The organism is Roseibacillus ishigakijimensis, assembly GCF_016595415.1.
Lineage (GTDB): Bacteria > Verrucomicrobiota > Verrucomicrobiia > Verrucomicrobiales > Akkermansiaceae > Roseibacillus > Roseibacillus ishigakijimensis.
In genome coordinates this window covers 57,672-114,944 of sequence record NZ_JAENIO010000005.1, presented here as the reverse complement: position 1 = coordinate 114,944, position 57,273 = coordinate 57,672, and the positions used below count along the sequence as shown (strand labels likewise).

Here is a 57,273-nt window from a genome sequence, read left to right as displayed (position 1 = left end):
GGGTTTTTCCACCTCGATCTCCGTGCCTCTTCTTTAGCTCCGGCGCTTCCTTCGGGTAGCGCGGGAACGCTTAAAATGAGCACGGAGGGCGCGAGTGGTTTAATGGGTTTTCCACTCCACCCTCCGTGCTTTCTTTTTTTAAAACAGGCTCTTTAGAGGCTTAAAGGTAGTCGTTGAGAAGGTTCTCAAGACGTTCCTGGCGTCCGCTCTCCAACTGGGGCGGTTGAATGCCCTGGGCGTAGGCATCGAGGGAATCGAGAGTGGCGGTGCCGGACTCGACCTCGGCCCCCGCACCTTGGTCGAAAGTGCGGTAGCGCTCGCTGATGAAGTCGCTGAACTTGCCATCCTCGATGATCTTGGCCGCGACCTTAAGACCGCGGGCGAAGGCATCCATGCCGCCGATGTGGGCATAGAAGAGATCGGTCGGATCGTGGGACTCACGACGACGCTTGGCATCGAAGTTGAGGCCTCCTTTGCCCAGACCACCGTTTTTGAGCACTTCCACCATGATCTTGGTGGCAAGGTAGTAATCGGTGGGGAACTGGTCGGTGTCCCAGCCAATGAGCTCGTCACCACGGTTGGCATCGATGGAACCGAGGGCTCCGGCATTGGCCGCCACCTGCATTTCATGCTCCATGGTGTGCCCCGCGAGAGTAGCGTGGTTGGTCTCGAGGTTGAGCTTGAAGTGATCGAGGAGATCGTATTCGCGCAAGAAGTTCAGACAAGCTGCCGCATCGGAGTCGTATTGGTGGGTGGAAGGTTCACGCGGCTTGGGCTCGATAAGGAACTGCCCTTCGAAGCCGATCTTGCGGGCGTGGTCCACAGCCATGTGCAGGAAGCGGGCGAGGTGATCGAGCTCGCGCTTCATGTCGGTATTGATGAGAGAGCCGTAGCCCTCGCGACCGCCCCAGAAGACGTAGCCGGTGCCGCCGAGACGATGGGTGGCCTCCAGCGCGTGCTTCACCTGGCTGGCACCATAGGCATAGACGTCGGCATTGGGCGAAGTGGCCGCCCCCTGCGCGTAGCGGGGATGACCAAAGAGGCAAGCCGTGCCCCAGAGCAACTTCTTGCCGCTGGACTGCTGGAATGTCTCAAGCTCGTCGATCACGCGGTGGAAGTATTCATGGGTCTGCTTCAGACTTTCCCCTTCGGGCGAGATGTCGCGGTCGTGGAAGCAATAAAGATCGATATCCATCTTTTCGAGGAACTCGAAGAAGACCGGCACCCGGGCGAGAGCGTTTTCAAGCGAATCGGAACGGTCGTCCCAAGGCATGAGAGCGGTGCCCGCACCGAAAGGATCGGAAAGCTCGTTGCGCATCACGTGCCAGTAGGGAGCGGCGAAGCGCAAATGCTCGCGCATGGTTTTGCCCGCTACGACTTCATCGGGATTGTAATGGCGAAAGGCAAAGGGATTGTCGGAACCGGGGCCTTCGTAGACCACTTTCGGGACATCGGGAAAAAATTCGGACATATTCTATTTGTTGTTTTTTGTCAGGCGAGCGGACGCCAGCGCCCCTCAGGCTAGCGAATCGGGCCCGCGAGCACTACGACAAAAATGCGCAACTTGGTGTATAATGCCGTCAAAATCAGGAAAGGTTCGCTTTTTTCTAAGATTAGGGGTGAAATCTCACCAGAAATTGTCGTTCTACTCCTATAAACATGAAGCAACGCTCTCCCGCCCCAGACAGCCAAGATTTGACCGCCTTTTCCGATTTCGTCAAAGAAATGCGCCCCGGTCAAATCGCGATGGGTTTGTTCGAAGCGCTTCCGGACGTGATTTTTTGGATCAAAGACCGCTCCTACCGCTTCGTCTTTGTCAATCAAGCCTTCGCCGAACTCTGGGGAAAACCCCCGGAATATTTCTTCGGTAAGACCGACCAGGAAGTGAACGCCCCCGAACTGACCCGGGTCTATCGCCAGGACGACGAGAAAGTCTCCCTGAGTGGCGAAGGAATTCACAACAAGATGGAACTGGTGACCCGTCGGGCCGGCGGGGTGGAGTGGCGGATGACATCGAAAATCCCGCTCTACGACCATGAGGGCGTCATTTTAGGCACGGCCGGAGTCTCGCGCCGCCTCGACCAACGGGAAGGCCATCCCCTGCCCCCACCCTATCGCGCGATTTCCAAGCTGATTGACTACGTCCACGAACACGTCTCCGAGCCCTTGGCGGTGGACCAACTGGCCAAACTGGCCGGGATGTCGGTCTCCACCTTGGAGCGCCGGTTCCGGGCCCACCTGGGCACCTCCCCCAAACGCTTCATCCTGCATTCCAAGGTAGCGGCAGCTTGTGAGCGCCTGCTTTCCACCCCCATGACGATCAGCGAGATATCGGAGTCTCTCGGTTACAATGAGCACGCTTCTTTCACGCGCGCGTTCACCTCGGTGATGCACATGTCCCCAACCGCTTACCGCAAGTATTACAAAAGCGGGGATCACTGACCTCCGACCACTCCTTCACGACGTTTCCGCCAATTCCTGCTCGGCCAAGAGCTGGCCGAGCTGAAGGGTCACGGCTCCCACCGCGAGGGGGCGCCCGTCCAGCGCGCCCAAGGGACGAACCCCCAGGAGGCTACTGGTAAGAAATATTTCGCTCGAATCCTGCAAGAAGGCGATGGGGCGCTCTTCCTCCCGCACGGCGAGTTCAGCCCTCCGGGCCAGCGCCAGCACCCGCGCCCGGGTGACGCCGGGGAGACAGCCACTGGACAAAGGAGGCGTGAGCACGGTGTGCCCCTCCACCACAAAGACATTGCTCCAAGTCCCCTCGCACCAATGTCCGGCTAGATTCGCCAAGAGGGCTTCGTCTCCTCCCGAGCTCTTCGCTTCGGCGAGCGCGAGGGAGTTTTCACCATAAGACAGAGCCTTCAAGCCCGCCAGGGCCCCGTGCTCATTGCGCCGGTAGCGGGAGGTCCAGGCCGTCAGCACCGCAGGCTTGAGCCCCGCCTCCTCGGCGGTGAAAAGCAGGGAATCCGGGGTGCGGGTGACACGAAGCCGCACCCTCGCCAAGGAATCCTGATAGCCATTGCGAACGAGCAGCTCTTCGGCGATCTCGCGCCCTTTTGCCGGGGAGGGCAGGGAGAGCCCGAAAGCGCGCACCCCCTTTTCCAAGCGCAACCAGTGTTCCTCCCAAGCAAAGACCCGCCCTCCAAGGGCCAACATCGTTTCAAAAACCCCTTCCCCCCGGAGAAAGCCCCGATCCCGGCTATCGATGAGCGCGCGCTCTTCCGCCTTCCAATCACCGTTCAGCCAGACCATCATCTCTCTAACAAAAAGTAGACCGCCCGAACTTCCCTTTCCTACGAAAAAATGAACTTTCTCGCTCACCTTGCCCTGGCCGGTCCCTCCGACGCCTCCCGGGTGGGGAATCTGCTCGGTGACTTTGAGAAAGGAACCCCGGCCTCCCTCGCGGAGCGCCATGCCCCCGAAATCGTCGCGGGCATCCTGATGCACCGCCAGCTCGACCGCCACACCGACGACCACCCCTCCTTCCGGGCGGCCAAGCTCCTCCTCGCCCCAGAGCGCCGCCGCTTTGCCGGCATCTTGCTCGATCTCTACTTCGACCACCTCCTCCACCGCCATTGGCCAAGATTCCACCCCGGCACCGCTGAGGACTTCATTGCTGGGATCCACCACACCCTGGAGCGCAGAAGGGATTGGTTGGGGCCCAACTTCGGCCCCCTTGCCCCCCTTCTCCGCCAGCAGAACTGGCTGGGCTCCTACGCCACTTTACCCGGGCTCCAGCTCACTTTGGACCGCGTCTCCCGCCGCTCGCCACGCTTCGCTCCCCTGCGCGAAGGCCTGCAAGACTACCTTCGTCAGGAAGGCGAAATCGAAGAGCTCTTTCTCGCTCTCTATCCCGACCTGCGGGCCCGGGCCAATCTCCTTCTCGGGAATAAAACCCTCATCACTCCCTCTTTTCCTTGAAACCCTGCGGGATGACCGTCAGGATGTGTGGTCGTTGTCAATTCAGGCGACCACCCCTCCTATTGCCATCCCAACCCCATCCTTATCATGAAAATCATCCGTCCACTCCTGGCCATCATCGCCCTCTCCACGACCTTCCTCAGAGCCGACCATCATGGCTCCACCAGTAAAGCCGAACACCTTCTCCAAGCCGCCGATCATTTGGAAAAAGCAGGTGCCAAGGAGCACGCCGACTCCATTCGGGCTCACGTCAAAGGCTTGCAAGAGCCCGCCGCGCCCACCCCGAAGGACAAAGAGAAAACGAAACAGGACCAAGCCGCCACCAAAGCCGCTGGTGCCGCCTGCTGCCCTCCGCAATCCCGGGCCGCCGCCCTGAGGGCTGGCGCCAAAAAAGAAGCTGCCAAATGCGAGTGCGGCCAGGAAGAGTGCGAAAAGTGCGCCAAAGGAAAGTCCTGCGATTGCGACAAGGCCGACTGCAAGAAGTGCGCCCCCGAAGATGCCAAAAAGGACGGAAAAGAATCCTGTCAAAGCTGCCAAAAGGGGTGTCAGGACTGTGATGCCGTCCTCGAGAAGTTGAGTGAAATCGAGGAAACCCTCGACGCCATTCTGAACCAAATGAAGAAACAGCGGTCTCGGGTCTACCGGGTGCCATCCGCCAGAGAATAGCTTCTACCCCAAACCCACGACCCAGGGAGTCCGGAAGGACTCCCTTTTTTGATCACCAGAACTTTTTCCACAAAAAACAGCGTCCTTACTCGACAAAACCGCCACATTCAGCCAAACCCCCCGCCGAAACCTTATCAGAACATGGCCAAAACCGACCTTTCCCACTACCGAAACATTGGTATTTTCGCCCACGTTGACGCGGGCAAAACCACGACCACCGAGCGAATCCTCAAGCTGACCGGCCGCATTCACAAGCTGGGCGAAGTTCACGATGGTGCTTCCACCATGGACTTCATGGAGCAGGAAGCAGCACGGGGGATCACCATTCAGTCGGCGGCGACCACCTGTTTCTGGCCCGGTTCCACCAAGCAGTTCCCGAATCACCGCTTCAACATCATCGACACTCCCGGCCACGTTGACTTCACCATCGAAGTTTATCGTTCCCTCAAGGTTCTCGACGGTGGCGTCGGCGTCTTCTGCGGCTCCGGTGGCGTTGAGCCCCAGTCCGAAACCAACTGGCGCTACGCCAACGAGTCCAAAGTGGCCCGTCTCATTTACGTCAACAAGCTCGACCGTCTCGGCGCCGACTTCTACCGCGTCGTGGACCAGGTCAAGAACGTCCTCGCAGCCAAGCCTCTCGTGATGGTTCTGCCCATCGGCACCGAGGAAGACTTCAAAGGCGTCGTCGACCTCCTCAACATGAACGCCTGGGTTTGGGACGACTCCGGCCTGCCCGAGAACTACGAGATCGTAGACATCCCCGAGGACATGAAGGAGAAGGCCGAGCAATACCGCGCCGAACTCATCGAAACTGCGGTGGAGCAGGACGACGAGCTCATGGAAGCTTATCTCGAGGGCAACGAGCCCTCCATCGAGGACATCAAGAAGTGCATCCGCAAGGGCACCATCAACCTCGACTTCTTCCCCACCTTCTGCGGTTCCTCCTTCAAGAACAAAGGCGTTCAACTCGTCCTCGACGGTGTGGTGGAATACCTCCCCTCCCCGACCGAAGTGAAGCCCCAGCCCGAAGTGGACCTCGAAGGCAACGAGACCGGCGAATTCGCCATCGTTGACGAAAACCGCCCCTTCCGCGCCCTGGCCTTCAAGATCATGGACGACCAGTTCGGTGCCCTCACCTTCGTGCGCGTCTACTCCGGCAAACTCAACAAGGGCGACACCGTCCTCAACACCTTCACAGGCAAGACCGAGCGCATCGGCCGCATCGTGGAGATGCACGCCAACGACCGCAACGAACTGGAAGGAGCCCAAGCTGGTGACATCGTGGCCTTCGTGGGTCTCAAGAACGTGCAGACCGGTCACACTCTGGCCGACAAGGACAACCCCGCCACCCTCGAGCCCATGGTCTTCCCCGATCCGGTAATCTCCATCGCCGTCGAGCCCAAGGACAAGGGACAAGCCGAGAAGCTCGGCGTCGCCATCGGCAAGATGGTGAAAGAAGACCCCTCCTTCCGCGTCGAAACCGACGAGGACTCCGGCGAAACCATCCTCAAAGGTATGGGCGAGCTTCACCTCGACATTAAAGTGGACATTCTCAAGAAGACACACGGCGTCGAGGTCAAAGTGGGCGCTCCCCAAGTGGCCTATCGCGAGACCATCACCAAAGCCATCACCGACAGCTACACGCACAAGAAGCAGTCCGGTGGTTCCGGTCAATACGCGAAAATCGACTACACCATCGAGCCTGCCGAGCCCGGCATCGGCTTCGAATTCGAATCCACCGTGGTCGGTGGTAACGTGCCCAAGGAATACTTCCCCGCTATTGAGAAAGGCTTCAAGACCTCCATCGACCGCGGACCTTTGGCCGGCTACCCCCTCCTCGACATCAAGGTCACCCTCACCGACGGTGGCTTCCACGCGGTGGACTCCTCGGCCGTGGCCTTCGAAATCGCCGCCAAAGCCGCCTACCGCCAGTCCATGCCGAAAGCCGGCCCCCAGATTCTGGAGCCCATCATGAAGCTGGACGTCTTCACTCCCGAAGATCACATCGGTGACGTTATCGGCGACCTCAACCGCCGCCGCGGCATGATCAAGACCCAGGACCCCACTCCTACCGGCGTCCGGGTGAAGGCTGATGCCCCTCTCTCCGAGATGTTCGGATACATCGGTGACCTCCGCACCATGACTTCCGGTCGTGGCCAGTTCTCCATGGAGTTCAGCCACTACGCCCCTTGCCCCAAAAACATCGCCGACAAAGTGATCGCCGATGCCAAGGAGCGCGAAGAGGCCAAGAAGAAGTAAGTCCTCGTCTTTCCACTTTTTAAAAAGCCGGGTCTCGCAAGAGGCCCGGCTTTTTTGTGCCCTCCCCTCACCCCGCAGAGATTAACGACGTCGCCGAGGGCGGGTGAGCGTGGGGTCAAGCCCCAACCGCAGGGCCGCCCTCGGGGTCCTTTTTCCGCCTGGTGGTCATACCATAAGGAGAGAAGCGCAATTCCCCCTCGAATTTCCATTCAACTCCGCGCCCACTTGGGTTTAGCTTGCGCCGTGCACCGCATCACCACCATCGCCTTTGGCACCTTCACCCAGCTTGTGCGGATGAAGGTCTTTTACTTTCTCGCCATCTTCGTGGTCCTCGCCATCGCCCTCAACTTCTTTCGCCTCCCCCACCACATGGGACCGGAAGCGGTGGCGGCGGAGGAGCTTCGGCTCTGGAAGTCGGGCACCATTGGCTTGATGAAGCTCTTCGCGATCATCTTTTCGCTCGCCGCCACCGCCCTGCTCATCCCACGCGACTTGGAGGACCGCATTCTCTACACCATTCTCTGCAAGCCGGTTCCACGACTGGACTACGTCATCGGCAAATTGCTAGGGGTGCTCATGCTGACCTTCGTGGCACTGGCGGCCATGGACCTTCTCATGAGTGCGGTCCTCCACCACCGCACCGGAATCGTCGAAGCAGAGCGCGTCGCCTTCTTGCAGAGCCATGGCTATTCAGAGGCCGATATCGCCATTGAAGTTGCCGAAGTGCGCCAACACGGACCCACCCTCTCCCTTCAATTCGGCATCCTGAGCATTTTCTTGGAAGCCGCCGTCATTGCAGCTGTCGCCCTGCTCATCTCCACTTTCAGTTCCTCGACGTTGTTCACCATCATCAGCACCATCCTGGTCTACTTCATTGGCTTCTTCATGGGACAAGCCCGCGAGTATTGGCTGGAGACAACCAACCTTGGCGACTCTTTTCTAGGCAAGGCCGCCGTGCAGCTGCTCTCCCTCATTTTCCCCGATTTATCAATTTTCGGACTCGCGGATGCCGCCATTGCTGGGTTAGCCATCCCGCCACTGGTTGCCTTAAAGGTCACCGGATTGGCTGTGGCCTACCTCGTCACCTACACTCTGGTCTCGTGGTTCGTCTTCGCAGACAAAGAGTTCTAATTCCGGAGGCAATCCTTCCGCCTGGGCTCAACTCGCTAGTTCACCAGATCCTCGCGCGAACAAAAGATGCGATGCTTCTTGATGTCCCTCACCATGAGAAAACAAGTCGTGGCAAAGACCATTGCGATCGACCCCCAAAGAACATAGCCACCTCTCCAGGGATCCCCAGTAATCATCGCTTGTTGGGCGGCCGCCAAGGAATGGACCGGCGGCGTCACCCTCGCTCCAAAATGAACCACTGGATAGCCTCCTTCGGAGGAGAGGACTTCGCCTCCTCCCCCACTTTCGGCCTTGTCCCCACTGCGAGTCACCACCACCGGAGAGGCTCCGGACGCACTCAAGTGCCCCTGAAACATCATCAGGCGAAAGCGATAGGGCCGCTTGGCATCACGAGTCTCCAGGAATCCAAATTGAAAAAGGTTTTCCCCGATTAAGGCATAGGATTCAGCAGGAGAAGCAAAGACGCTTTCCCCATCATCCTTGTTGCGCCACTCACTCTGCCGCACAATCGAATCTTTGAAAAGGCGATGAAAACTCTCCATGCGGGCTTGGGCTTCATCCCAAGAGAACGCTTTGTGCTCATGAAAAGCCCAGCGCCAAACGGTCTCATGGGCATCGAGGTCGACTTCAACTTGTCCCGGTCCCATGGCCACAGAATCTTGGGAATTTGGTAAAGTGAGCGTAAGCTCCCTGCTGAGTTCAATTCTATTACCTTTTTGGAGAAGAGAACGGAGGTCAATACCCAAAGCCTTCAAGGACTGCACGGACAAACCCTCAGACAATACGATTCGAGCGTCGGCGCTTGCACAAGCAGCGAACAATGCGAAAAGTAATGTCTTAAAACCTTTATTCATAAATTAGTTGTATCTTATTTCCTTTTATTTGCCTAGACACAAATTCATTGTCTTCGGCCCTGTTTGGTTTGAGTTGAATCCTCTGCCCCCTCTTGGACTACGGCTCTAGCCGTAATTGTCACTTGAACCGGAAAATAATGAGAGAAACCCTCTGCCGATATCCGAAGGCAGGATTCCCCTTTTCACCTGCGATTGAGACTGCTGAGTCCGATGAGCGCGGAGGCGACCAAGAAGACGACGGCCAGCACTTGAGCGAGCCCGGCGGCGAAACCAGCCAAGCCGAGAAAGCCAACCAGAGCGGCGGCTACGGCGGTGATGAGAAAGATTAAAAACCAAGTTGTCATATTGTGGGGGCAATCAACACCTTATCCGCAGCTTCCGTTCCACCCCGCAGCCCTAAAAAATAACAACTCCTTTAAGGTAAGCAAGCTAAAGGAAAAATCCGAGCTGGAAGGGGGTGAATTTTGCACAGAGTGCTGAAAGGTCAATCGATTCCATCAAGCTCCCTGCATGATTTCCATGCGCCAAATCATGCAGAACGCATGACGTGAGCCCTCTGCCCAACGCAGAGAGCACCCTTTTTCAAAATTTAAGAGGCTAAAAATCAGACGAGTAGAATTTCACTCCCTCGATTGGTCTTTCTCCAGCTACTCCCCAATCACGATGAAAGAAACCCCCTTGCACGAAGACATCATCGCCGGGTTGCGGCACGCTTATGAGATGGAAATCGAGACGGTAGAAAACTATCTGGCCGCCTCCGTCAATCTTGATGGTCTGCGCGCCCTTTCCCTGCGCCAAATTCTCAAAGATGAGGTCGCTGACGAGTTGGGACACGCCAACAAGCTGGCTTCCCGCATCAAAGCTCTCGGCGGCACCGTCCCCGGCAGCATGCAGATGGAGCGCTCCCAGCGTTCTCTCCAGCCGCCCTCGGATTCGACCGACCTGGTCAGCGTGATCAAAGGTGTGATCGACGCGGAGAGCGCTGCCATTGACCATTATCGTCGGATGATTGAGCTCACTGAAGGGGCGGATCCGGCCACGCAAGATTTGATGATCGAGCTTCTCACCGACGAAGAAGAACATCGTCGCGAGTTTGCCGGATTTTTGAAGGCCCTCCAGCACGAGATTTCCCGCGACGAAGTGCCCGATACCGAGCTCGTGATGTCGGAAACCCTGGCCGCTTGAGGCCGTCACTTGAATCTCCCCAAATTGATAAAAATGCTATGAAAGAAAAAAAATACACCATCCTGCTCGCAGCCATGCTGGCTGCTCCCTTCGCCCTCGTCTCTTGCGAGAAACAAACGGAAGCGGAGGAACGCCAAGAGGAAGCCATTGAAGCAATCGAAGATGCCGGCGAAGAAGTTGGCGACGCCATCGAAGACGCCACTGACTAATCATCCGTCCTTTGACCCCATTTCCCCGAAACTGAACCCTAAGCTATAAACAAATGAAATTACTGACCCTTACTCTTTCCCTGCTGAGCCTGTCCCTTGCAAGCTGCACGAACTTCCAGACCCGAAGCCAGAATGACGCCGCGACGGGAGCCCTCATCGGCGCTGGTGCTGGTGCCCTCCTTGGCGACGACGACAATCGGGCGGGCTCGGCCGCAGTGGGAGCCGCTCTCGGCGGAGCCGCCGGTTACGCGGTGGGAGCCAACCGCTAATCCTTCCTTCCCCCCAAAAAACAAAAACCCTGTCTGTCCAGCGCCCACTCCTTGCTTCCCCCGCGAGGCGTGGGTTTCTGGCATTCTTGGCCTCTCAGCTGGGGCTTTCCCTTGCATTTTGCACGAAACCAGCCTGAAAACTGGCAAAATGCACGATCTTATTCTCTGTCTTTCTTGACTTTCAACCACTTTTGAACGGCACAAGTTGCGCTAACCCTTTCCCTCTTTCCATGGACATCCTGATCGTTGACGACGAAAAGTCGATTCGCACCACCACCTCAATTGCCGTGGAGGCCGAGGGGCACTACGCCGAAACGGCGGACAGTGCCCGCATCGCAGAGATGAAGCTCAAGGAGGCGGATTTCAACCTCGTCTTTCTCGATTTGCGCTTGGGGGAAGACAACGGAATGGAGGTCCTGCGAGGTATTGTGAAGCATCGCCCGGACCTGCCGGTGGTCATCTTCACCGCCCATGCATCGATCGAGACTGCGGTGGAAGCCACCCGCGAGGGTGCCTTCGACTACTTGGAAAAGCCTTTCACTCCCGACCAACTGCGGGCCATTCTGCTCAAAGCCGAAAAGGCGAGCCGAACGCAGAAGAAAATCACCAATCTGGAAACCGAGGTCAAGGAGCTGCAGACCCAAGTGTCCACCCAGGCTCCGCCTTCCACTTTTGAATCCAAGGAGCCTGCCATGCAGGAGAGCCTCTCCACCCTCTTTCGCGCTGCGGCCACCCCGGCCTCGATTCTGATTTTGGGGGAAAGCGGCACTGGCAAGAGTGTGATCTCGAAGGCCATCCACGAGCAGAGCCACTTGGCCGGGAACCCTTTCGTCACCGTGAGCTGCCCGAGCTTGTCCAAGGAGCTGCTCGAGAGTGAACTCTTCGGTCACGTCAAAGGCTCCTTCACAGGCGCGGTGAAGGACAAATGGGGAAAAGTCGCAGCCGCCGACGGAGGCACCCTTTTCCTGGATGAAATCGGTGAGCTGCCTTTGGAAATCCAGCCCAAGCTGCTCCGCCTGCTGCAAGAGAAAGAATATGAGCGCCTGGGTGAAACCAAAACCCGGCAAAGCAACGTCCGCATCATTGCCGCGACCAACCGCAATCTGGCGGAGATGGTGGCTGCGGGCGAATTCCGGGAAGATCTTTTCTACCGCCTGAACGTGATCTCGGTCGAACTGCCGCCTCTGCGCGAACGCCCCCGCGACCTGCAGGTCTTCGCCCACAATTATCTCGCCTTTTTTGGCAAACAAGTGGGGCGGGAGGGGCTGGCCTTTTCGAGCGAAGCCCTGATGGCCCTCAAGAGCTACCCTTGGCCCGGCAACTTGCGTGAGCTGCGCAATTCCATTGAAAGAGCCGCCATCCTCGCACAGGGCAATGAGATCGAGGCCCGCGACCTCCCTTCGGCCCAAGAGCTCCCTCTCACCACCGGGTCAGCTTCTGAAAAAGGCCCCGGAGGCGTCTCCTCCCTGTGCGGAAGCAACATCACCCTGGCCGAACTGGAAGAAGAACACATCAAGCAGGTGCTCGCCCGCAGCGAAAGCCTGCAGCAAGCCGCCGAGATCCTCGGCATCGACAACGCCACTCTCTACCGCAAACGGAAAAAGCTGAATTTGGGATGAAACGGAAAATACTTTTTGGCAATTCAGTTTTCCTCCTGCTGCTCTTCGGCACGGGCGGCGGGGCAATGTGGCTGCTTGATCAAACCAGCGACGCCTTCATCCAATCTTCCGTGAAGTTCCAAGATCAGTCGCGGGCCATCCAAGACCTGCGCTTCGGCACGTCCTCCATCAATACCCACTATCTGCCGGCGATGGTGGTCTCCGATAGCGAGCTGCCCCCCATCCCCCCGCGGGAGCATTTCGAAAACAGTTTTGCGAGCATGATGGAGTCGCTCACACTCATCCGCGCCACCGCTGATGAACCCGAGCGGCAGAGCCTCGAGCGGCTGAAATCCGCATTGGACAAGTATGGCCAACGCTACCAGGAGCTTTTCGCCTACCAACCGGAAGACTTCTCTGCCCGCATGCAGGCCCGCAACGAGATTGCCCATCTCACCCAACAGGTGTCAGACCTTTCGCTCAATGAGTTTCTCTGGCTCGACGAGCGTTTTGGCTTGCGGAATGAAGAGCTGAGAAGAGAGACCCTGCAAAGCAATTGGCTCCTCGGCGGCCTCCTCGTTCTGGGGGTCATTGCCTCGACGGTTTTCTATTTCCAAGCCAATCGGGTGATCATTGATCCTCTGCTGAATCTGATCGCCTCGGTCAAAGAAATCCGCCGGGGAAACTTCGAGCTCACCCTCCCGGTGAGGAATTCCACCGACGAGATTGCCCAGTTGATTCCGGCCTTCAACGAAATGGCCTCCGAGCTGCGGCTGATGCGCCGCACCAATGATGAACAGTTGCTCCGCTTTGACCGTCAGAGCCGGGCTATCCTGGCCAGCTTCCCCCACCCCATTATCCTGCTGAGCAAAGAAGGACAGATCGAAAAGCTCAACCCTAGCGCCGAGGCTCTCTTTGAGAATCTGGGCACTCTGGGAGTGCTGCCGCGAAACATCTCCGAGCGCATCGCCCATGCCGTGGACCACAACGAAGAACTGCTCGTCGAGCGGCTCGACGAAGCCCTCCTGCTGCGCATCAACGAAACCGAGCACTTCTTCCTTCCCCGCATCTTCCGCCTCACCGAGAGTCAGCAGGGCTTGGAGGGTTGGGCTCTCCTCCTCATCGACGTCACCCGCCTGCGCTTCTTCGACGACCTCAAGTCCAATCTCATCTCGACAGTCAGTCACGAGATCAAGACGCCCCTCACCGGTATCCGCATGGTTCTCCATCTTCTTCTCGAGAAAAAGATCGGGGACCTCAACGAAACCCAGGACGAGATGCTCACCTCGGCGCAGAACGATTGCGAGCGACTGCTGGAAACCCTGCGCAATCTCCTGGAGATGTCCCGCATGGACAGCGGTGCGCGCTCCTTGACCCGGGAAGAAATCTCGCCAGCCACTCTCTATGAATCCGTACTGACCACCTTTACGCCGCAGGCGGCCGAGCGCGAGGTCACCCTCCAGCTGGAATTGGAAGATGGTGTGCCGGATGTGCTCGTTGATCGGATCCGCATCATCGAGGTGCTCAACAACTTCGTTTCCAATGCCATCAAGCACAGTCCTCCCGGTGGCACCGTGACCCTGACGGCCAAAGCGCTGGGGGCCGACGACGTCCGTTTTGGAGTCTACGACGAGGGTGCGGGCGTGCCGGAAGAGTCGCGCAATCGCATTTTCGAGCGCTTTTACCGCGCTCCGGACCAGAGCCAGATCGAAGGCATCGGACTAGGTCTTTCCATTGCCCGCGAGATCGTGAATGCCCACGAAGGCCGCATTGGTTACCGGCGCACCAAGGACAATCGCACTCTCTTCTTTTGCAACCTTCCTCGCGTGTGAGGCCCTTTTTTACCCCAAATCAAGACCATGACCCCTCCCCCAAAGATACTGATCGTCGATGATGAGCCCACCTTACGGCTCGGCTTTAGCCTGGCATTGAAAACCGAGCATTACGAGGTCACAGCTGCCGCCAATGGGCGGGAAGCCCTCGACAAAGTGGAAAAGGAAAGCTTTGACGTCACCGTGCTCGACCTCCGCATGCCCGAGCTGGACGGCTTGGCCACTCTCAGCCGCTTGCGCCAAGCGGGACGCGATCTCCCGGTGATCCTGTGCAGCGCCCACATCAATGCCTCCAACGCTATGGCCGCCCTTGAGCAGCAATGCTTCGACTTTCTCTGCAAGCCCGTGCGCCCCCAAGAGCTGCGCCAAAGCGTGGAACGAGTGCTCTCACAAGAGGATGGCGAGCCCTTCTCCCGCATGCTGGCCCTCCTGCGACAACAAAAATACGCCGAAGCGCTTGCAATCCTTGACTCCCTGAACCGGGAGCAATCGGTGAGCCTGCGCTTCTGGCACGAGGTGGTTTCCGATTTGGCAGCCGGACGCCCCCTCGAAACCGACCATTACGTCGAAAGCTATGGCCAGGATCTGGTCAACCTTCTCACCTTTGAGGACTGAGCACGCCGCTCGCCCTGTCATTCTCCTACCCGCCAAAAAAGGCCTGCCGAAGCAGGCCTTTTCTAGTGAGCGAACTCGTTTGCGAGCCCCTTACTCCTTCAAGATGACCCACAGGGCGTGGATGATGCCGGGGATATATCCGGCGATGGTGAGAAGGATATTGAGCCAAAAGTGCAAACCGAAACCGACTTGGAAGAAGACTCCCAAGGGCGGCAATAGGATGGCAAGCACGATGCGCAAGAGGTCGCGGGTTTTTCCGTCAGTCTGGGTGGTTGTCGTATTCATAGTTTTATTGGGGTGATTGGTTGGAGGTTAAAAAGTGAGATTGAGTCCGGGCTTACGATTCCCAGGTGAGCTCCAGGGTTTTGAGGCGGCGAAGGTCTTCCCGCACCTGGTCTCGTTGGCGCTCGATGGTCCCCGCGATCTCAGGAGGAAGCCGGAAGGAAGAGAGAGCCTCCTCGTAGTCGTTGACCGCAGCCTCTTCCCCACGCTCGCATTCACGCAAAAGAGCGCTTTCGTCGCCGGAGAAGGTCTCTACAAGGCTCATCCACGTGCGATGCATGCGTCCGGGCAAACTGCTGTGCTCGCCCGGCTCCACGTCGAGAGACTGGAGGTGGGAGGCGAGCTCTTTTTCAAAAAGGGTTCTCTGCTCGGCATTGCTGCTCAGGAAAGTCTGCAACTGGGGCTGACTCACCATCTCGGCAGCCTTGCGATAGCCTTTGATCGCGTCCCGAGTCCTCTGATGGAGTTGCTGGAGGTAATCCTGCACCGCCCGGTCGTGTGTTGGTCGCTCCTCAGCAGCAACCTTGGCGATCTCTTCCGGGGTCTGAATGGGTTGAGGGTGGAGAGGGGTCATTTTCATCTCTCCTCCTCTCTCGCAACTCCCCTGCCAATCAGATAACTAACTGATAATAAGACATAAAATCATTCACCCTCGTCTGCAAGAAGGGCCCTTTTCTGCAAAATGCCCAGCAGCACGTCCCTTCCATCTTGCAAATTGCCAATCTCAACCCGGGATGGCGGCGAGATTTTTCAAGGCCCGGTCGCGGCGCTCTTCGAGATCCTGATAATCCTCCGCCAACCAATTCTTTTTCTGAACCGCCTCATCGAGAAGGGTCACATGACGCCGCAAGGCGCTGGCGAAGTCGGGATGGAGATCCCGTGCGGACAAGCGTTCGAAGCAATCCATGAGAGCAATGGAGACAGAAACCACCTCACAGCCAAATTGGCGCAGCGGGTGGAAAGCCGCATCGAGCAAGCCAGCCGGTGTGGGAATCGCCAGGGTCACCCGCAGAATTCCCTCTTCATCGTGCCAAAGCCCCGGCGGCAAGCTTCCTTCCGCAATTCTGGCCAAAGCCCCTCCCACCCGGGCAATGACCGTCTGCGCAGTCTCGGGATCGTTAATGCCTGGCGAGAGCGCGCGCGAGGCGATCTCTATGAGCTGCCGCAGCGCGAACTCGACATCCTGTTGCGCGGTGCGCTGAGCCCCCAGGCTATAGGATTGGGAAATCTCCTCCTGCAAGTCCAGCTCCTCGTCCTCACTGCGGACAATGGCGACGACATCACCACATGCGACAAATTCCCCCGCCCGTCGCTGAAGGAGGATGACGGCATTCTTCTCCTCCGCGATCCGGCAAAGATGGGGGATTTCAATTGCTTGCACAAACCCCTCCTTCGGCAAGCGGACCATCCGACGATAGCGACCCCAGCTTTCCTCCAGGGGCACGGTGCCGGTGGGGTTGCTTCCTCCCCTCTCCTTCATCGCCAACAAGGCTTCGGTCAAATTGCCAGTCACCTCGTCCACCACATAAGGCACTTGGATAAAGCGAGCCACCATATGGAGAAATCCCAGCAAAATACCGAAGGAGGCCAGTCCACCCACCAAGCCGACCCAAACGGCCGCATCGGGGACGGGACGCTCGAGAGCCAGAGTCGCCGCCACAATCAGTTGATAAGAAAAGGAGCCCACAAAACCCCCGATGGCGACCTTAGTGCCCGTTTTATTCAGAAAATTGGTGAGCAAACGCGGACCCAGCTGGGAAGAAGCCGACGAAAGAACCACCATAGTGATGGAAAAGACCACCCCCACCACGGTGATGGAAGCTCCCGCCAGGCTGGTGAGCACCGAGACCGCCATGGACGGCTTGAAAACGGGGACCTCACTCCCCGGCAAAACTGGATCGCCAAGCAATCCCGAGAAAAAAATGCCCGACAAAAGGCCACCCAAAGTGAGCAAGCCGGGAATGAACCAGAGACCCGACCAGAGTTCGAGAATCAGCTTCTGCAAGTGAACCTTCATAAAAAAGGTGTTAGCAGAAGTAGGAGGTCAGAGGGAATTCCCTTTTCTAGCGAAACGAGGCCGGCACGGGAAGAGGAGCCGGCTTGCAAAGGGCCTTGCGGGTATTCGAACAACGGGCGCACTTGCGACAAAAATACTGCGGTTCGATCAACAAGCTGGCCAGGCGCTCAGGGTGCCGGGCGATGTCGTCTTTTTTCCAATCACAAAGGGTCTTGGCCATTTTTCAGGGGGGTTAATCAAGGGGTTCAATGAAGGCGACAATCTCGCTCCAATCAGCCTCTCCCTGCTCAAAGACCTCGCGCCGGGCGGCGGATAGAACCTGATGCAGAGACGGCCAGGATAAATCGAGCGGAAAAACCTGCGTGCTGCCGGGAGTCACGATCCGCACCTGCCACCCGGCCTCCAAGCGACGACGGAGCCGAAAAGCCCACAAGTAATCAAAACGCTGCAAACGACGGCGATTCAGCAAGAAAGTCTCGACCAAACCACTGGGGTCCGTGTCCCGCCGACGCCAAGCGGAATGCAACTCCAACAAGGCATCACTCAAGCGGATCTGCTCACCCGGAGCGATGGCCGCCATGAGGGGAACCAGCTCATCCCAAGAGGAGCGAGCGGGAGAAGAGGAATCAAGCAGCGGGGACATGTGACGAAACTGCCCCACAATTCGCCCCCTGACAAGCTTTTTGTTGATACTGAGTCGCAATAACAAGAGATTTCAGAACGGATGACCAGGAAAAAAAAACCCGCCGGGTGAGTCTTCCGGCGCAAAAGTGAACTTCCGGTCTTGTCATTTCCGCCTCTCACCCTATCCAGCAGGGCGAAATTCCACTAATCTCCACTCATGGTTCGCTTTCGCCTCTTTGGCATTCCCGTCACCGTCCTTCCCTGGTTCTGGATCACCCTCGCCATCATTGGGTCGGGGACCATCCACAGCGGGGAAGACCTCTTCAAGCTCGTCCTCTTCGTTCTCGCCGGCTTCATCTCCGTGCTGGTGCATGAGCTCGGGCACGCCCTGACCATTCGCAAGTTTGGAGCCCCGACCGAGATTGTCCTGCAGGCCTTCGGGGGCTTCGCCACTTATCCGCGCAATCGCTTCAATCGCAAGCAAGACTTTCTCGTCACCGCAGCGGGTCCCGCGATCCAGATTGCGCTGGGACTGCTCATCGGGCTCCTCGCCTACCAAGGGGGCCTGCCCAACTCCATGGGCCTGTATTTTCTGCAAATGCTCGCCATCATCAGCATCGTTTGGGCGGTCTTCAACCTTCTCCCCATCTTTCCGCTCGATGGGGGGCAAATGCTCAAAGCCCTCCTCGGGCCCAAGTGTCAGAAGGTGACTTACGGCATCGGGCTGGCCATCGCGGTGGGGGCCGGTCTCCTCGGCCTGATGGGTGGCCTGATTCTTGTCACCCTCTTCATGGCCCTCTTCGCCTACCAGAATTTCCAGCTTCTCAGGAATCCCGAACAACAGCCCTGAGCCCTCTCTCCCACCGCTTTTTCAGGAAAACAGCAGCAGCTTGCCACCTGCAAGGAGGGCAAAGATGAGCACCAGGCGCTCGAACCACTTTTGCGACACCCTCTCCAAGAGCCACTTGCCGACAACGACGCCTAGAAAAATCACGGGCACCAGCTTGAGATTAAAAAGGAGAGATTCCCCGGTGGTGAGACCCAAGCCGCCGGTGAAAGGCAGTTTGATGAGATTGATGAGGAGAAAAAAGCGAGCCCCGATCCCAATCAGCTCGAACTTGGGAATATTGCGCGAAAGTAAAAAGAGCTGAAAGACCGGCCCCGCGGCATTGGCCACCGCAGTGGCGAAGCCCGCTACCACCCCGGCCCCCGCCCCATAGCTGCGCGATTCCGCAAAGGGCTGGAAGGCCTCGGGACGATTCTTGCGCACCAGCTGCAAGGCCGCCATCAAGAGGATAATCCCTCCAATGAGAGGCTTGGCCAGGCCTTCGGGCATTTTTCCCAACAAGTAAAAACCCGCCAACATCCCCACCAGAGCGGGCCAGAGCAGGGTCCACACTGGCGGCCAGCTGCCATGCTTCCGGTAGGCCGGAAAGACAATCAAATCGGCCACAATGAGCATCGGCAAGAGCACGCCCACCTGATGAATCCCGAAGAGCTCGGTCATCAGATAAACCTGGATGATCCCCACGCCACTGAACCCTGCCTTGGAAATCCCCACCGACAGCGCCGCCAAAACCGCCATCACCCACTGGACCACCGATAAATCGAACACGCCCTTTCCTTATGGAAACGAAGGGAGAATTAAAAATGGAAAATGGAAGGGTCGACTCATGAGACGAGGAGTTCGACCAACCCGGCTAGCATTCCACCCACAGGCAGACCCACCCAGAAGACGACCAGCGCCCAGGCTGCCAGGGGAGCCTCTCCCCCGCTCAAGTGGTCACACACAAAGATCAAGAGGTGGCTCGTAATAATGAGCACGGCCCCAACTAACAGCATCGCCCCATTCAACATCGGCAAATCCGCCTCCGCAAAGTCCAGACCCATGGCCATCAACGACCAGCGGGTCCAAACCCCCAGAGTCACCAGCACCATCGACCAGAAGGACAATCGGGAGAGTCTTCGCCCCCAGCGTCGGCCGTGCTCCGTCGTGCTCTGCAAGGATACACTCGCCGATCTCCGGGCGGATTTGCTGGCCGCCCCGCCGTCCGCCCCCTTGTGACCCCAAACCCGACCGAGCAACATCCCTTCTCCTACCACACCTTTTTCCTCAACGAAAGATCAATCCTTCAAACCAAGCATCTGCCCAAAAAAATTCTGCCTCATTCTGTAAATTCTGTCCCAAAACACCCCACTGCCCGCGTCAAGAAATCCTCTCCCCTCCTCTCAAGTCTCCCCCAAAACATCCTCCTCCCCTCCCACTCATTCTGTCTCATTCCGCAAATTCTGTCCAAAAACTACCCAAAGCCAATCCTGTCCCATCCTGTCAATCCTGTCCCAAATTCCCCCCAGCTCACCCTCTCCCAAAAATTTCGCGTGATTCTCCCGAAGGATTCCCCTAAAGCCCTTTGCACATATGAAAATCGTAGTTGCCTACTCAGGAGGTCTCGACACCTCCGTTCTCCTCAAATGGCTCAAGGACAAATACTCCGCCGAAGTGATCGCCTATTGCGCGGACGTCGGTCAAGACGATGAGCTCGATGGTCTGGAAGAAAAAGCCCTCACCACCGGCGCGTCCAAATGCTTCATCGGCGACCTGAAGGAAGACTTCGCCGCCAACTACATCTACCCCATGTTCCGCGCCAACGCCCTTTACGAAGGCCGTTACCTCCTCGGCACCTCCATCGCCCGCCCCTGCATCTCCAAGGGCATGGTCGATGTCGCCATCGCGGAAGGGGCCGACGCCATCGCCCACGGGGCCACTGGCAAGGGCAATGACCAGGTCCGCTTCGAGCTCTCCACCGCCGCCCTTGCTCCCGACATCAAGATGATCGCTCCCTGGCGCGACGACTCTTTCCGCAAGGACTTCCCCGGCCGGGCCGAGATGATCGCCTACTCCGAGGCCAACGGCATTCCGGTGAAAGCCTCCATGAAGAAGCCCTACTCCATGGACCGCAACCTCCTCCACATTTCCTACGAAGCCGGTGCCCTCGAGGACACTTGGTATGACGGCACCACCGAAGCCGACAAGGACATGTATACCCTCTCGGTCGCTCCCGAGGACGCCCCCGACAAGCCCCAGTATCTCCAGCTTCTCTTTGAAAAAGGCGATTGCGTGGGCCTCAAGACCGACGGCCTCGACGAAGTCATCGCCAAGCTCGGCGACGTCACCCCCACGGGCGAGGCCGATGGCTACACCCTGCTCAATCCCTACGGCGTGATGCGGGTGCTCAACTTCCTCGGCGGAGCGCACGGCATTGGCCGCATCGACATCGTGGAAAACCGCTTCGTGGGCATGAAGTCCCGTGGCATTTACGAGACCCCCGGTGGCACCATTCTCTTGGCCGCCCACCAGGACCTCGAAACCCTCGTCGTCGACCGCGAGGCGCAACACGTGCGCGACAGCCTCATCCCGAAATACGCCCAGCTCGTCTACAACGGCTTCTGGTTCGCCCCCGAGCGCGAAGCCATCCAGGCCCTCGTCGACAGCACCCAACAAAAAGTCTCCGGCGAAGTGCGGGTGAAGCTCTACAAAGGCAACATCATCAACGCCGGTCGCCGCAGCGTGCACACCCTCTACGACGAAGCGGTGGCCACCATGGAAGGCGGGCAGGAAGAAGCCTACAACCAGAACGACGCCACCGGCTTCATCGCCCTTAATGCTCTGCGTCTGAAGGCCAACGCGCGCCAGAAGTAAGCCTAATACCCCCCGGTAGGGATGCCTCGCCGAGGCATCCGCTCCCCGAATCGTGGCTGCGAGCTTCCAGCTTGCAGAATGTGTCATGCGGCATCCTGCCGGAATTGCGCCCATGAGACGTCTCCCACCAACCCAAGGTCTTTCTTCTCGGCAGCTAGACGCCTTCGCTTTTAGACGGGGCACCGGGGTGGACAAGAGTGTCCACGCTCCCTTGTCTGACCAGGGCTATGGTGCGACCAAAGTCCTACACCCTCCCTGTGCCGTGGCTGCGAGCTTCCAGCTTGCAGAATGTGCCATCCGGCATCCTGCCGGAATCGCGCCCATGAGGCGTCTCCCACCAGCGCAAGGGTCTTTCTCTCGGCAGCTAAACGCCTTCGCTTTTGGACGGGGCACCGGGGTGAACAAAAAAACTGGCGCAACGCCCAAACTTCCTGGAAGTCAATGCTCGTGGTGGTGCTCCGAACGCGGAAAGCGGGGCTCGTTCCAGTGGCTGAGGTCGCGACCCAGAAGCTCGCCGAGAGCCCGCACTTCGGGCTGGAATTCCTCCAGCAACTCGTCTTCCACCATGGAATCGATCCGCCAGTCGGACATGGGGGCGAAAATGCGCTCGCTGAGAGCTTGGTAACGGTCTTGCCAGGTTTTGCCGAAAACCGACTTGAGGACCCGTCCTCCCGGCAAGCGCCCGGCCAGGCGGGATACGGCCTGATCAAAATGATGGGTGCCGCGGAGATTCCGCTGTGGCGGCAAAGGCGGGATCGCCAGTTCGTGGTCTGGGGATTTGCCGAGAAAGGCCAGCACCTCCCGACCCACCGCAGCCGGGTCTTTTTCCCAATCCTCGCTCAACAAGACCTTCACCCGCTCGCTGCCCACGGCCTCTCGCGCTTGGCCAATGAGCGTGGCAAAGCGCGCCCGCTGGCGGTATTGCAAGCTGGGCGGATAAGGATTGCGCCGGGGCCATTCGCGCCCGTCACGGCGGGGTTCCTCGGCCACGAGAGCTTCCCTGAAACTCACTTTATTTTCCAACGAAGCCGCCAGAAGAGCATGATGCCAGGCCCGCATGGCGGTCACCGGAGGCTCCAAAAAAAGAATCACCCGAGGCGGCGTTTCCTGTTCGCTCCAAGGCGTCCACTCCTCGCCAAGGGGGAAAAAGCCTTGCCAAAAGAGACCCGCCTCCTCCCCGGAAGCTGTCTCGGCGAAATCCTCCCGCCCCCCCGCTTGGCGAAGGGCCCAGAAGGCCAGCTCGGCACGCAAATCCCCGCCAACTGCCGCCAAGGACAAATCACGCTGGGTCTGCAGCGCCTGCACGAATTGCGAGCCGACCGCACTGGCGGAGGCAAAGACGAGAAAGGAAGGACGAATCATGTCGAGACGCCATCAAGACCTTTTTCGTCCCCAATGTCGCGCCCAAATCCTGACGACCTCTTGCCACGAGCGTTCTAAAAGGGAGACATCTTTGTAGAAGCCTTTTTTTATCCTTTTAGGCATAAGAAATGCCACGAGAGACGTTAGAACTTTTGTAGCTTTTTTCCCAAGATTTCATGGATTCCTCATTCTCCGTTGCCGCCGCCCGCGACTCCGCTCAAAAGATCACGAGCGAACTCTCCCAAGTCATTGTCGGCCAAGACGACATCATCCGCCGCCTCATCGCCTCCCTTTTTTCCAACGGTCACTGCCTTCTCATCGGGGTTCCCGGTTTGGCCAAGACCTTGCTCGTTCATTCCATCGCCGATGTGTTGGGAATTGGCTTCAAACGCATTCAATTCACCCCCGACCTCATGCCCAGTGATATCATCGGCTCGGAGGTGATTCATGAACAGGGAGGGCGCTTGGAATTCGAGTATCGGCCCGGTCCCGTCTTCACCAATCTTCTCCTGGCGGACGAAATCAACCGCACTCCGCCCAAAACCCAGTCCGCGCTTTTGGAGGCCATGCAGGAGCGCAAAGTAACGGTGGCGGGGGAAAACCGGCCCCTGCCCAACCCCTTTCTCGTCATCGCGACCCAGAACCCCATCGAACAGGAAGGCACCTATCCCCTGCCCGAGGCCCAGCTCGACCGCTTCATGTTCTCCCTCGACCTCGGCTATCCCAGTCCGGAAGAAGAGAAGGAAATCGTCAAGCGCACCACCATCGGCGAGGGCCAGACCCTCTCCCCGATCATCAGCAGCGAGGACTTGCTCGCCATCCAGAAGCTGGTGCGCGCGATGCCGGTGGCCGACGCCGTCATCGAGGAGGCGGTGGCCCTGACCCACGCCACCCGGCCGAAGGAAGCCTCCCCGGCGGAGACCACCCGGCAATACATTGAGTGGGGAGCGGGTCCGCGCGCCTCACAGTATCTCATCCTCGGAGCCAAGGCCTTTGCCCTCATGGATGGCCGCGCGGCTCCGGAGCGGCAGGATGTCCTCGCCGCCGCCCCCTCGGTGCTGGCCCACCGCATTGTGACCAATTACCGCGCCACTGGCGAAGGACTGAGCACGGGCGAGGTGGTGAAAGCCCTTTTGGAAGAACGCAAATAACCCTGCGAGGAGATGAGCTGGCTCGACAAATACATCCCTCCCCCTCTGCCCAAAGGCCCCTCCCTGGGACCTCCGCCCCTGCCCTCGCAGCGCAGCGGCTCCCTCGCCCGCGCCAAGGCCGCCGCCGCCGGTTCCGATTCCGGGCAAAATCTGGCCGAGAGCCTGCAGCGGGCCCAGGAGGTCGAACGGGACTTGCAGGAAAAAGCCCGCCTCGCCCGGGAGCAGGCCGATCTGGCGCACGCCCGCCAACTCCTCGACGAGGATGAGCTCAACCGCTTCAAAAACCTCCTCGTTTTCGCCAAGAGCGCGGTCGAGAGCCGCTTCGCAGGCAAGCACAAATCGCGCGACCTCGGCAGCGGAGGAGAATTCGCCGAGCACCGCCAGTATCAGCCCGGCCTGCAGACCTCGGCCATCGATTGGCAGGTCTACGCCCGCACCAAGCGCCTCTTCGTCCGCACCTACGAGGAGCTCACCGACCTGGCCGTTCACCTCGTGGTCGATGCCTCCGGCTCGATGGTTTATCACAGCAAAGGGAAGGAGAGCAAAAGCCTGCGCGCGGCCCGCATCGCCGCCGCCCTGGCCTGCCTCATGATGCGGCAAGGGGACAAGGTCGGCCTCACCCTCTTCGGCGACCGGGTGCTGAGCCACCTGCCGACGAGCGGCACGGAGCGCCATTTGCAGGAAATGCTGCGCACCTTCATCAAGCCCGCCCTGCAACCCAGCGGCCCCACCTCCATCGCGAATTCCCTGCGGGAAAGCGCCCTCCTGCTCAAGCGCCGGGGTCGCCTCGTCGTGCTCTCCGATTTTTTGGGAGAAGACCCGGCTGACATTCTCGACGCCCTCGGCCCCTTCGTCCACCGGCGCTTCGACATCCTCCTGCTCCAGCTCTCCGATCCCGACGAACGCACCTTGCCCGATGCCCCGCTGGCCCGCTTTGTCGATGCCGAGACCAACGAACAAATGGAAGTCGAGCCTGCCGAGCTGCGCGCCGCCTTTGAAGAAACGGTCGCCCGGCGCACGCGGGACCTGCGCGAGGGAGCCCGCCAGCAGGGCATCGATTTTGCCATTCTCGACACCGCCCGGCCCTACCTCGATGCCATCGAGGCCTACCTGGGCTTCCGCCACTGGAACGACCTCACCCCCACTCCCCCGCGATGACCTTCCTCACTCCACCCGCGATGTGGGGGCTGCTCGCGGTGGCCGCCCTCCCCTTCCTCATCCATTGGCTCAGCCGCCGCTTTCCCAAGAAATACGTCTTTTCCTCGCTGGCCGACCTCAAGAAAGCGGTGGCGGGACGCTCCCGCGTTTTCAAATGGCGCCACTTTCTCTACCTTCTCCTGCGCGCCCTCGCCGTGGTCGCCCTCGTCCTGGCCTTTCTCAATCCCGTGCTGGGCTTGGGAAAAAAAGACGCGCAAGAGGGCCATCGCCACGTGCTCATTGCCATCGACCGCTCCCTCAGCATGGCGCATCGGGATGGCAACTTTTCCACCTGGAAACGCACGCGCAGTGAGTGTGAGCGCCTGCTGGCCTCCCTCGATCCCCTCGACAAGGTCAATCTCGTGATGGTTGGCCGCACGCCGGAGACCGCCTTTTCCCAATTCAGCCACAACGTCGCTGCCGCCCGTCAATTCCTCGCCGAGCAGGAGCCCCAGCCGGTGGAAGCCAATTTCAAGGCCGCCAACAGCCAGCTCACCCGCTTGGCCGAACAGGCCGAGGGCCCGGTGGAGATCTACTACCTTTCCGATTTTCAGCGCAAAAACTGGGCCAATATCCACTTCGAAACACTCCCCCCACAGGCCCGCCTCCTCTTCATCCCCACCACGGATGACGGGGAGCGGGCCAACCAAGCCATCCTCTCCGCCAGCCTCGGCGAGGAGGCCCCGGTGCGCGGCCGCCCCTTCACCGTGCGGGCGCGGGTGGCCAATTTTTCCGCCGATCACTACCACGGCCGTTTGGAAGTGGTGGCCAGCGAAAGCCAGGCCCGCGAGGTCCCCCTCCAGCTCGTCCCCTGGGCGGAGAGCGAGATCAGCGTGGAATTCCCCGCCCTCCCTCCCGGCCTGCACGCCCTCACCCTCCGGCTGGGGCAAGACCAACTGACCCTCGACAACACCCGCTGGCTGGTGGTGGAAGTCGGCGAGGCGGAGGAAACCCTCATTCTCACCACCGCCCGCGAAGGCGAGCCCTCCCCGCCCGCCCGCTTTCTCCGCGCCGCCGTCAACCCCTACGGCGAAAGGGGAGAAGAAGGAGGGAGCTACCGGGTGCGCGAGTTGGTGGACCAGCCGGTCACCGCCCCTGCCCTCTCGGGCACCTCCAAGGTGCTGGCCTCGCGCACCGCGGCATGGAGCGAGGAAGAAGCCGCCCTCCTGGCCACCTACCTGACCTCCGGCGGCGGGATGATTCTCTTTCTCGATGGCGACAAGGACCGCGAGAATCTGGCGCAACTGGCCCTCGCCAGCGGCACGGAATTACCCCTGGAGCTGACTACCAGGCTCAGCTCGGCCAACCTCCCGGGAGGCGCGATGAAGGTGGCCCGGGGAGACTTCCGCTCCCCCTTTCTCCGACTCTTCGAGGGCGAGCGCCGGCGCAATCTGGCCTTTCTGGAATTCTACGATTTCTACCACGCCATCCCCACCGGGGAAGGCCGCATTCTCCTGCACTACGCCGATGGCACCCCGGCGATGGCCGAGGCCCAGGTCGGGCTCGGCACCCTGCTGCTGTGCAACTTCTCGGTCTCCGAGCTTTCTTCCAATCTCGCCCGCCAACAGCTTTTCCCCGGCTGGATCCACGACCTTCTCGCCAAATTGGGCCAAGGAGAAACCCTTGCCAACGATTACCAGCTGGGCGACAGCGTGAGCTTCGACACCTGGGCCAGCGAAGTGCTCGGCCGCGAGATGCGCAGTCCCTCCGGTGAAAAAATGGCGACCAAGATCGACCTCCGGGGCGAGCGGGCCTTTCTCACCTTCACTCCCGAGGAGCCCGGCATCCATTCCCTTCCCGGTCGCGGGGGGCGTCTCCTGCGCGCCTTCGCAGTGAACCCCTCCGAAAGCGAGAGCGATCTCCGCACTCTGGACGTGGCCGTGCTCCCGGAGCGGGCCCCCAAGGACTCGCAGGGAGCCCAGGTCAAGGGCGGGCAGAGTTTTCGCGAGCTCAGCCAAGGACGTCCGATCTTCCATTGGTTCGTGCTCACCGCGCTCCTGCTGCTTGGGGTGGAAAGCCTTTTGCACGCTCTCCTCGCCCCGCAATCCCGCCCCACCCGCACGACATGACTTTCCAGCCCATCCTCCCTTTCTCGTGGATCCTGCTCCTGGCAGCGATCGGGGTGCTGCTCACCCTTTTTGCCCACCGACTCCCCGGGCGACGCCTGGGCCCCCTGCGCAACGGCTTGCTGACCACCCTACGCCTGCTTGCCATCCTCGGCATCCTGGTCCTTCTCCTCCGCCCGTCGCGGGAGGAAAGCCTCACCCCGCCTTCCATCGAGCGCTCCCTGCTCGTGGCAGTCGATAGCTCGGCGAGCATGCAGGAAAGTGATGACGGTGGCATTCCCCGCCTGGATCACGCCCGCCAAGCCCTGGAAGAGGCGGGCGTGCTGGGTACAGAGGAGAGCTCCCCCTTCACCTTTTTCGAATTCGATGAAGAAGCTCGCTACAGCTCACCCGCGCAATTGGCTACCCTGGCGGCGGAAGGTCCCACCACGCGCTTCCACAGTTCCCTGCGCAGCATCTTTCGCGCCGCCACCGGGGCTCCACCCGCGGCCCTCCTCCTCCTCAGCGACGGCCATGATCTGGAGACCATTTCACCCGGACAAACGGCCAGCCTGGCCACGGCGCGGGATTGTCCCATCTACGCCGTGCCCTTCGGCGCCCAGGGCTCGGCCCGCGACCTCTCCATCCGCGCCACCACCTACCACCCCTACACCTTCCGCCATCAGGCCACCCGCCTCACCGCCACCATCCGCGCCCTCGGCTGCCAGCAGGAGACCCTCACCGTGGACCTCCTGCGGGAGGGCGAACTCAAGGACAGCAAACGCATCGAGACCGGCACCGAGCCTTTCCATGACATCGAGTTTATCACCACGGAAAAAGAAGCCGGACAATTCGAATACGCCCTCCGGGTCCGTCCCCTGCGGGGCGAGGTGAGCACCGACAACAACGAGACGGTGAGCTACCTCAACGTCCTCGACGAAAAAATCCGCCTCCTGCTCATCGAGGGCGAACCCTACTGGGACACCACCTTTTTGCGACGCTCCCTCACCCGCAATGACAAGTTGGAGGTCGACACCCTAGTCCGCTTCACTCCCACCCGCACCCGGGCCATCCGCTCCAACGAACGGCGCGCGGAGAGCGACCTCGACACGCCCCAGAGCGTGGCCGATTTCTCCTCCTACCGGGTGGTGATTCTCGGAAAAAAAGTCGAAGCCATCCTGGGAGAAAAAGGCCTCACCGCCCTCGAGGAATGGGTCGACACCAAAGGCGGCATTGTCCTCTTTTCGCGGGGTCAGGCCTGGTCCGGGGCCGCCCAAGCCGACCTCGAACCCATCGACTGGAGTGAGGAAGCGCCCAGCGCTAGCCGCATCGAGGTCACCCAGAGCGGTCTCTCCATCCCGCCCTTCCGTCTCTTGCACACCCGCGCCGATGCTGCCGAGCTGCCGGAGATTCTCGCCTACCATCCCAGGGGCAAGCCCAAGACCCTGGCCGCCGCCTACGGGCAAAATCATTCCGAGCTCCCGGCCATCGTCTTCCGCCGTCTCGGCAGCGGCCAAACCCTCTCTCTTGGGGTCGCCAAGCTCTGGCACTGGGTCTTCAACGAAAAGACCGAGTTCGACAACAACCTCTACGACCTCTTTTGGGACCAGCTCCTGCTCTGGCTGCTCTCCAACGACGGCATCAGCCCCGGTGCGGGCTATGCCCTGCAGACCACGACCGCCAACTTGCCGCTGGGCGAGAGCATCACCTTCGAGCTCCTCTTCAATGGCGAACCCGCCCCCACTCCCCTGCCGCCGCTGCAGCTGGAGCACGGGGATTCGCCAGCGGCCCGGCTCACCTTCGAGCCGGCTCCCGAGGGAGGCTCCGCGAGCGTCACCTTCACCCCCCGCACCGAGGGCCGCTACCGCGCCAGCACCACTTTGCCCGACGGCACGGAGTTGAGCGCCCGCTTCATGGTCTTTCGCGAACAACTGGAGCAAACCGAGACCGCCGCCGATCTGGCCTATCTCCAGCAGCTGGCCACCGCTTCCGGCGGGCGGGTCATTTCTCCTCCGGAAATCTCCGAAGTGGTGCGCAACCTCCTGCGGGAAAGCGCTCCCATGGAAGCCCGCACCCGCCTCATCCCCCTCTGGGACACCGCGTGGATCTGCCTCCTCCTCGTCTTTCTCCTCGCCTTCGAATGGTTCCTTCGCCGAAGATGGGGCCTGACTTGATCTGCCATTCCCTGCCACCATGAGCTCTTCTCCCCAACACCGCAACCGCTCCTCCGTGCTGGAGGCCCTGCGCCAGGCCGCGTCCACCCACGCCTGCCATCGCGCCCTCCTCCTGCTCCTGCGCGCGGTCAAATTCCTGCTCGCGGCCTTCCTCCTCCTTTGCCTCGCCGACATCCTTCTCCACTTCGGCCCCGGCACCCGGTCCGGCCTGAGCCTGACCCTCCTTGGAACCCTCTTCCTACTCCTCCTGACCGCCTTCCTGATCGCTCTCTGCGCCCGCCCCGCGGCCCAGGCGATGGCCGGAATCCTCGAAAAACGCCACCGCGCCTTCGGCAGCAAACTGACCAACCTTCTCGAACTCCACGACCAAGCCACCGACTCCCGCCTCAGTCCCCTCACCCGCGAGCTGGCCCAACAAGCGGTCACCGATGCCACCCGCGACCTCGATACTGCCGAGATTCGGGCCCAGGCCCGCGCCCCTTTCCTCAAGCGCGAAGCCAAGCGGGCCCTGCTCGTAACGGCCTTCTTTCTTCTCCTGCCCCTCCTGCTGGGAGAAGCCGGCCGCCGCCAGTTCCTCCGCTTCCTCCATCCCCACGGCGATCACCCGCCCCTCTCTTTCACTTGGCTGGAAATCTCCAAACCCAATCACGATGGCCTCGAAGTGGTCTACGGCGAATCCACCCGCATTGAGGTGAAGGCCAAGGGCCACTTGCCGGAGGAACTCTTCCTCCGGGTCCAACCCCGGGATGGCTCCCGCCGCCCGCGCGAAATCCCTCTCTCCACCCGAGGCGACGGGCTCTACCTCGCGGTGCTGGAAGATGTCCAGGCTCCCCTCGTGCTGACCGCCCACACCCCCAATGAGCGCAGCCTGAGCAAACAGCGCCACCTCGCGGTCCTGCTCAATCCCCGCATCGAGGACGCCCAGGTCACCATCACCCCACCCGCCTACACCGGATTGCCCGCCCGCGAGCAACCCTTCCGCTTCACCACCCTGCAGGCCCTGCAGGGCTCCACCCTCACCTTCGCGGTCCAATCCAATCGCCCCCTCGGCACCGGGGAACTCACCCTCACCACCAGCGAAGGAGCCTCCGATTCCCAGGAACTGAAGCCCCTGCCAGGCGGCAAGACCTCCACGGCGGTGGCCACCCTCACGGTTCGCGAGTCCGGCCGTTTTCACTTTGCCCTGCGCGACGAAGAAGGCCGTCCGGCGGAGGACACCGCGCACAGCTCCCTCACCGTCAGCGAGGATCTCCCTCCCTCGCTCAGCTTTTCCCAACCGCAGGAGGATTCTTTTGTGGTGGAAAATCACGAACTCCTCATCGAGGTCGCCGCCTCCGATGACTACGGCCTGCGCACTCTGCGGCTGCTCCCCGCTGTCGACGACCAGCCGCTGGCCGCCCTCAGCGAGGACTTTTCCGGCGTGGGACCGCGACGGGAGCAATTCCGCCGCACCATCCAGCTCAACCAGTTGGGGGCGCGCCCGGGGCAAGTGATCACTTTCTTTGCCGAAGCCATCGACAATTGCCCCGACCCCCACCTGACCCGCACCGAGATGCGCCGTCTGGAAGTGATTTCCGAAGAGCAATACCAACAGTTTCTCCGTCGCCAGGCCGATGTCGCCCAAATTGCCGGGGCCTACGAGCAACTCCTCGACCAGCTCCACTCCCAGTTGCGGGAACAAGAGCGTCTCGCCGAAAAACTGGAAAAATTGGCCCAACGCGAGGCCCAGGGTGAACTCTCAGAGGCGGAGAAAAAGGAGTGGAACCAGTTGCAAGAGGCCCAGGAAGCGCTCAATGAGCAGCTCCGCGAAACCGCCCGGGGCATGGAGGAGATGGCGGGGCAAACTCCCGTCTACGACTTCGAGGAAAACCTCCACCAACACCTGCGCGAGATGGCCCAAGCCATCACCCAATCCGCAGCGCAAAACGACCAGGACAACGCCGCAGCCCGGGACGCCCGCGACTCCGCTCAAGCCGCCCGCGAGCAACTGGCCCGCCTCGGCCAAGAGCAGCAGCAAGGGGAAGAAGCCATCCGCGAGCCCCTGGCCGACCTCGCCGCCCTGCACGAGCTGATCAAGGACGTCAACGAGTTCAAGGCCCTCTACGAAGAGCAGAAAACCCTCGCCGAACAAACCGCCCGCTTCGAGAACCAGCCCGAACTTTCCCCCGCCGACCGCCTTTCCCTGCAGGAGATGGCGGGTCGCCAGCGGGAAGTGGCCACCCGGCTGCAGGACCTGCAGGAAAAACTGCGCCGCCACGCCGGGGCCGCCGAAGAGGATTTTCCCAAAGCCTCCCAAAGCGCCCGCGAGCTGGCCGACGCCATCGGCCACCACAACCTCCCTCCCCTCGGGCGGGAAAGCTCGCAAAGCATGCTCAGCGGCAAGGGCAGCCAATCGCACGCCCAGGCCTCCGACTTGCAGCAAAAAATGGAATCCCTGATGAGCTCCTGCTCCCAATGCCAGGGCCAGGGACAGAGCGAGCTCGACCACTACCTCTCTCTCTCGCTGGACAGCCCGCCGGGGCAGAATTTCCAGCAAATGATGGACTCCCTCTGCTTCAACCCTGGCTCCCAGGGCAGCTCCGGCATGGGTCAAGGCGGCTCCTTCGCCACCGGAATCATGCCCGGCCAACAAATGGGACTCCTCGGCGGCCGCTCCCTCCTCCTCGGTCCCATCGGGCGCACCTTGGCCGGACAAGCCGGAACCCGGGGGAACTTCGGCCAGTCCGGCCAACCCCTCGCCCGAGTCGAAAGCAATCGCGCCGAAAGCGAGCAGGAAGCCAGCAGCCGCGAAACCCAAACTCCCGAAAGCCAAGCCACTTTACAAGAATACGAAAATCTGACGGAAGCCTACTTCCGCGCCCTCACCCGAACCCCCAACCCCACGGAACCATGATTCGACACACCCTCCTCCTCGCCAGCCTCGCTCTCCCCCTCAGCGCCAATCCCACCACCATCACCTGCGGCAACCTGGTCTATGGCAAAAACCAAACCTCGGTCTGCTTCGCCAACACCTTCCTCAGCGATGCCGCCCGCGAGACCGGACTCGACATCGACCCCGAATTCGACCGCATCAAGCTGGCCAGCGAGGAAGTCTTCCGCACCCCCCTCTGCATCTTCACCGGCGAGGGGACATTCCAGCTCAATGAAGCCGAACGAGCCAATCTCAAGCGCTACGTCATGAATGGCGGGTTCATCATCGTCAGCCCCGGCTGCTCCGACCAAAAATGGAACGCCGCCTTCAAGCGGGAACTGGCCGCCATCTTCCCCGCCCACCCCCTGGAGCCCATCGAGATGGACCACGAACTCTTCTCCATGGTCCACACCATCACCCATCTCGATGCCGGCAGCCGCGTGGGCCACATCAAGCTCCACGGAGTCCACGTCAATGGCCGCCTCGCCATTCTCTACTCCCCCGAAGGCCTCAACAACGCCGGCAATGCCAAAGGCTGCTGCTGCTGTGGCGGCAACGAGCTCCGCAACTCGCGGGAGATCAACGTCAACGCTCTCGTCTACGCCCTCGTTTACTAAGTTCATCCCGCTCCTTTCCCGCCATGTCGAAGCCCGTCCTCGCCGCCGCCCTCACCCTCTTCGTCCTCGTCGGGGCCGGCCTCGCCATCCTCGTTCACTTCACCCGGGAACCCGCCCGCGAGACTCCCCCCCTCACCGTCTACTTCACCTGCGACACCAATGGCCGCCTGGAGCCCTGCGGCTGCTTCACTGGTCAGCTCGGCGGCCTCACCCGGGCCCAATCTTGGCTAAAGAAAAACCGCAAGAAAGACTCTCTCCTCGTCGACATCGGCGGAGCTCTCGGCGGCGAGCAGGACTACCACGTCATCCAGTATCGCTACCTGCGCGAGGCCTACCGCACCATGGGCTACCAAGCCCTCAACCTCGGAGCCAGCGAAGCCCGCCTCCCCGCGCAAACCCTGCGCACCATTCTCGCCCAAGCGGAAGTTCCCCTGCTCAGCGCCTCCCTCGTCGATACCGCCACCCGCGCCCCGCTGGCTCCTCCCTCCCTCGTCATCGACCACCAAGGCCGCCGCATCGGTCTTCTTGGGGTTCTCTCCCCCAGCTCTGTCCCCACTCCCGGCGAAGGCCTCGCCATCCTGTCCCTCCACGACGCCATCTCCCGCCATTTGCCCAGCCTCCAGGCCCAGTGCGACGAAATCATCCTCCTCGCCTTTGCCCGGGAGGACGAAATGCAGCAACTCGCCAAGGACTTTTACGAGTTCGCCCTCATCATCGGTGGCGATGTCCGACAAGCTTCCCAAAAAGCCCAATCCGTCAACCAATCCCTTCTCGTCTTCACCACCAACGAAGCCCGCACGGTGGGGCAGATTGCCTTTCGCCGCAAAGAAGGCCGCCTGCAAGAGGAAGCCTTCGACATCCACATGCTCTACCCCGAAGTCCCCCAGGATTCCGAAATCGCCGCCCTCTCCGCCGAATTCCGGGAATACATCAGCACCGCCACCCTCGACATCGACGCTCCGGAGCGAAACGACCCCAATCTCATCCCCGGCGTCACCCCCACCGCCCGCTACCTGGGCAGCCAGGCCTGCGCCCAATGTCACCTTGAGGAGACCGAAATCTGGCAAAAGTCCGGTCACGGCCATGCCTTCGCCACCCTCGTGCAACGCGACTCCCAAGCCGACCCCACCTGCATCGGCTGCCACACCGTCGGGTTTGGCGAGCCTTCCGGTTACCGGCGCAGCTTCGGCGCGGAAAAACTGGTCGACGTCGGCTGCGAATCCTGTCACGGCCCCGGCAGCGCCCATGTCGAGAGCTGGCTGGCCGGAGAAGAACCCAGCTTCCGCTTCCGCCCTCTCGGAGCCGGAGACTGCAAAACTTGCCACCACGGCGAATTCTCCCGCCCCTTCGACTGGGACACCTTCTGGCCCCAGATCGCGCACTGACCTGCTCCGGACCCGCCTGAGAACACACAGGCACTATCGAAAAAGGGCCTTCAGATTTATCATTTATATTTTACAATATAGACTTTATCTAGCTATTCAGAAAAGATTAATACCTCTAAAAAACAATAGATTACAACGAGAGAAAAACCTACTCATTGTGTTGGCACAGTAGATGCAATTGCTCTGCACAACCGGGATATCCGGAATTGCCAAAACACACGATGAAAAAGACCATTAGCATCTTTGCGCTTTCATTCGCTATCTCTCAGACCTCTCAAGCGGAAGTCGGAGACTTATCTGCCACCCTCGCCCTGGACGCGAACTCTCACTTCGTTTCTTATGGTTTCAATGTTTGGGGCGAAAGTGATGAACCCGACTTCATCTTCAACCCCTCCCTTAGCGTTGACTACGTGCTCTGCGAAGGAGTGACCCTCAATGCCGGGGTATGGATGGATGTGAATAACCAGACCGGTTCCTTCGAGGCCGTCGAGACCGATGTCTGGTTCGGGGCCAGCTACGACTTGGGCTTTGGTTCGGTGAGCGCGACTTTCCAGAACTGGCAATACGGTGGCACCTCGGAAGAAATTCTCGACCTCGGATTGAGCCTGAACACCTTCCTCAATCCTTCCTTCACTGTTCACCAGCGTCTGGGGGCAGGTGCGAGCGGAGGGGAAGAGGGAACGTTCCTCGTTGGGGAAATCAGCCACGAATTCGCCCTGAGTGAGAAAGTCGCCCTTGGCCTCTCCTCCTCGGTCGCCTTCGCCGCCACTGAATTCCATACCGAGGATTCCGGATTCGGCTACGCCACCTTGGGTGCCAGCCTGACCTATGCCCTCACCGACACCGTGGCCGTTTACGGAAGCTTGACTTATTACTTCACTGACGAAGACGTGATCGGCAACTCAGAAGATGACTTCTTGACCTTCGGCTCAGGCATCTCTTTCAGCTTCTAACAAGCAACTCCTAGCCACTTCCATTCTACATGAATCTCCTTAACAAAACCATTGCCTCCGCCAGTCTCGCTCTGGCGGGTATGGCCCTTGCCGAGGACTCGGTCAAAGTCGGCGTCCTTCACTCCCTGAGCGGCACGATGGCCATCTCGGAGACCTCGCTGCGCGACATTCTCCTCTTCACCTTCGACGAAATCAACGAAGCCGGAGGCGTGATGGGCAAGAAAATCGAACCCGTAGTCGTCGACGGAGCCTCCGACTGGCCGCTCTTCGCGGAAAAAGCGGAACAGCTTCTCGCCCAGGATGAAGTCGCGGTCACCTTCGGCTGCTGGACCTCCGTCTCGCGCAAGTCGGTCTTGCCGGTTTACGAGAAATACAACGGCCTCCTCTTTTACCCCGTGCAATACGAGGGCGAAGAAATGTCGCCGAACATTTTCTACACCGCCGAGGCCGTCAACCAGCAGGCCATTCCTGCGGTCGACTTCCTCCTCGAGGAGGGTTACGAGAAGTTTTATCTCATCGGCACCGACTACGTTTATCCCCAGACCACCAACCTGGTTCTCTTTGAATACCTTCAGTCGAAGGGCATTCCGGTGGAGAACATCGGAGGTGGTTTACGCAAGGATGCCGATGGCGAGGTCATTTCCGCCGGAAACTACACTCCCTTCGGGCACAGCGATTTCCAACAAATCGTAGCTGACATCAAGAAGTTCGCGGCCTCTGGCGATGCCTGTGTCATCAACACCATCAACGGGGATGCCAATGTGCCCTTCTTCAAAGAATTCGCGGCCTCCGGTCTCACCTCCGAAGATTGCCCGGTGGTCTCCTTCTCCCTTTCCGAGGACGAATTCCGCTCCCTGCCCGCCAAGGACCTCGTCGGCCACCTTGGCTGCTGGACCTACTTCATGTCCCTCGACACCCCGGCCAACGAGAAGTTCAAAGCGGACTTCCAAGCCTGGCTGAAGGAAACCGACGTGCCGGGAATCGTCAAGGACGACCGCGTCACCTGCTCGCCCATGGTCCTCTCCTACAACGGCGTTTACCTCTGGAAAGCTGCCGTTGAGAAAGCCGAGAGCTTTGACCCCAAGAAAGTGATGGCAGCCCTCAAAGAAGGCGTCAGCTTCGATGGCCCCGGCGGCACGGTGACCTCGCAGGAGAATCACCACCTGACCAAAAACGTCTACATCGGCGAAACTCTGGAGACAGGCCAGTTCCTGGTCATCGACTCCATTGAGAATGTGGAAGGAGAGCCCTTCCTCAAAGGCACCTTCTCCGAATAAGAACCCTCTTCTGTCTGGAAGGCCCACCCCCTCACTCTTCCTTTGGTTGAGTTGCTGACTATGAGGATGCCTCCGTCAATCCCCTTGGCGGGGGCATCCTTTCCTCTCCCAACAACCTGGCTCTCGCCCAACTCTTTGCCACATTGAGAACTTTACTCTATCTCCTGCCATTCTTCCTGTGCCTCTCTTCTTTATCCGCCCAGGACGAACTCTCGACCCGCAAGATTCTCTCCCAAGTCATCCTCCTTGAGGACGACGCCCAGGAGCAAGCCATCGCCGAATTGCGGGAACGCGGCGAACCCATCATCGGCGAGGTCGTGGAAGCCTGGCGCCTGGGCAAGGTCAGCATTGACGAGACTCCTGCCGGACCCCGCGTTCTCCTCGAAACAAGCGAAGACTCCTACGTCGACCTTTTGACCGGCAAAGCCGCGACCGCTTCGGAAGAGGTCAAAATCTCCCGCGCCAGCCGCAGTCTGCGCAAAACTCTCAAACGCATCGTCGATGTCCTCGACCTGCGCTCGCCTGATCTCAACAAGCGCATCGCCGCCGCCGAAAAGCTCGGCCTCAGCCAAAACGAAGAATACCTGCCCGATCTGCGGGAGCTCACTCCCAAGCAGGAAGACAAGAAAGTCAAAAAGGCCTTCCAAGAAGCCCTGTGGATTTCCGAGCTCAAGAATGGCACCCCCGACGAACAACTGGCGGCGGTGAGCAAGCTCGGAGAAATGAAGAGCTACCCCGCCCGCGACTTTCTTGAAAAACTGCTCAGCGAGAAACAGGAGACCGCTCCCGACAATCTCGCCGACTTTGAAGCCGCCATCACCACCGCCCTCCGCAAAATCGACGACCACCAGAAAATTGTCGAGATCGCCGGCACCCTGGTGCGCGGCCTCAGCACAGGCTCCGTTCTCCTCCTCGTGGCCTACGGTCTGGCCATCACCTTTGGCCAAATGGGCGTCATCAACATGGCCCACGGCGAGTTCATCGCTATCGGTGGCTACACCACCTATCTGGTGCAGAATTTCTTTCTCACCCAATACGGCCCCGATTCGGCGGCTTTCCAGTGGTATTTCATCATTGCCCTGCCCATCGCCTTCCTCGCTTCCGCCCTCGTGGGGGCCGGCCTCGAGAAAGGCCTCATCCAATTTCTCTACAAACGCCCCTTGGAATCCCTCCTCGCCACCTGGGGTGTTTCCATGATTCTCCAGCAGGTCTTCCGCCTCAAGTTCGGAGCCGCCAATGTCGCGGTGGCCTCCCCCGGCTGGCTCTCGGGCAGTTACGAGCTCTGGGGCATCTCCCTCTCTTACAACCGTATTTCCCTCATTATCTTCGCCGCGCTTGTGGTGGTCGTGACTTGGCTTTTGCTGACCAAAACCAACTGGGGTCTGCATGTGCGCGCCACCATGCAGAATCGCCAGATGTCTTCCTGCCTGGGGGTCTCTTCCGCCCGCGTCAACATGCTCACCTTTGCCTTCGGATCCGGTCTCGCCGGATTGGCGGGAGCCTTTCTCTCCCAAATCGGCAACGTGGGCCCCTCCATGGGACAAACCTACATCGTGGATAGCTTCATGGTGGTCGTGGTGGGAGGAGTCGGCAATCTCTTCGGAGCCGCCATCTCCTCGCTCGGCATCGGAGTGGTGGACCAGGGCCTCCAGCCCCTCTTCGGCCCGGTGATGGGCAAAATCACCGTCCTCCTCGGCATCATCCTTTTCCTTCAATTCAAGCCCGGAGGAATCTTCCCGGCCCGTTCCCGCAGCCTCGAAGACTAACAAACCATGAACGCCAGCTCACCTTTTTCCAATCTGGCCAGACCCTTCAACAACCGGGGGGAATGGATCACCTTTGCGCTTCTCGCCGTCTTCATCGCCGCCTTCCCCATCCTCAATGGAATGGGAGTGCTCTCCAGCTTCCAACTCGGGGTCTGGGGCAAATATCTCTGCTACGCGGTGCTGGCCATGAGCTTGAACATGCTCTGGGGCTACACCGGGCTCCTCTGCCTCGGGCAATGCCTCTTCTTCGCCCTCGGCGGCTATGCCTTCGGGATGTATCTCATGCTCATGATCGGGGAACTCGGGTCCTACCAAAGCACCCTCCCCGACTTCATGGTCTTCCTCGGCTACAAGGAGTTGCCCCTGCACTGGAAGCCCTTCTACAATCCCTGGTTCGCCATTTTCGCCGCCATGGTCGTGCCCGGCCTGGTCGCCTTCATCTTCGGGACCCTCGCCTTCCGCTCCCGCATCAAGGGCGTCTACTTCTCCATCCTGACGCAGGCCCTCACCTACGCCGCCACCCTGATGTTTTTCCGCAACGACTTCACCTTCGGCGGGAACAACGGCTTCACCGACTTCAAGTTCATCTTCGGAGCCGACATCCGTGACGACAGCACCACCCGGGCCCTCTTCATCGCCTCCGGCGTGCTCCTCCTCGCCGTCTACTGGGGGCTTTCCTGGCTCCTGAAGACCAAGTTCGGCCAAGTGCAGCGCGCCATTCGCGACTCTGAAAACCGCGTGCGTTTCTCGGGCTATTCCTCGACCCATTACAAGGTCTTCATCTTCGTCCTCAGCGCCATCATCGCCGGTCTCGCGGGCGCTCTCTACGTCCCCCAGGCCGGAATCATCAATCCCGAGGAAATGAAGCCTTCCAAAGGCCTCGACATTGTGGTCTGGGTCGCCGTGGGAGGACGCGGCACCAAGTTCGGTCCCGTCATCGGTGCCATTCTGGTGAGCCTCCTCAAAAGCTGGAGCACCCGGGCCTTCCCGGAATACTGGCTCATCATCCTCGGTCTCCTCTTCGTGGTGGTGGTCCTCTTCATGCCCGATGGCATCGTCGGCCTCTATCACAAGGTGGTGGGCTATGTGAAATCCTACCGGGCCGCCCACTCCGACTCCAAAACCCTCGTAGAAAATAACTGATGGCCGTTCTCTATCGCGACACCGACCTCACGCTCTCCGTGGAGGGAGTGAACAAATCCTTCGATGGCTTCAAGGCCATCAACGACCTCAACTTTTACCTCGGGGAAGGCGAACTGCGCACCGTCATTGGCCCCAATGGCGCGGGCAAAAGCACCTTCATGGACCTCATCACCGGGCGCACCCGCCCCGATGAAGGCACCCTGACCTTTCACCAGGCCGACGGCCACGACCTCGACCTCACCAAGCTCCGCGAATACCAGATCAATCGCCTTGGCATTTCCCGCAAATTCCAAACCCCCAGCGTCTTCACCCAGCACACCGTGCGCGAGAACATCCTCCTCTCGCTCAACCGCGACCGCAGTGTCTTGAAGGCCATTTTTTACCATGAAACCCAAGAAGACCGCGATGCCATCGAAGAAGTGCTCGAGACCATCCGGCTCGCTGACCGCCAGGACGAGCTGGCGGGCAGTCTTTCCCACGGGCAAAAGCAATGGCTCGAAATCGGGATGTTGCTGGCCCAAAAACCGCGCATCCTCCTCGTCGACGAACCTGCCGCCGGGATGAGTGACGACGAGACCGAGCGCACCGGCGAACTCCTCCTCAGCCTGGAAGGAAAACACAGCGTCGTCGTCGTGGAGCACGATATGGAGTTCGTCCGTCAAATCGCCCGCAAAGTGACCGTCCTTCACCAGGGCCACGTCCTCAAGGAAGGCTCCTTCGACCAGGTAGCCAACGATCCCACCGTCAAAGAAGTCTATCTCGGACGCCAAAAACACACCGAAGCCGCATGAGCGCACCCGCCAAACTCACCCTCGACAACGTCCACGTCTCCTACGACGAATCCCTCATCCTCCGTGGAGTCTCCTTCACCGCCCCCGCCAACTCGGTGGTCTCCCTCCTCGGTCGCAACGGGGTGGGCAAGACCACCTCGCTCAAGGCCATCATGGGGCTCGTTCCCCTCGGCGAAGGCGATCTCACCTTCGACGGACAGTCCCTCAAGGGGATGAACACCGAAAAACGGGCCCGCGCCGGGCTCGGCTATGTCCCCCAGGGGCGCGACATTTTTCCCAACCTCACTATCTGGGAAAATCTCAAAGTCAGCCTCAGCGTGCATGGCCAAGCCGCGCGCGATCGACTCGACGAAGTCTTCGAACTCTTTCCCGTCCTGGCCGAGATGCGGGAACGCAAAGGCGGGGTCCTCTCCGGCGGCCAACAACAGCAACTTGCCATCGGACGCGCCCTCCTCACCAATCCCAGCCTCCTCATTCTCGACGAACCCACCGAGGGCATCCAACCCTCCATCATCGACCAGATCGAAGACGCCATCATCTACCTCAAAAAGGCGGGAAACATGACCATTCTCCTTGTCGAGCAATACCTCGACTTCGCCAAATCGGTCTCCGATCACTTCTGCATCATGGAGCGCGGCTCGGTGGTGGAAAGCGGCGAGATTAGCCTTCTCTCCGACGAACTTGTGGCGCAGTATCTCAGCGTCTGAAGAGCCATGCACCTGACTCCCCGCGAACGCGAAAAACTCATGATCGTCGTCGCCGCCGACCTCGCGCGGCGCCGCCAGGCCCGAGGCCTCAAGCTGAACTATCCGGAAGCGGTCGCCATCATCACCTACGAAGTGATCGAGGGAGCCCGCGATGGCAAATCGGTCGCCGAGCTGATGGACGAAGGCACCCGCATCCTGAGTCGCGACGACGTGATGGAGGGCATCGCGGAGATGATCCACGAGGTCCAGGTGGAAGCCACCTTCCCCGACGGCACCAAACTGGTCACCGTTCACAACCCCGTGCAATAAGCGTCCATGAAACCCGGAGAAATCATCCCCGCCGACCGCGAACCCCTCGCCGCCAACGAGGGCTTGGCTACCAAAACCCTCGTCGTCGCCAACACCGGCGACCGCCCCATCCAGGTGGGCAGCCATTTTCATTTCTACGAGGTCAATAGTAAACTCGCCTTCCCCCGCGAGGAGGCGCGCGGCTTCCGGCTCAATATCCTGGCCGGCACCGCTATCCGCTTCGAGCCCGGCGACGAGAAAGAAGTGGAACTCGTCGCCCTCGCCGGAGAGCGCGAGGTCTGGGGCCTGCAAGGCGCGATCAACGGCCCCCTCTAACAAGCGAACCGCTTCTCCTGATTTGACAGGGAAAAGGAATACCCAAACGATCCCCCATCCGCTAGGGTTTCGCCATGTCCGCCTTTGACCAGCTCTCTGCCCTTCTTCGCGAGAAACATCTCTACGCCACCGCCGCCGCCACTCTGGGCTGGGATCAGGAAACCTTTCTCCCAGAAAACGGGGTGCCGCACCGCGCGGCGCAGCTTTCCCTGCTTGCGGGCAAGGTGCACCAGCTCGGTAGCAATGACGACTATCGCCGAGCTCTCGAAGCCGCCGAGGAAGAAGCTCTCCCGGAGCAAGCGGCCAACCTCCGCGAACTGCGCCACCACTTCGAGCGCACCACCCGCATTCCCCAGCAGCTGGTGGAACGGGATTCGGAGACCTCTTCGCTCGCCAAGGCCGCGTGGGCCAAGGCCCGGCGCGATAACGACTTCGACGCCTTTGCCCCCCATTTGGAAAACTTGCTGGCCATCGCCCGCGAGAAGGCCGATCGCTGGGGCTACCCCGACGAGCCCTACACGGCTCTCCTCGCCGGTTACGAAAGAGGAACCACCACGACGGAAGTGGTCACTCTCTTCGACTCTCTCCGCAACGACCTGGTAGCGGTGGCGGCCGAAGCGGTGGCCTCTTCCCAACACATTCCCGGCGACCTCCTCCATGGGCCCGCCCCCATCGACAAACAACAAACTCTCAATCGGGAAATCGCCAAATCGCTGGGCTTCGACTTCACCTCCGGCCGCATCGACACCACCACCCACCCCTTCTGCACCACCTTGGGACCGAAGGATGTCCGCCTGACGACCCGTTACGATGAGAATGACTTTGCCTCCTCGCTCTTCGGCGTCCTCCACGAGGCTGGCCACGGCCTCTACGAGCAAGGCCTGCCCGCCAGCGAAGCCCACCTTCCTTCAGGCGATTCCGTCTCACTCGGCATTCATGAGTCGCAGTCGCGCCTCTGGGAAAACCACGTCGGCCGCTCCCGCCCTTTCTGGGAAAAATGGCTGCCGCGCGCCCAAGAGTGCTTCCCCCATTTGCGCGCTATCGCACTAGACGACTTTCTCGCCGCCATCAACCGCTCCCAATACTCCTTCGTGCGCGTGGAAGCGGACGAAGCAACCTACGATCTGCACATTCTCCTCCGATTCGAGCTGGAGCGCCAACTCCTCCGGGGCGAATTGGCCGTCAAGGATGTGCCGGAGGCGTGGAACTCCCGCTTCACCGAGCTCTTTGGCATGACTCCGGAAAATGATGCCGAGGGCTGCCTGCAGGATATCCATTGGTCGATGGGCGGACTGGGCTACTTCCCCACCTACTCGCTGGGCAATCTCAATGCCGCGCAGCTCTTCCACACCGCGCGGCAAGAGCCCGCCATCGCCTCGGCCCTCGCAAAAGCCGACTACCAACCCCTGCTCGCCTGGCTCCGGGAAACTATCCACGCCCGCGGGGCGACCCTTCTGCCCCAAGACCTCATGACGACCGCCACCGGCCGCCCCACCGAGGGGAGCGACTATCTGGCCCATCTGCGACAACGCTTCGCGCAGTGAACCAGAGCCTTTTGCGCCCCCGTCAGCCTCCTAGTTGCGGCTGGCCCGCAAGCGCATGAAGCCCCGGCTCGCGCTGCGGCTATCGGGGGTGAAGTAGTAGCGCTGCAGGTAAAAGTCGCCCTCCGGCACCGGCTCCCCCAAGGGGGTAAGCTGGGCAGATCCGTCTTCGAAGTCGGCCAGATTCCGCGTGGCCTGCGGCGTTAAGGTCACCCCTTTGCTATCGTAGGGAAAGCGGAAAGCGATGGTCCAATAGCGAGCAGCGGGGTCCAGGTCGGCTCCGGGCACGGCAGCATTGATGGCACTGCCCGTCCAAGCCCGTCCCCCTTCCATGTGGGGATAGGGATTGCTCGCCAGCGGATCGGTTCCATAGACATACTCCAGCAAATTGGGCACGCCATCTCCGTCGGGATCACCATCCTCACCCTGCTGGCCCGAAGGAAGCCCCGCCACGAAGTCCTCCCAGGGATCACTCACGGTAGCCCCCGCCTCCCCGCGCAGACGAAGGAGCCCCGGGAAGGAATGGCCATTGTAAGTCGTAAAGTCTCCCCCCACCCACAGGGAACCATCCTCCGCGACAGCCAAGGCCTTGACCGAGGCATCGAACCCGCTCCCGCTCTGGAAGGCGGTCACTCGCGTGCCATCGGCTTGCACAGACGCAATGCGCAGGGAGCTCTCTCCATGAGCCATGGTGAAATCGCCCGCGAGCACGAGCCCCCCGCCCTCTTTTTCCGCAAAGGCCAAGGTCTTGCCGTTGGCGGCAAACGTAGCCGCAAAGCCACCTTCCAAATCCCCTTCCGCGCTGTATTTGACAATGGCGTTTTGGAAGGCCGGAGCCGAATAAACCTCACCCGAAGAAGAGAGGAAGGCCTTTCCTGAGAAGTGAGAAGTGGCATTGAAGAGCTGGGACTCATCCAGGCTGCCATCCGCATTCAGGCGCACGAGACCGTCGGCACTGGCACTGCCCCCGTAGTCCCCGAACCACCCCGCGATGAGGTATTTACCATCCGAAAAAAGACCCACGCTTTTGGTGAAACTGTTCGCATAACTAGTGAACGAAGGATCCACGCTCCCATCGGCATTCAGGCGAGCCAGATAGGCGGTATTGGCCGCTCCCCCCCAGTCAGCGAAATCCCCGCAGACCAGCACTTTGCCATCGCCATCCTGCAGAATATCCTGCGCCGCAAAGAACCCACCTCCCCCCGCCGGGACAAAGCTCTCATCGAGAGTCCAATCGGCATTAAGCCGGGCCGCCAAGCCCCGGGCCTGTCCATTGACCGCCGTGAACGATCCCGCAAGGAGGATTTTGCCATCTTCCTGCCGGTAAAAGGAGGTGACGGTCTTGTTGGCCGACAGCGAGCTCCCACTCAGGACCTCACCCGCCGGAGAGACCACCGCCAGCCGGTCTCCCGAGGTGTTGACCCCATCACTGAGCGCGATGAAATCCCCGCCGACGAGCACGTTGCCCCCGGGTAGAGGCTGGATGGCCCAGATGCTGCCACTCTGCAAGGTGAGGGCCGCAAAGTCAGGATGAGGGGCGGCAGAATTGGGGTCCACCGTCACCGTCACGGACTCACTGGTGATCGAGCCCAAATCGTTGCTCACGACCAAACGATAACCCGCTTGATCGCTCAGCCCCACGGGCGAGAAGGTCAGGGTGGCACGGGTTTCTCCCGGCAAATTGGAGCCATTTTTCTGCCACTGATAGTTCAAGGTGCCCGCGCCCAGGGCTTCCCCCCGCAGCGTGACCTCATTGCCCTCCACGGCCACGACGTCTTCCGACAAGCTGACGATTTCCGGCGCGCCCAAGACGATGAGGCGAGCCTCTTGCGAAATCTCAAAGCCGGACTCATTGGTCACCGTGCAGGTGTAGCGGCCCTCGTTCTCCTCCTCCACGGGAGGAAGGGTGAGGGTAGCCGCCGTCTCCCCGGGCAAGGGCTCGCCATTTTTTGCCCACTGGTAAAACAGCTCGGAAGTGCCCACGGCCTCGCAGGTGAAGACGGCCGTCTCGCCAGGATCGAGGATCAGGTCCGCCGGGTGAGTGGTGATCACCAAATCAACGAGCTCATTTTCCAACAAAACCACCCGGGGAACAGGACTGCCATCGAAAGAGGAGAATTGCCCTGCGGCCCAAAGCCGGCCATCGGCTCGCAATGCCACCGACTCCACGTGGCCATTGAATTTACTACCCATATCGTAAATCGCATCAAGCTGTTGATCCGGGAGAAAGCGTTGCAAACGAAGCTGGTTGGCATTGCGGGCACCGATCACTTTGCCATCCCACTGAATGGCTGCCGAGAACCAGTCGACCGTCGTATCGTAGCTCGCGACCACCGCCCCCGTGGCATCGACCTTGGCGAGAAAGTTATCCCCTGCGAAAAGAAAGTCCCCATCGCTGAAGCGTGCGAAGTGGTCGATACGCCGGGAAGAAAACGGATAGACGAAACTCGTCACTTCCGCTCCGTCCGGCTCATAAAGGCGCACTTTGGCATAAATCCCACTTGTCTGATCGTAGCTGAGGAGGATTTTCCCATCGGGAAGAACAAGCAGCTCCTCACTGTTCAGCAAGTAGTGGTTGCTGTGGCCGGGATTGGGATAACGAGCCGGGTGCAAGGTGCCATCGGGATTGAGGCGGATGAGGTGGGAGTTCGGTGCATTAAAGGCCGAAATCACGGTGCCATTCCAACTCCGGAAGTCCCCGGCCACCATCACCGAGCCATCGGGAAGAAGCCCCACCGCATTGGCTCCATTGTCACCTCCGGTCCCCCGATTGGCAGAAAAGGCGGTATCCTCGCTGCCATCGGCAGCGAGCTTGAATAGGCGCCCGGGAAATCCCCCCACCACGAAGAGATCGCCATTGGGGGCCACCACCAGGTCTTCCACCTGGCTGCTGAGCACCGGCGGCTGGAAGCTCTCGTCGAGGCTGCCATCTTCGTGAATCTTGGCCAGATAGTCGCGATCAGCGTTCCCGCCAAAGTCGCGGAAGGAGCCGCCCAGATAAGCGCCTCCATCGGGAGCGGGCACCACGATGGCCACGGTTCCGCTCGAGGGCGGAGAAGCAGGAGCGGTGAAAAGAGGAGAGCGCGTCGTTGGATCCGCCAGAATACTCAAGGAAGCGGACCCGGAGGGGGTGCTTCCAAATTCATTGCTCACCACGACGTGATAGGCCCCTTCTTCCGCCTCGCTGGCAGCGGGGATGGCATAGGTGGCCTCGGTTGCCCCCGGCAAGAGGTCTCCCTCAAAATACCACTGATAACTCATCGCCACCGGACTGGTGGCCACCACAGTGAAACTCGCCGCCGAACCTGCCAAAACCTGTTGCGAAGAAGGCTGCTCGGCAATCTGGGGAAAGGAGTCATCATCCAAGAGCCTCAGGGTAAAGTCACCGGCCACGAGCCGAACTCCCGAGGGATCCGACAAGTGCAAACTCAGCTCCTCCTCGCTCTCCAGGTCACTATCATCCAGCAAAGTAACGGTCACCAGGCGCGGACCGCTCTCCCCAGCGGCCCAGCTCACCACCTCATCCAGCGCCTGAAAATCCGCGCCCGCCAGAGCCGTGCCTTCGTTGCTGACGACCCGCACGGAAGCCGCCGCACTCGCATCGCCATAGCGAACCAGCTCCAACGCGAAGGTCCCGGCATTTTCCAAAACCATCCCACTGAGCGTCTGGAAGGCGACCTCGGCGCGCTCCACCAGCAAACGGGCCAAGCCGGGCGCGGGATTTCCATTCCAAGTCGTGAAACCACCCTGCACCACAATGCGTCCTTGGCTATCGAGATGCACATTGACCACGTTGGCATTCGGACCGGCTCCCCCGGGGAAATTGTCGTCCACCGAACCATCGAGCGAAAACAAGGCCAGCCCAGGCAAAGGAACTCCCTCATACGCGGTCACCCCGGTGAGCAAAATCCGGCCGCGATAAGACTGCAGGGAGGTGATCGTGCCACTGAAAGTGTAGCTCTCCTGCAAACTTCCCGACGCGCTGTAAACACGCAAGCTATTGCCAATGGCTGCCAAGAAGCGCCCGTCGGACAAGAGCTGCAGAGCAGAGACGCTGGTGGTCAAGCCCGTGATTTCGCTAAAGGCGGGATCAATGGCACCATCGGGCAGAATCTTACGGATCCCCCGCTGGGAGGTTCCGAACCCTCCGGCCCCAAAGCCCACCAGAATCGAGCCATCGGGCAATTCCACTAGATCGTGCAGAGCGGCATTGGTGGAATAGTTGAAGCCATGGGCGAAGCTGGCATCAATGGCTCCTTGCGCCGTCAGGCGAAAGAGCCCGCTGCCTTGGCTAGCCGATCGAACCATCACGTAAACCTGGCCTGTGGGCGTGACCTCCACCCCGGTGAGAAACTGGATGCTCGTCGTGAACCCTCGCATCTCGAAGGGGTCATTGAAGAAGGGCACGAAATCAGCATCCACCGAGCCATCATCATTCATTCGCGCCAAGAAGAGTCGCTCCTCCCCATTCACTTGCGAAAAGCGCCCTTCCACCAGAAACTTCCCTTGGGGCAAAGCCAAGGGCGAAGGGTAGGCCTGATTTTCCGGATAACCGCTGGCCGGCGTGGTGGTAACCGTGAAGGTCTCGTCGGCAGTGAAGGTCGAATCCAGTTTCCGCAAAGTGTAGCCATCGAAGTGATTGCCATCCAGCATCAGCACGGAGTCGTCCGGCAAGAGTTGGAAACTTCCGGGCTGGGTCACCCCCGACACCGCGAAAGTGGCATCCCAGGCCGCCGCCGGGGGAAGCACGGTCAAGGTCGCCACTGCCGAAGTCACCGAGCCCGCTGGCGTGCTCACCACGACGGTGTAATCTCCCGCCTGCGCGGAGGAAGTAGTAACCAGCGAGAGACTCGCCCCGGTGGCCCCCGGAACGGGCTCGCTGCCCAAGAACCATTGGTAAGTCGGAGGGACCGGACTTTCCACCACCACCCGGAAGGAAGCGGGCTGCCCTTCTTTGACCGTCAGCGAAGCGGGCTGGGAAAGCAGAGTGGGCGCGGTCTCGTCATCAATCAAGGTCACCGTCGCACTGGCGGGACCGGCGATGGCCATCCCACTGGCATTGGACAAGGTCACCGTCAGGGACTCCTCTCCCTCGGTCAGATTGTCATCAAGCACGGTCAAAGCCATCACCCGGGGTCCGCTTTCGCCCGCTGCCCAAGTGAGAGTGCCGCTGGCGGGCGAAAAATCTTCTGCTCCCGCACTGCCCGCCGCAAAGGCATAATCGACGCTGGCCGCACTCGTGGCCGCTCCCGACCGATACACGACGAGGGAAAGCACGCCCGCCGACTCCACCACCCGGGGCGCGGTCGCCGCCCACGCCACCTCCGCTGGCAAGGACTCCCCCTCAAAGGCAACGATCTTGACGGTCTCCGTGCCCTGCACCCGGTCGAAAAACGACCCCGAGAAAATGCGCCCGCTTGGGGCGGTCACCACGCTGGAAAAGTAGGCCGTGCGTTCGGCCACCCCAACCCAACTTGCGCTGGGATGGAAAGTCCCATCCAGCGAACCGTCGTTATTCAACCGAATCAGGGTGTCGCGCGCCGCCCCGTAGCCAGCCGCCGAAGAGAGAATGAATTTACCCTGCGGATCGCGGCGCAAGGGACGGGCGTCGAGATAAGAAAGACCGGGCGCGAGGGAAAAGGAGGGCGAAAGCTGGCCGTTGGGCTGAAAGCGAGCCAAGTAGCTGGTGTTATCACTCTTGCGAGCCAACAGAGTGATCTCCCCATTGGGCTCCAACACCACACTTTCGAATGAGTCGATCCCAGTCGGGACCGCCGCTTGAAAGGCGGGATCGAGCGCGCCATTGGAGTGAAGCCGGGCAAAGACCGGAAGCGACTCCTTGGGAAAGGTGTTTCCCCAGGACCATTCGCCCACCACATAGATTTTTCCCCCGGCATCGACGGCGGCATGGCGAAAGAAGCCCGAGATATTGGTCGCCCCGGCAGGCACACCAAAATCACCCGGCAGAACCTCGAATCCACTATCCAGAGAGCCGTCGGCCTGGAGACGAGCGATGCCGTAGCGCGGGGTGTAGGAGGCATCGGCCTTATTCCGGAAGCCGCGGAAGCCGCCCACGCAGATCACCATGTCATCCGGCTGCACAGTCACTTCCTCGATATAATTGAGCCCGCCATCAGGCTGGGTGCCGTAGGCCAAAAAGGTCTCGTCATAGGAACCGTCGGCCTGAAACCGGATGATGCTGGAGAGATACTCCGTGCCGGTGAGCGTCGCATCGCGGTAACTGTTCATCACCCCCGCAGCGATGATTTTACCATCCGATTGCAAACCGAGGGCATGCACCTCCGGCCAACCCTGCCCCTGCCAGCGAATGCCATTTCCCTCCCCCACCGCATTGTCATCAGCGGCAAAGGTCTCGTCCACCGAACCGTCTCCATTGAAGCGAATCAATGAAGGGTAGATGCCTCCCACGGCGAGCATCTCATTGGAGCCAATCAGCAATTTTCCATCCGGTTGCACCAGAGTGGAAGCGACCCCTCCAAACTCGGAGGCTTCATAGAAAGAACCCGCAGAGGCCGCAAAGGCAGGGTCCACCGAATCGGGAGCCGCTCCCAAAAGGCCGCAGACCAGCTGCCCGACAAGACCAGGAAAGAGGTATTTTTTCATCATACGTGCTGTTCTAACAATTTTTTATATTCCGCTTTTCATCCTACTGACAAGAAAGATGTTTTCGGCCCCCAGGACCGCGCCCAATTACGTCCTGCGGCCCATCCCTGCTTGGCTCCAGCGGCAATTCGACTATAGAGAATGGCGATGAAGCTCATTACCCGCGCCCTCAGTCCCCTGCTACTACTCTCTCCCCTCTGGGGCCAGGACTCCTCCCCAACAAACGAGGGCTGGGTATCCCTTTTCAATGGCAAAGACTTAAGTGGCTGGACCCCGAAGTTTGCCAAACACGAATTGGGAGTCAATTTGCACGACACCTTTGTCGTGGAAGACGGCATCCTGAAAGCCAGCTACGAGAACTACGAGGCCTTTGAGAACCAATTCGGCCACCTCTATACCGATTTGGCCTATTCCCATTACATCCTACGGCTCGAATACCGCTTTGCGGGGAAAATGATGCCCGATGCCCCTCACTACGTGAATCTCAACAGCGGCGTCATGTTCCACAGTCAACCGCCGCAGAGCATGACTCGGGAACAAGCCTTCCCCGTCAGCCTCGAATTCCAATTTCTTGCCGACGAAGGAAATGGCCGCCGCCCTACCGGAAACGTTTGCACTCCCGGCACCCATCTGGAGCAGAATGGAGAATTGGTGACCCAGCACATCGTGGAATCCAGCGCGCCCACCTTCCCGGCGGAGGAATGGGTCAGCATCGAGCTGGAGGTCCACGGATCCGAGCAAGTCATCCACCGCGTGAATGGAAAAGAAGTCCTCCGCTACCAATCTCCCCAACTCGATCCCCAGGGGCACATCGTCTCGACCAAGGAGTTGAGCGAACGAGGGGTCCCGCGCGAACTCGCCTTTGGGCACCTCGCCTTGCAAGCCGAGGGCCAGCCCGTTTGGTTCCGCAATATCCAGCTCAAACCCCTGGACTCCAGAGACTGAAATTCACTCAAGTGACCTTTTGAAACAAGATCACTTGAGCCCCCTGACGACTCTAGCGACGGCGTCGGCGAAGGAGCACAAGACCCCCCAATCCCGCCAACAATCCCACCGAGGGCTCAGGCACTTGCGCCACGAGCGCAGTCGGCGCATCCAGGCCCACCAGCCCTCCTTGATAAATATAATTCACCTCCTCCGGAGTGAGCACTTGGTCCCAGACCGCCAGATCGTCAATGGCTCCTCCATACATCCGTCCGGTATTCGCCCGATCCCGGCCAATTTGCCAATCCCCGTCGTCAATCAGTCGCGAGACATTTCGCGAGCTCGTGGTAGCCGCAAGGCCCCCATTCACAAAGACATTGACCACCTCGTCGCCGGAGGCCGGCGACCCTGCAGTGCCATCCCACGTGAAGACGACGTGATTCCAGACCGGCACGGTCTCTGAGCCGTCATAAACTTGGATGTTCTGCAAAGCACCCGTATTGTCGAGGCGGAGTCCATTCTGAAATTGCCAAGTCGCCCCCCAAAACTGACCGTTAAAAACCGTTTCCGTAATCCCGTCGGTGCGCGCGACTTGCGCGCTCCCGGTCGTAAAGATGCCCTTGTTATCCAAATCCCCACCCGAGCCAGCCTGAGTGAGGTTGGGAGCGATCCACATTGAGTAGGAAAGCTGAGTCTTGTTGTCAGCTTCAATTCCCGAGGTGATGTCAAAATGCTGATCGCTCACCGTCCCTGCCAATTGTGCAGCCCCGCCAACGACCCCGCTGACCCAGGTCAAGCCATCGCCCGAGCCATTGGCCCAGGTTCCATTGTTGGCCACCGACCCTCCGGTATCGGCCGCCACCAGCCCACTTCCATCATCAAAGGTCCAGTGACTGAGGAGAGCGGCTTGAGAAAGCCCGCAAAATGAAAGCGAAGCGGTTAAGGAACAGATGATAGTGGTAGGTTTTTTCATTATCTATGTGGATTTAAGACCCCTGCCCGAAGAAGACTCAAACTTTTTCTTAATCGACAGGGGAACGTTTTCATCTCAAGTCCTCACTCTTTCCCCGTCAATCAGATAAAATCTGACGCGCCCTGAGCCAAAGGAGAGACTTCGGAAAACAAAACGACGAAAAAAGACAATATCTGAAGAAAAACGGCAAATCATCCAAGACTTCAGTCAAATCGGCGCCAAAAACATCACTTCAACTATCAGAAAAGGACAAAAGATTGCTTATTTCAGCCAAGCACTCCACACCTCTCACTCCTCGGGTCGCACCTCGCACCAGCCACGGTGCCAGTCCACGCTGAGCGGAAGGCCATAAAGCTCGCTCAACCGGGCAGAAGTGAGCTCTTCCCGGGGAGTTCCATCTGCAAAGACCCGGCCGGCCTGCAACAAGATCACCCGCTGCACTTCGGGCGGGATCTCACTGGGATGATGGGTGACCCAGACCAGAGTCTGCCCCTCCCGCAGCAGCTGCCGGAGGGTCTGCCCCAGGGTGACCGCCGCCGCGAAGTCCAGGGCGGTGGAGGGCTCGTCGAGCACGATGACCTCCGGCTGGTGCACTAGCGCACGCGCGATCAGGAAGCGCCTTTGCTCCCCGGAGGAAAGTTGGCCGAAGGGTTTCCCGGCCAGCGGCCCGACCCCCACCCGTTCGATCACTTCGCGGGTCGCCCGGCGATCGGCATCACTGAAGCGCATCTGCCGGGTGATGCCATAGGCCCCTTGCAAGGAAGAAAGCACGACATCGAAAGCCTCCTCAGCGGGATGGAACCGGTTCACCTCTTCGGGCATAACGAGCCCGATTCTTTCCCGCAGGGTATCGAGGTCCCAGAGCCGCTTGCCAAAAAGCTCGCAACGGGTCTCGGGATGATAGGCCGGCCGCAATTGTCCGGCGAGGAGCTTGAGCAAGGTGCTTTTGCCCGCACCATTGGGACCGAGGATGGCCACGCTCTCTCCCAAGGATAAAGTGAGGTCCAGCTCCCTGAGCGCGGCGGTGGAGCCTTGCCACACCGTGGCCCGCGCAATGGTCAAGAAAGGGGTTGTCATGGCCGTCATCGCAAAGGGAAAAGGGCCTCTTGACGAGCCCGGACCAAGCTTTCTTTCATCATTTTCTCCCTTCCTCACCCTTTGAGAAAAATCGAGATATTCGTTTGACCCCATCGCCAGAGAGCCTGATTGTCACCTCCGATGATGAAATCATTCCTTACCGCAGGCCTTCTGTTGGCCTCCTTTTCCCCTCTCGCTCTCGCTGAAGAAGTGAAGCTCGAAACTGATCAACAAAAAGCTTCCTACCTGATCGGACGCAACATCGGCGAAAGCATCAAAGCCGACGGCCTGGAGCTGGACCTCGACCTCCTCCACGCCGGTCTGAAGGAAGTGGCTGCGGGCACCGAGTCGAAAGTCTCTGACGAAGAAGCGCAAGCCGTGATGATGAAATTCCAGCAGGAAATGCAAGCCAAGGCTATGGCCAAGCAGGAAGCGGCCGCAGCCGAAAACATCGAGGCCGGCGAAAAATTCCTCAGCGAAAACAAAAAGCGCGAGGAAGTGACCGAGACCGAATCCGGCCTGCAATATGAAGTCCTGACCGCTGGCGAGGGCAAAAAGCCTGCCGCCTCCGACACGGTTTCCGTTCATTACCATGGCACTCTCCTCGATGGCACCGTCTTCGACAGCTCCGTGGAACGCGGCCAACCTGCCGAATTCCCCGTGGGAGGCGTGATTCAAGGCTGGGTGGAAGCCCTGCAACTGATGCCCGTGGGCTCCAAGTGGAAACTCTACATCCCTTCCGACCTCGCCTACGGCAATCGCGGCTCCGGCCCGAATATCGGCCCTGGCGAGACCCTCGTCTTCGAAGTCGAGCTTCTCGACATCAAAGGCTAAGCGGGACTTCCCCGGCAATTCCCCTTCTTTAGCAACAGCCAACTCCTCGCCAGGAGTTGGCTGTTTTGTCATCTCCCCCCCTCATTTGGGACAGTTCCTTCTTTTCCGCTCTGACAAATGTCGGTAGACCTTTGTTATGGAATCTCACGAAGTCTTGAAAAAGGCCTTTGAAAAAACCTCTCCCAAAGCCGTGGCCTCCGAGCTGGGAGTCTCCCTTTCCCTCGTCTACAAGTGGGCCCAAGAACAATCAGCCACCGGCTCGGGCTCCCGCAATCCCCTCGACCGCATCCTGGAAATCATCCGGCTGACTGGCGATATCCGCATCGTGGAGTGGCTCTGCGCACGCGCGGGCGGCTACTACGTGCGCAATCCGGATTCCGCTTGCGAGAAGGGCTTCGAATACCTCCCGGCCACCAACGAGATTGTTGCCCAGTTCTCTGTTCTCCTCTCCCGCATCTCCCAAGCCGCCCTCGACAACTCCATCGACAGCGACGAATCCGCCGATATCCGCGAACACTGGGACAAATTGAAATGCTACGCAGAGGGCTTTGTGCGCTGCTGTGAAGAAGGCGACTTTGAGAAAGTCCTCAAAGCCAACGAGCAATCGCCGGTCACCGAGCCTCGCAAAACGCTCTACTAGCCAAAAAAATCGCGTAAAAAGCAAAATCCCGGCTCGCTTCCTGCTCGGAAATCGAGTCTATTAACTCGTGGATTTTGCAAAAACGCTTCTCACTCTCCTCCTGGTCATCGACCCCTTGAGCAACAGTCCCATCTTCGTCGCGGCCCTCAAAAACGTGCCCCCGGAACGTCGGCGGACCGTTATTCTACGGGAATGCCTCATTGCCCTCCTCATTTTTGCCATCGTTTTTCTCGGAGGACGAGCCTTCATGGCCACTCTCGAGATAAGCCCGGAAGCCCTCCGCATCGCTGGGGGGGTGATGCTTTTCATCATCTCACTGCGGATGATTTTTCCGGGAAAGAACGATGAAAGCCTCGTGCTTCCGGGCGAGAGCGAGCCCTTCATCGTGCCCCTCGCCGCTCCCCTCTTGGCCGGCCCTTCCGCGATTGCGATGATCATGATCATCAGCAGCCAATACCCCGATCAACGCGCCAGTGTGTGGGGAGCCATCATGGTGGTCTGGCTTATCACCACCGTCATTCTCTGCAGCGCACCCCTGCTGGTCCGCCTCCTGAAAAAGCGCGGCGTCACTGCCATGGAGCGCCTCATGGGCATGCTCCTCATCACCGTCGCGGTGCAGATGTTCCTCGACGGCCTCCACCTCCCCCACAGCGATTTCTAATCACCAAAGACACATGACCACCCTCGCTCCACCACACCGCCCCGTCCTGGACCTCATCGGCAATACCCCCCTCCTGCGCCTCCGCTTCGAACCCGAAGGCTTGGAAATTCTGGCCAAAGCCGAGTTTCTCAACCCCAGCGGCAGCGTCAAAGATCGCCTCGCCCGCTGCCTCATTCTCGACGCCGAGGCCCGGGGCGAGCTGACCCCCGATTCCCTGATTCTGGAATGCACCAGTGGCAACACCGGCATCTCCCTCGCCATGATCGGAGCAGCTTGTGGCTATCGCGTAAAAATCCTGATGAGCGATAGTGCCAGCGTGGAACGGCGCAATCTCATTCGCCAACTGGGTGCCGAACTGGAGCTCTTTGCCTGCCAGGGAAGCTATCAAGCCGGTATCGACCTCGCGGAGGACGTCGCAGCCCGGGATGCACGCATCTTTTTACCCCGGCAATTTGCCAATCCCCTCAATGCCCGCGATCACTACGAAACCACCGCCCGCGAGATCATCGCCCAGACCTCCCGGCCCGTGCAGGCCTTCGTCAGCGGTTACGGCACCGGGGGCACCATCGCGGGCACCGGGCAGGCCCTCAAAGAGAAATGGCCCGATCTCGAAGTGGTCTGCATGGAACCCGGAGGCGATGCCCTCCCCGGCGAATTCCCCTGCTGTCACCGCATCGAAGGCGTCTCCGTCAACTTCCAGCCCCGCCTCCTCGCCTCCGCCCCCATCGACCGCAAGGTCGCCATCAGTGGCCAAGAAGCGATGGCCACCACCCGCCGCCTCCATCGCGACTTTGGGCTCCTCGTCGGCACCTCCTCCGGAGCCAATATCGCCGCCGCCCTCCGCGTAGCGCGCGAGCTGGGCCCCACCTCGCAAGTGGTCACCATCCTCTGCGACCGGGCCGAACGCTACTTCAGCACCTCCCTCTTCCAGCCCCAATCGTAGCGGCGAGCTTCCAGCTTGCCGAATGTGATCCCAAGCTTCCAGCTTGCCCAAACACACCGTCCCCCTCGCGCCCTCTTCAAATCGTAGCGGCGAGCTTCCAGCTTGCCGAAAGTGACCCCAAGCTTCCAGCTTGCCCAAACACACCGTCCCCCTCGTTCCCTCTTCAAATCGTAGCGGCGAGCTTCCAGCTTGCCGAATGTGACCCCAAGCTACCAGCTTGCCCCAACCACTCTTACGCCACAATCTCATGGATCACCTCTCCATGCACATCGGTCAGGCGAAAATCCCTCCCCGAATACCGGTAAGTCAACTTCTCATGGTCAAAGCCGAGAAGATGAAGAATCGTGGCGTGGAGATCATGCACATGCACCGGCTTTTCTACCGCCGCAAAACCAAACTCGTCGGTCGCGCCATGGACGTGCCCACCCTTGACGCCACCCCCAGCCATCCAGACCGTAAAGCCATAGTGATTGTGGTCCCGCCCCTTCATCACCCCCTTATTGGACCCCGCCTTGGGTAGCTCCACCACCGGCGTGCGCCCAAACTCCCCGCCCCACAGCACCAGAGTCTCCTCCAGCAAGCCCCTCATCTTCAGATCGGAAAGAAAGGCCCCAATCGCCCGATCGCATTGCCCCGCCAAACGACGGTGATCCTCGATGTCATCATGACTATCCCACGGTTGCCCCGGCCCATGCCACAGCTGGACAAACCGCACCCCACGCTCCAACAGCCGACGGGCCATCAGACATTGCCGGGCAAAGGAGCCCTCTCCATACATCGCACGCACCTCCTCCGGCTCCCGGCCAACGTCGAAGGCATCAGTGGCTTCGCTCTGCATGCGATAAGCCAGCTCAAAATTCCGGATACGCGCCTCCAGTTGAGGATCGTGAGCGTGCTGGGACTGGTGATGCTCATTCAATTGCCGGAGAAAAGCCAACTGCCTCGCCTGCCGCTGCTCCCCAATTCGCCCATTGCGCAAGTTCGCAATCATGCGATCCACCTCCTGAATGGAAGAATCCAGATAAGTGCCCTGATGACTCCCCGGAAGAAATGACGATCGCCAGTTCTCTGCCCGCTTGATGGGCATCCCCCCCGGACAAAGCGACACATAGGCCGGCAAGTTTTCATTCTCGCTTCCCAAGCCATAACTCACCCACGACCCCATGGAAGGACGCGAGAGACGGGCATCCCCACAGTTCATCAACATCAGCGAGGGCTCGTGATTGGGCACATCCGCCTGCATGGAGCGAATCACACAAAGGTCATCGGCATGACGGGCGGTGTGCGAAAAAAGCTCGCTCACCTCCAAGCCGCATTGCCCATATTTCTGGAAAGAAAAAGGACTCCGCAAGGCCGCCCCCGTCGGGCGCTCGGTCTTCCGCCCTTGCAAGGGGATCGCCTTGCCATGCTGGCTCTGCAAAGCAGGCTTGGGATCAAAGGTGTCCACCTGGGATGGCCCCCCATTCATGAACAAATGCACCACCCGCTTGGCCTTGGGCGCAAAGTGGGTCACCTCCTCACTGGCCATCGCCTGGTCGAGCAGCCCCCCCAGAGCCATCGCCCCAAATCCCATTCCACAACGATTGAGAAAGTCGCGCCGGTCAAGCAAGAGGTCACGGGAGCTCAGAGAATGATGATTCATAACCAGGAATTTAGTAGATATAGTGAAATTCGTTGGAGGCCCAGAGCATCTGAATCAAGTCAGCCAGCGGAGAACCCACCTCCTCCAGCGGCGGCACCTCCTCACTTTGCGGAAAGCTGCCCCCGAGAGTCGCGAAAGACGCCCAT

51 protein-coding genes (1 of these 51 cut by a window edge) are annotated in these 57,273 nt (G+C 60.0%); 34 read left to right on the top strand and 17 right to left on the bottom strand.

Annotation, left to right across the window (positions count from 1 at the left end; genetic code table 11):
• Positions 1–160: 160 nt before the first annotated feature.
• Positions 161–1,471 carry a xylose isomerase gene (xylA, locus tag JIN78_RS03410; protein ID WP_200390529.1) on the bottom strand — a complete coding sequence of 437 codons (1,311 nt, stop codon included), beginning with the start codon at positions 1,469–1,471 and terminating at the stop codon, positions 161–163.
• 188 nt (positions 1,472–1,659) lie between these two features.
• On the opposite strand from xylA, the gene JIN78_RS03405 reads away from it, so the two are divergent.
• Positions 1,660–2,442 carry an AraC family transcriptional regulator gene (locus JIN78_RS03405; RefSeq protein WP_200390528.1) on the top strand — a complete coding sequence of 261 codons (783 nt, stop codon included), beginning with the start codon at positions 1,660–1,662 and terminating at the stop codon, positions 2,440–2,442.
• Between the two features lie 15 nt (positions 2,443–2,457).
• Here the strand turns inward: JIN78_RS03405 and JIN78_RS03400 are convergent, their stop codons facing one another.
• Positions 2,458–3,258 (bottom strand): aminotransferase class IV, encoded by an 801-nt coding sequence (locus JIN78_RS03400; protein WP_200390527.1) that lies wholly within the window; start codon positions 3,256–3,258, stop codon positions 2,458–2,460.
• Between the two features lie 48 nt (positions 3,259–3,306).
• Here JIN78_RS03400 and JIN78_RS03395 point away from each other — a divergent pair, with 48 nt between their 5' ends.
• The 4 genes from JIN78_RS03395 to JIN78_RS03380 all read left to right on the top strand — a co-directional run bounded on the left by JIN78_RS03395 (position 3,307) and on the right by JIN78_RS03380 (position 7,980).
• Positions 3,307–3,924 carry an acyl carrier protein phosphodiesterase gene (locus tag JIN78_RS03395; protein WP_200390526.1) on the top strand — a complete coding sequence of 206 codons (618 nt, stop codon included), beginning with the start codon at positions 3,307–3,309 and terminating at the stop codon, positions 3,922–3,924.
• Positions 3,925–4,011: 87 nt separating this feature from the next.
• Positions 4,012–4,590: a hypothetical protein gene (locus JIN78_RS03390; protein WP_200390525.1), complete on the top strand. Its 579-nt coding sequence runs from the start codon at positions 4,012–4,014 to the stop codon at positions 4,588–4,590.
• A 141-nt stretch (positions 4,591–4,731) separates the two neighbouring features.
• Positions 4,732–6,849: an elongation factor G gene (fusA, locus tag JIN78_RS03385; RefSeq protein WP_200390524.1), complete on the top strand. Its 2,118-nt coding sequence runs from the start codon at positions 4,732–4,734 to the stop codon at positions 6,847–6,849.
• A 225-nt stretch (positions 6,850–7,074) separates the two neighbouring features.
• On the top strand, positions 7,075–7,980 hold the full coding sequence (locus JIN78_RS03380; RefSeq protein ID WP_200390523.1) for a hypothetical protein: 906 nt from the start codon (positions 7,075–7,077) through the stop codon (positions 7,978–7,980).
• A gap of 35 nt (positions 7,981–8,015) precedes the next feature.
• Here the strand turns inward: JIN78_RS03380 and JIN78_RS03375 are convergent, their stop codons facing one another.
• Both JIN78_RS03375 and JIN78_RS03370 read right to left on the bottom strand, forming a co-directional pair.
• Positions 8,016–8,627 (bottom strand): hypothetical protein, encoded by a 612-nt coding sequence (locus JIN78_RS03375; RefSeq protein WP_200390522.1) that lies wholly within the window; start codon positions 8,625–8,627, stop codon positions 8,016–8,018.
• A 389-nt stretch (positions 8,628–9,016) separates the two neighbouring features.
• Complete coding sequence (locus JIN78_RS03370) at positions 9,017–9,178, bottom strand: DUF1328 domain-containing protein (protein ID WP_200390521.1); 162 nt, start codon at positions 9,176–9,178, stop codon at positions 9,017–9,019.
• 319 nt (positions 9,179–9,497) lie between these two features.
• On the opposite strand from JIN78_RS03370, the gene JIN78_RS03365 reads away from it, so the two are divergent.
• From JIN78_RS03365 to JIN78_RS03340, 6 genes are all read left to right on the top strand, one after another.
• A complete protein-coding gene (locus JIN78_RS03365) occupies positions 9,498–10,019 on the top strand; it encodes a ferritin-like domain-containing protein (RefSeq protein WP_200390520.1) in 522 nt (173 codons plus the stop codon).
• A 38-nt stretch (positions 10,020–10,057) separates the two neighbouring features.
• Entirely contained in the window at positions 10,058–10,228 is a 171-nt protein-coding gene (locus tag JIN78_RS03360; protein ID WP_200390519.1) for a hypothetical protein, read from the top strand.
• 53 nt (positions 10,229–10,281) lie between these two features.
• A complete protein-coding gene (locus tag JIN78_RS03355; RefSeq protein WP_200390518.1) occupies positions 10,282–10,497 on the top strand; it encodes a YMGG-like glycine zipper-containing protein in 216 nt (71 codons plus the stop codon).
• Between the two features lie 230 nt (positions 10,498–10,727).
• Positions 10,728–12,116, top strand: coding sequence for a sigma-54-dependent transcriptional regulator (locus JIN78_RS03350; protein ID WP_200390517.1), 1,389 nt, complete (start codon positions 10,728–10,730; stop codon positions 12,114–12,116).
• Positions 12,113–13,927 (top strand): HAMP domain-containing sensor histidine kinase, encoded by a 1,815-nt coding sequence (locus tag JIN78_RS03345; RefSeq protein WP_200390516.1) that lies wholly within the window; start codon positions 12,113–12,115, stop codon positions 13,925–13,927. The genes JIN78_RS03350 and JIN78_RS03345 overlap by 4 nt, the downstream gene beginning before the upstream one ends.
• A gap of 27 nt (positions 13,928–13,954) precedes the next feature.
• Complete coding sequence (locus JIN78_RS03340) at positions 13,955–14,542, top strand: response regulator (RefSeq protein ID WP_200390515.1); 588 nt, start codon at positions 13,955–13,957, stop codon at positions 14,540–14,542.
• Between the two features lie 90 nt (positions 14,543–14,632).
• On the opposite strand, the gene JIN78_RS03335 is transcribed toward JIN78_RS03340, so the two are convergent.
• The 5 genes from JIN78_RS03335 to JIN78_RS03315 form a co-directional block, all read right to left on the bottom strand.
• Positions 14,633–14,827 carry a YqaE/Pmp3 family membrane protein gene (locus tag JIN78_RS03335; protein ID WP_200390514.1) on the bottom strand — a complete coding sequence of 65 codons (195 nt, stop codon included), beginning with the start codon at positions 14,825–14,827 and terminating at the stop codon, positions 14,633–14,635.
• Positions 14,828–14,879: 52 nt separating this feature from the next.
• Entirely contained in the window at positions 14,880–15,404 is a 525-nt protein-coding gene (locus JIN78_RS03330; RefSeq protein WP_200390513.1) for a ferritin-like domain-containing protein, read from the bottom strand.
• Positions 15,405–15,548: 144 nt separating this feature from the next.
• Positions 15,549–16,841, bottom strand: a complete 1,293-nt coding sequence (locus JIN78_RS03325) for a DUF2254 domain-containing protein (RefSeq protein ID WP_200390512.1) — start codon at positions 16,839–16,841, stop codon at positions 15,549–15,551.
• A 46-nt stretch (positions 16,842–16,887) separates the two neighbouring features.
• Entirely contained in the window at positions 16,888–17,061 is a 174-nt protein-coding gene (locus JIN78_RS03320; RefSeq protein ID WP_200390511.1) for a hypothetical protein, read from the bottom strand.
• Positions 17,062–17,073: 12 nt separating this feature from the next.
• Positions 17,074–17,484 (bottom strand): hypothetical protein, encoded by a 411-nt coding sequence (locus JIN78_RS03315; RefSeq protein ID WP_200390510.1) that lies wholly within the window; start codon positions 17,482–17,484, stop codon positions 17,074–17,076.
• 198 nt (positions 17,485–17,682) lie between these two features.
• Here JIN78_RS03315 and JIN78_RS03310 point away from each other — a divergent pair, with 198 nt between their 5' ends.
• Positions 17,683–18,315, top strand: coding sequence for a site-2 protease family protein (locus tag JIN78_RS03310; protein WP_200390509.1), 633 nt, complete (start codon positions 17,683–17,685; stop codon positions 18,313–18,315).
• Between the two features lie 21 nt (positions 18,316–18,336).
• Here JIN78_RS03310 and JIN78_RS03305 read toward each other — a convergent pair whose 3' ends face one another.
• Positions 18,337–19,080, bottom strand: coding sequence for a sulfite exporter TauE/SafE family protein (locus tag JIN78_RS03305; RefSeq protein WP_200390508.1), 744 nt, complete (start codon positions 19,078–19,080; stop codon positions 18,337–18,339).
• A gap of 56 nt (positions 19,081–19,136) precedes the next feature.
• Positions 19,137–19,553, bottom strand: a complete 417-nt coding sequence (locus JIN78_RS03300) for a hypothetical protein (RefSeq protein WP_200390507.1) — start codon at positions 19,551–19,553, stop codon at positions 19,137–19,139.
• A gap of 331 nt (positions 19,554–19,884) precedes the next feature.
• Between JIN78_RS03300 and JIN78_RS03295 the strand changes: the two genes are divergently transcribed.
• A complete protein-coding gene (locus tag JIN78_RS03295; RefSeq protein ID WP_200390506.1) occupies positions 19,885–21,165 on the top strand; it encodes an argininosuccinate synthase in 1,281 nt (426 codons plus the stop codon).
• Between the two features lie 438 nt (positions 21,166–21,603).
• Here JIN78_RS03295 and JIN78_RS03290 read toward each other — a convergent pair whose 3' ends face one another.
• Positions 21,604–22,527, bottom strand: a complete 924-nt coding sequence (locus JIN78_RS03290) for a hypothetical protein (protein ID WP_200390505.1) — start codon at positions 22,525–22,527, stop codon at positions 21,604–21,606.
• 176 nt (positions 22,528–22,703) lie between these two features.
• Here JIN78_RS03290 and JIN78_RS03285 point away from each other — a divergent pair, with 176 nt between their 5' ends.
• The 16 genes from JIN78_RS03285 to JIN78_RS03210 all read left to right on the top strand — a co-directional run bounded on the left by JIN78_RS03285 (position 22,704) and on the right by JIN78_RS03210 (position 42,812).
• Positions 22,704–23,678, top strand: coding sequence for an AAA family ATPase (locus tag JIN78_RS03285; protein WP_200390504.1), 975 nt, complete (start codon positions 22,704–22,706; stop codon positions 23,676–23,678).
• A 12-nt stretch (positions 23,679–23,690) separates the two neighbouring features.
• On the top strand, positions 23,691–24,836 hold the full coding sequence (locus JIN78_RS03280) for a DUF58 domain-containing protein (RefSeq protein WP_200390503.1): 1,146 nt from the start codon (positions 23,691–23,693) through the stop codon (positions 24,834–24,836).
• Positions 24,833–26,944 (top strand): vWA domain-containing protein, encoded by a 2,112-nt coding sequence (locus JIN78_RS03275; protein ID WP_200390502.1) that lies wholly within the window; start codon positions 24,833–24,835, stop codon positions 26,942–26,944. The genes JIN78_RS03280 and JIN78_RS03275 overlap by 4 nt, the downstream gene beginning before the upstream one ends.
• On the top strand, positions 26,941–29,094 hold the full coding sequence (locus tag JIN78_RS03270; protein ID WP_200390501.1) for a vWA domain-containing protein: 2,154 nt from the start codon (positions 26,941–26,943) through the stop codon (positions 29,092–29,094). The genes JIN78_RS03275 and JIN78_RS03270 overlap by 4 nt, the downstream gene beginning before the upstream one ends.
• Positions 29,095–29,113: 19 nt before the next feature.
• Complete coding sequence (locus JIN78_RS03265) at positions 29,114–31,987, top strand: DUF4175 family protein (RefSeq protein ID WP_200390500.1); 2,874 nt, start codon at positions 29,114–29,116, stop codon at positions 31,985–31,987.
• Positions 31,984–32,622, top strand: coding sequence for a DUF4159 domain-containing protein (locus tag JIN78_RS03260; protein ID WP_200390499.1), 639 nt, complete (start codon positions 31,984–31,986; stop codon positions 32,620–32,622). The genes JIN78_RS03265 and JIN78_RS03260 overlap by 4 nt, the downstream gene beginning before the upstream one ends.
• A gap of 23 nt (positions 32,623–32,645) precedes the next feature.
• Positions 32,646–34,007, top strand: coding sequence for a multiheme c-type cytochrome (locus tag JIN78_RS03255; protein WP_200390498.1), 1,362 nt, complete (start codon positions 32,646–32,648; stop codon positions 34,005–34,007).
• 221 nt (positions 34,008–34,228) lie between these two features.
• Positions 34,229–34,960, top strand: coding sequence for a hypothetical protein (locus JIN78_RS03250; RefSeq protein ID WP_200390497.1), 732 nt, complete (start codon positions 34,229–34,231; stop codon positions 34,958–34,960).
• 29 nt (positions 34,961–34,989) lie between these two features.
• The gene (locus JIN78_RS03245) at positions 34,990–36,237 is read left to right on the top strand and encodes a transporter substrate-binding protein (RefSeq protein ID WP_200390496.1); all 1,248 of its coding nucleotides are present in this window, start codon (positions 34,990–34,992) and stop codon (positions 36,235–36,237) included.
• Between the two features lie 143 nt (positions 36,238–36,380).
• A complete protein-coding gene (gene urtB / locus JIN78_RS03240) occupies positions 36,381–38,003 on the top strand; it encodes an urea ABC transporter permease subunit UrtB (protein ID WP_200390495.1) in 1,623 nt (540 codons plus the stop codon).
• A 6-nt stretch (positions 38,004–38,009) separates the two neighbouring features.
• Entirely contained in the window at positions 38,010–39,146 is a 1,137-nt protein-coding gene (gene urtC, locus JIN78_RS03235; protein WP_200390494.1) for an urea ABC transporter permease subunit UrtC, read from the top strand.
• A complete protein-coding gene (gene urtD / locus JIN78_RS03230; protein ID WP_200390493.1) occupies positions 39,146–39,937 on the top strand; it encodes an urea ABC transporter ATP-binding protein UrtD in 792 nt (263 codons plus the stop codon). Before urtC ends, urtD begins: the two co-directional genes overlap by 1 nt.
• Complete coding sequence (gene urtE, locus JIN78_RS03225; RefSeq protein ID WP_200390492.1) at positions 39,934–40,644, top strand: urea ABC transporter ATP-binding subunit UrtE; 711 nt, start codon at positions 39,934–39,936, stop codon at positions 40,642–40,644. The genes urtD and urtE overlap by 4 nt, the downstream gene beginning before the upstream one ends.
• A 6-nt stretch (positions 40,645–40,650) precedes the next feature.
• Positions 40,651–40,953 (top strand): urease subunit gamma, encoded by a 303-nt coding sequence (locus JIN78_RS03220; protein ID WP_200390491.1) that lies wholly within the window; start codon positions 40,651–40,653, stop codon positions 40,951–40,953.
• A 6-nt stretch (positions 40,954–40,959) separates the two neighbouring features.
• On the top strand, positions 40,960–41,268 hold the full coding sequence (locus tag JIN78_RS03215) for an urease subunit beta (RefSeq protein ID WP_200390490.1): 309 nt from the start codon (positions 40,960–40,962) through the stop codon (positions 41,266–41,268).
• 74 nt (positions 41,269–41,342) lie between these two features.
• The gene (locus JIN78_RS03210; protein WP_200390489.1) at positions 41,343–42,812 is read left to right on the top strand and encodes a carboxypeptidase M32; all 1,470 of its coding nucleotides are present in this window, start codon (positions 41,343–41,345) and stop codon (positions 42,810–42,812) included.
• A 30-nt stretch (positions 42,813–42,842) separates the two neighbouring features.
• On the opposite strand, the gene JIN78_RS03205 is transcribed toward JIN78_RS03210, so the two are convergent.
• Entirely contained in the window at positions 42,843–49,433 is a 6,591-nt protein-coding gene (locus JIN78_RS03205) for an immunoglobulin domain-containing protein (protein WP_200390488.1), read from the bottom strand.
• 147 nt (positions 49,434–49,580) lie between these two features.
• Between JIN78_RS03205 and JIN78_RS03200 the strand changes: the two genes are divergently transcribed.
• Positions 49,581–50,378, top strand: a complete 798-nt coding sequence (locus JIN78_RS03200) for a 3-keto-disaccharide hydrolase (protein WP_200390487.1) — start codon at positions 49,581–49,583, stop codon at positions 50,376–50,378.
• Positions 50,379–50,430: 52 nt separating this feature from the next.
• Here the strand turns inward: JIN78_RS03200 and JIN78_RS03195 are convergent, their stop codons facing one another.
• The gene (locus JIN78_RS03195; RefSeq protein WP_200390584.1) at positions 50,431–51,330 is read right to left on the bottom strand and encodes a LamG domain-containing protein; all 900 of its coding nucleotides are present in this window, start codon (positions 51,328–51,330) and stop codon (positions 50,431–50,433) included.
• A gap of 288 nt (positions 51,331–51,618) precedes the next feature.
• Positions 51,619–52,407, bottom strand: a complete 789-nt coding sequence (locus JIN78_RS03190) for an ABC transporter ATP-binding protein (protein ID WP_200390486.1) — start codon at positions 52,405–52,407, stop codon at positions 51,619–51,621.
• Between the two features lie 141 nt (positions 52,408–52,548).
• On the opposite strand from JIN78_RS03190, the gene bamJ reads away from it, so the two are divergent.
• From bamJ to JIN78_RS03170, 4 genes are all read left to right on the top strand, one after another.
• Complete coding sequence (gene bamJ / locus JIN78_RS03185) at positions 52,549–53,241, top strand: BamJ family beta-barrel-assembly machinery protein (protein ID WP_377173760.1); 693 nt, start codon at positions 52,549–52,551, stop codon at positions 53,239–53,241.
• Between the two features lie 136 nt (positions 53,242–53,377).
• Positions 53,378–53,881 carry a phage regulatory CII family protein gene (locus tag JIN78_RS03180; protein ID WP_200390484.1) on the top strand — a complete coding sequence of 168 codons (504 nt, stop codon included), beginning with the start codon at positions 53,378–53,380 and terminating at the stop codon, positions 53,879–53,881.
• Positions 53,882–53,948: 67 nt separating this feature from the next.
• Positions 53,949–54,542 carry a MarC family protein gene (locus JIN78_RS03175; protein WP_200390483.1) on the top strand — a complete coding sequence of 198 codons (594 nt, stop codon included), beginning with the start codon at positions 53,949–53,951 and terminating at the stop codon, positions 54,540–54,542.
• A 13-nt stretch (positions 54,543–54,555) separates the two neighbouring features.
• Positions 54,556–55,485 (top strand): PLP-dependent cysteine synthase family protein, encoded by a 930-nt coding sequence (locus JIN78_RS03170; protein ID WP_200390482.1) that lies wholly within the window; start codon positions 54,556–54,558, stop codon positions 55,483–55,485.
• Between the two features lie 232 nt (positions 55,486–55,717).
• Here the strand turns inward: JIN78_RS03170 and JIN78_RS03165 are convergent, their stop codons facing one another.
• Both JIN78_RS03165 and JIN78_RS03160 read right to left on the bottom strand, forming a co-directional pair.
• On the bottom strand, positions 55,718–57,127 hold the full coding sequence (locus JIN78_RS03165; protein ID WP_200390481.1) for a DUF1501 domain-containing protein: 1,410 nt from the start codon (positions 57,125–57,127) through the stop codon (positions 55,718–55,720).
• 10 nt (positions 57,128–57,137) lie between these two features.
• On the bottom strand, positions 57,138–57,273 hold the 3' end of the coding sequence (locus tag JIN78_RS03160) for a DUF1549 and DUF1553 domain-containing protein (RefSeq protein ID WP_200390480.1). 2,612 nt of this gene lie beyond the right edge of the window; the window shows 136 of its 2,748 coding nt (coding positions 2,613–2,748); the start codon falls outside the window, past its right edge; it ends in the stop codon at positions 57,138–57,140.

Excerpts from the sequence above, each read along its gene's own strand:
- JIN78_RS03375 (WP_200390522.1), bottom strand. The coding sequence starts at position 8,627 with ATGGGACCGGGACAAGTTGAAGTCGACCTCGATGCCCATGAGACCGTT.
- JIN78_RS03245 (WP_200390496.1), top strand. The coding sequence starts at position 34,990 with ATGAATCTCCTTAACAAAACCATTGCCTCCGCCAGTCTCGCTCTGGCG.
- JIN78_RS03275 (WP_200390502.1), top strand. The coding sequence starts at position 24,833 with ATGACCTTCCTCACTCCACCCGCGATGTGGGGGCTGCTCGCGGTGGCC.
- JIN78_RS03285 (WP_200390504.1), top strand. The coding sequence starts at position 22,704 with ATGGATTCCTCATTCTCCGTTGCCGCCGCCCGCGACTCCGCTCAAAAG.
- JIN78_RS03290 (WP_200390505.1), bottom strand. The coding sequence starts at position 22,527 with ATGATTCGTCCTTCCTTTCTCGTCTTTGCCTCCGCCAGTGCGGTCGGC.
- JIN78_RS03330 (WP_200390513.1), bottom strand. The coding sequence starts at position 15,404 with ATGAAAATGACCCCTCTCCACCCTCAACCCATTCAGACCCCGGAAGAG.
- JIN78_RS03340 (WP_200390515.1), top strand. The coding sequence starts at position 13,955 with ATGACCCCTCCCCCAAAGATACTGATCGTCGATGATGAGCCCACCTTA.
- JIN78_RS03315 (WP_200390510.1), bottom strand. The coding sequence starts at position 17,484 with ATGTCCCCGCTGCTTGATTCCTCTTCTCCCGCTCGCTCCTCTTGGGAT.
- JIN78_RS03365 (WP_200390520.1), top strand. The coding sequence starts at position 9,498 with ATGAAAGAAACCCCCTTGCACGAAGACATCATCGCCGGGTTGCGGCAC.
- JIN78_RS03405 (WP_200390528.1), top strand. The coding sequence starts at position 1,660 with ATGAAGCAACGCTCTCCCGCCCCAGACAGCCAAGATTTGACCGCCTTT.
- JIN78_RS03320 (WP_200390511.1), bottom strand. The coding sequence starts at position 17,061 with ATGGCCAAGACCCTTTGTGATTGGAAAAAAGACGACATCGCCCGGCAC.
- JIN78_RS03325 (WP_200390512.1), bottom strand. The coding sequence starts at position 16,841 with ATGAAGGTTCACTTGCAGAAGCTGATTCTCGAACTCTGGTCGGGTCTC.
- JIN78_RS03350 (WP_200390517.1), top strand. The coding sequence starts at position 10,728 with ATGGACATCCTGATCGTTGACGACGAAAAGTCGATTCGCACCACCACC.
- JIN78_RS03300 (WP_200390507.1), bottom strand. The coding sequence starts at position 19,553 with ATGTTGCTCGGTCGGGTTTGGGGTCACAAGGGGGCGGACGGCGGGGCG.
- JIN78_RS03210 (WP_200390489.1), top strand. The coding sequence starts at position 41,343 with ATGTCCGCCTTTGACCAGCTCTCTGCCCTTCTTCGCGAGAAACATCTC.
- JIN78_RS03400 (WP_200390527.1), bottom strand. The coding sequence starts at position 3,258 with ATGATGGTCTGGCTGAACGGTGATTGGAAGGCGGAAGAGCGCGCGCTC.
- JIN78_RS03205 (WP_200390488.1), bottom strand. The coding sequence starts at position 49,433 with ATGAAAAAATACCTCTTTCCTGGTCTTGTCGGGCAGCTGGTCTGCGGC.
- JIN78_RS03215 (WP_200390490.1), top strand. The coding sequence starts at position 40,960 with ATGAAACCCGGAGAAATCATCCCCGCCGACCGCGAACCCCTCGCCGCC.
- JIN78_RS03390 (WP_200390525.1), top strand. The coding sequence starts at position 4,012 with ATGAAAATCATCCGTCCACTCCTGGCCATCATCGCCCTCTCCACGACC.
- JIN78_RS03360 (WP_200390519.1), top strand. The coding sequence starts at position 10,058 with ATGAAAGAAAAAAAATACACCATCCTGCTCGCAGCCATGCTGGCTGCT.
- JIN78_RS03395 (WP_200390526.1), top strand. The coding sequence starts at position 3,307 with ATGAACTTTCTCGCTCACCTTGCCCTGGCCGGTCCCTCCGACGCCTCC.
- JIN78_RS03190 (WP_200390486.1), bottom strand. The coding sequence starts at position 52,407 with ATGACAACCCCTTTCTTGACCATTGCGCGGGCCACGGTGTGGCAAGGC.
- JIN78_RS03335 (WP_200390514.1), bottom strand. The coding sequence starts at position 14,827 with ATGAATACGACAACCACCCAGACTGACGGAAAAACCCGCGACCTCTTG.
- JIN78_RS03295 (WP_200390506.1), top strand. The coding sequence starts at position 19,885 with ATGAAAATCGTAGTTGCCTACTCAGGAGGTCTCGACACCTCCGTTCTC.
- JIN78_RS03195 (WP_200390584.1), bottom strand. The coding sequence starts at position 51,330 with ATGAAAAAACCTACCACTATCATCTGTTCCTTAACCGCTTCGCTTTCA.
- JIN78_RS03170 (WP_200390482.1), top strand. The coding sequence starts at position 54,556 with ATGACCACCCTCGCTCCACCACACCGCCCCGTCCTGGACCTCATCGGC.
- JIN78_RS03260 (WP_200390499.1), top strand. The coding sequence starts at position 31,984 with ATGATTCGACACACCCTCCTCCTCGCCAGCCTCGCTCTCCCCCTCAGC.
- urtC (WP_200390494.1), top strand. The coding sequence starts at position 38,010 with ATGAACGCCAGCTCACCTTTTTCCAATCTGGCCAGACCCTTCAACAAC.
- JIN78_RS03310 (WP_200390509.1), top strand. The coding sequence starts at position 17,683 with ATGGTTCGCTTTCGCCTCTTTGGCATTCCCGTCACCGTCCTTCCCTGG.
- urtE (WP_200390492.1), top strand. The coding sequence starts at position 39,934 with ATGAGCGCACCCGCCAAACTCACCCTCGACAACGTCCACGTCTCCTAC.
- JIN78_RS03165 (WP_200390481.1), bottom strand. The coding sequence starts at position 57,127 with ATGAATCATCATTCTCTGAGCTCCCGTGACCTCTTGCTTGACCGGCGC.
- JIN78_RS03280 (WP_200390503.1), top strand. The coding sequence starts at position 23,691 with ATGAGCTGGCTCGACAAATACATCCCTCCCCCTCTGCCCAAAGGCCCC.
- fusA (WP_200390524.1), top strand. The coding sequence starts at position 4,732 with ATGGCCAAAACCGACCTTTCCCACTACCGAAACATTGGTATTTTCGCC.
- urtD (WP_200390493.1), top strand. The coding sequence starts at position 39,146 with ATGGCCGTTCTCTATCGCGACACCGACCTCACGCTCTCCGTGGAGGGA.
- bamJ (WP_377173760.1), top strand. The coding sequence starts at position 52,549 with ATGATGAAATCATTCCTTACCGCAGGCCTTCTGTTGGCCTCCTTTTCC.
- JIN78_RS03270 (WP_200390501.1), top strand. The coding sequence starts at position 26,941 with ATGACTTTCCAGCCCATCCTCCCTTTCTCGTGGATCCTGCTCCTGGCA.
- JIN78_RS03200 (WP_200390487.1), top strand. The coding sequence starts at position 49,581 with ATGAAGCTCATTACCCGCGCCCTCAGTCCCCTGCTACTACTCTCTCCC.
- xylA (WP_200390529.1), bottom strand. The coding sequence starts at position 1,471 with ATGTCCGAATTTTTTCCCGATGTCCCGAAAGTGGTCTACGAAGGCCCC.
- JIN78_RS03250 (WP_200390497.1), top strand. The coding sequence starts at position 34,229 with ATGAAAAAGACCATTAGCATCTTTGCGCTTTCATTCGCTATCTCTCAG.
- JIN78_RS03180 (WP_200390484.1), top strand. The coding sequence starts at position 53,378 with ATGGAATCTCACGAAGTCTTGAAAAAGGCCTTTGAAAAAACCTCTCCC.
- JIN78_RS03355 (WP_200390518.1), top strand. The coding sequence starts at position 10,282 with ATGAAATTACTGACCCTTACTCTTTCCCTGCTGAGCCTGTCCCTTGCA.
- JIN78_RS03265 (WP_200390500.1), top strand. The coding sequence starts at position 29,114 with ATGAGCTCTTCTCCCCAACACCGCAACCGCTCCTCCGTGCTGGAGGCC.
- JIN78_RS03370 (WP_200390521.1), bottom strand. The coding sequence starts at position 9,178 with ATGACAACTTGGTTTTTAATCTTTCTCATCACCGCCGTAGCCGCCGCT.
- JIN78_RS03345 (WP_200390516.1), top strand. The coding sequence starts at position 12,113 with ATGAAACGGAAAATACTTTTTGGCAATTCAGTTTTCCTCCTGCTGCTC.
- JIN78_RS03255 (WP_200390498.1), top strand. The coding sequence starts at position 32,646 with ATGTCGAAGCCCGTCCTCGCCGCCGCCCTCACCCTCTTCGTCCTCGTC.
- JIN78_RS03220 (WP_200390491.1), top strand. The coding sequence starts at position 40,651 with ATGCACCTGACTCCCCGCGAACGCGAAAAACTCATGATCGTCGTCGCC.